Origin of the sequence: Parafrankia colletiae, assembly GCF_001854655.1 — a bacterium.
Taxonomy (GTDB): Bacteria; Actinomycetota; Actinomycetes; order Frankiales; family Frankiaceae; genus Parafrankia; species Parafrankia colletiae.
Map to the genome: position 1 here is coordinate 1 of NZ_MBLM01000114.1, position 57,671 is coordinate 57,671.

Sequence of the window (57,671 nt, forward strand, 5' to 3'; positions counted from 1 at the left end):
GCGGGGGTTGGAAGGTGCCGTCGCCGTTGCCCAGCAGGACCGACAGTGTGGCGTTCCCGGTGTTGGCGACGGCCAGGTCGGTGGTGCCGTCACCGTCGAGGTCACCGACGTCCATCGCTGACGGGCTCGGCCCGGTGAGGTAGGGCCGCGAGGGCCGCAGGATGCCGTCACCGTTGCTGAGCAGCACCGACACCGTGGCGTCGTACTGGTCGACGACGRCCGCATCGGCGTTGTCGTCGCCGGTGAGGTCGGTCACCGCCACCGTGGACGGACCCGACCCCGTGGGGTAGGGCTGCGGGGGTTGGAAGGTGCCGTCACCGTTGCCCAGCAGCACCGATACCGTCGCGTCGTACTGGTTGGCGACGACCAGGTCGAAGACACCGTTCCCCCTCAGGTCGCCGATCCGCACCCCGGACGGGCCGGGCCCGGCGAGGTAGGGGACCGCCGGCTGGAAGGTGCCGTCGCCGTCGCCGAGCAGGACCGACACGGTTCCGTCGCCGGTGTTCGCCACGGCGAGGCTGTCATTGCCGTCCCCGGCCAGGTCGCCCACCGCCACATCGGCGGGACCTGACCCGACGACGTAGATGACCGCAGGGGCGAACAGCGTGGCAGCCCGCGCCGTTCCGGGCACGACAACGAGCGCGGACACGGCCAGCGTGACCGCCGCGAGCGGTCCGGCAGCGCCACGCCCGTGGGCGGTGCGCCCTGTCATGCACGTCTCCGTGCCGAGGTCCGACGCCCCGGTTCGAACGTACCCATGCAGCCTCTCCCGTCCAGGTGCCTCGCCGCGGCGCCCGCGCATGCACAACACCGGATGCCGCCTCCACCCGCCGAGCGAGACGGCATCCGTGATCGGCTGATCAGCGCGGGTATCGRCCCGCGTCACCGAGGAGCCGGAAGTTCCGCGCCTCGCCTGGTCTCCGAGGCTGGCGCACGGCCTGATGGTGGCCCGGCAATATCCTCAACAGCCGCAGCGACACTCGCGCATGTCACGATGGGCAGTAGATCGTTTTCGAGTGGCACCGACCTCCTTCCACACGATCCGACCGGCCGTCGGCTCAGCCCGGATACGGGATGGCCAGCGGGTGTGACGCCCTCCGTACCCTTCAGACGGTGTTCAACCCGAACGACCCGCATCCCGTCCCGGTCARCACGGACAACGTGTTCGGCGTGGTGTCCCTGGCGTTCTGGTCCGTCACGATCATCGTCACGGTCACCTACGTTCTGCTGGCCATGCGCRCCGACAACGACGGCGAGGGCGGCATCATGGCCCTGATCACCCTGYTGCGCCGGTTGGGAACGGAACAGGGTGGCCGGACCGCCGCGGTACTGGCAGGGTTGGGCATCTTCGGGGCGGCGCTGTTCTTCGGCGACCCGGACACCATCAGCGGCCCGTCTGGTCCTGATCGTGTCGGTCGAGACCCTGCCGGTGCCTCGCGTGCCGGCGAACGAGCGGATCGCCCTGGACGATCTGGGCTACACCGACGACGGCATCAGCCACATCACCGCACGGTACGGCTACATGGAGACGCCACACGTGCTCGGCGCCCTCAGAACGATCGACCCGGCCATCGTCGAAGGACGGCAGCTGAACCTGGACCAGGCGTCCTACTTCCTGTCCAAAATCGAGCTTCGAAGCGGGAAGGCGCCGACCATGGCACGCTGGCGCAAACGCCTGTTCATCGCGACCTCATACACCACCGCTGACGCCGCCGAACACTTCGGCCTCCCACGCGACCGTACCGTCATCATGGGCTCACACATCGAGGTGTAGCGGCAGTGAAGAGTCATCGGAGCCCACATCGCCATCTCCCCCGCATTACCGTCTCTGTCGTTCCCGCCTCGCTGTTCGCTGATTGAGCAACAGTGGCCGGTTCCTCTACGTCGACTCATCAGGGCGGGTCGTGGACGTCTGRCTGGTGACCGACGCCGGAACCGATCGATGCCTCCGGCGGCGTCGTTGGAGACCCTTCCTGCCAGTGACAAGAGGTTCGTCTGGGTAGATACGYATGGCTGCGAGCAGTGCCTCCAGCGCTCACCAGAACCATTCATAGCCGATTTTGCATTGCCTCTTCCGGACGACGCAGGGCGGCGACCTCAGTACCAGCGTCCGATCTCCCCTCGAGACCTCCCGCAACGGCTGCACGTCAGTGCAGGTATGGCGCGGTCACTGGTATCGCAGATACGATCGCCAAGCCAAATCCACGCCGGCCGGACGGGGGCACGGGGGTCGCCCCCCGAAGAAAATTGCGGCCCGCCAGGAAGCCAACCAAAGGTTGGCGACCATGACGGGCCGGCTCGTGGAGCTGAGGGGATGGACCTTGAACCCCGATCTCGTCCGCTACCCGCGTGAATACGAAGCACCCCGCACGCACGGTGGTGCCCGGTAGCCGTTCAACTCCGTACAGCGGAGGGCCCGCCGGGGACGTCCCCGGCGGGCCCTCCGCGTCTCACGACCCGCATCTCTGGCCGCCAGCTTCGGCAAGCATCCTGCAAGCGCGTGCCCGCGATCCGGTCGCGGAGAAGGAGTGTCAGGGCCCTCACGATTATCCTGTCGCGCCTTCGGGGTGAGGGCCGACGGGTGATGCGAGTTCCTGTGGTCTCCAGAGTTCACCGAGTTCGACGAACACCGCGCCCTGTCCCGCGCCCGCGAGACCCTCGCCCTGTGTGAAGGAGAATGGCGCAACCTCGATCGCGTCCTGGACCAGATTCTCGCGCTCCGCGAGGACAGCCATACCCTCTACCGCACGGCACCCGCCACGGTGAAACGGCAACTCAACCAGGTGGTGTTTCACCGGTTCTGGATCGTCGACCGTGGCATCGCCACGGCGGATCTGCACCCGCCGCTGACCCAGCTCCTCGGAAAGGATCTTGACCAGCGGCTCGCCACCGAGACCCAGAATCTGATCAACACCCAGAGAACGCCAGAGAACTCCGGGACCCCCGACCCACGACTTCCCCCACCGGATCGACCGTCGCACTCGCCTACGGCGACACCAGACCCCATGGCGGACAAACAGATACGCCGCCCGGTACTGGCCCGGACGGCGTCTCAATGTTCCGAAAACAGAGGAACCACGATCTGGATTCGAACATGGCTGCTTTGGTGGAGCTGAGGGGATTCGAACCCCTGACCCTCACACTGCCAGTGTGATGCGCTACCAGACTGCGCCACAGCCCCATATTAAATTCAGCTGCCCGTACTCTACCGGACGAAATCTGATCCTGCTCTTCAGCCGCTTGTCGGCCGCGTCTGCAAGTATACAGGTTCCGTATCAGCTGTTGTCGGCCCGTCCTGCGTCGGCAACAGGGCCTCCGACAGTGGGTTCGGGGTTGGGCGCCTTGTTCCGACGCTGTGCCCCGGCCCGACGCTGTCGACCTTATCAGGCGCCGGGGCGGCCGTGGTGAGGGGGCCGCTGTTGTGCTCCGCAAGCCGGAAGCCGCCGTGCTCCTGCCGGAGCACGGACCACCGACAGTTGCGCAGTGGCCCGAACACCCACCAGTTCTCCGGGGGTACGCCGAGCACCCGCCCGATGAGCGCCCGCGCGGTACCGCCGTGCAGCACGAAGACGGTCAGGCCGGCGGGGTCGGCCGGTCTGCCCTCGCTCAGGATCTCCTGCAGGAGCGCGTACGCCCGCTCCGCGACCTCCTCGTAGGTCTCACCGCCGCCGCGGCGGATGTCCTCACCGCGGCGCCAGGCAGCGTCCTCGGCGGGGAACCGCACCGCCGCCTCGGCCCCGGTCAGGCCGGACCACGCACCGAGGTCGATCTCACGCAGCCGGGGGTCGGTCCGTACGGGCAGCCCGATCCGGGCGGCGGTCTGCTGACAGCGCAGCAGATCCGAGGAGACCACGAGCTCGGGGCGCAGCGCCCTGATCACCGGCCCGACCGCGTCGGCCTGCCGGGCGCCGGTCTCGTCCAGGGGCACGTCCGCCTGCCCCTGGAAGCGGCCGGCGTCGTTCCAGGACGTCTGGCCGTGGCGCCAGAGGAGCAGCCTCACCGGGTTTCTGCCGCACCGACACCGACAGCTGCGTCGGCGTCGGTGAAGGGGATGACCGGGCAGTCCTTCCAGAGCCGCTCGAGGCTGTAGTAGGTGCGCTCCTCGGCGCGCTGCACGTGCACGACGATGTCGGCGAAGTCGAGGAGGACCCAGCGGCCGTCACGTTCGCCCTCGCGGCGCAGGGGCTTCGCGCCCATGGCCCGCAGCTTCTCCTCGACCTCGTCGACGATGCCCTTCACCTGGCGCTCGTTCTCGGCCGACGCGATGACGAAGCAGTCGGTGATCGTGAGCCGCTCGCTGACGTCGAGGACGAGGATGTCCTGGCCGATCTTGTCTGCGGCGGCCTGGGCGGCGGCGAGGGCGAGCTCGGTGGCTCGCGGCGAAGCGGTCACGCTCGTGGGTCTCCAGAAGGTTCGGGGCCACGCGTCCGTCGRCTGCCCCGTCGCACGTTGGCGCCGCTGTCGGTGCCGGCACCACCCGCTCGGGGCATCCCGCAGGACGCRCCGGCCACCCGCGGATCGGGCGGCCACATCCAGCGTGACACACCGACGTGCGGATCGGCGACCATGTTTTCCGCCATCGGGTCGAATGTTCCCCCGCGCCGGACCCGCCGGGGCAGTACCGCCCGGACTATCCGGGTCCGCCCGGCTCCCGCGGGACGGGCGGGAGCGGGTCGTACAGCCCCCGCTTCACGATGTAGCGGACGACGCCGTCCGGGGTCAGATACCAGATGGGCGCGGCCCTGGCGACCCGCAGGCGGATGTCGGACGAGGAGATCGCCAATGCGGGCACCTCGAGCAGGCTGACCGCCTCGTCGGGCAGGCTGGCGTGGCGGCGCAGGTGATAGCCCGGACGGGTCACGCCGATGAAGTGGGCCAGGCCGAAGAGCTCGGTGTGGTCCCGCCAGGTGAAGATCTGCGCGAGCGCGTCGGCGCCGGTGATGAAGAACAGCTCGTCGGCGGGCCGCAGCCGGCGCAGGTGCCGCAGCGTGTCGATGGTGTAGGTCGGGCCGCTGCGTTCGATGTCGATGCGGCTGACGGTGAACCGGGGGTTCTCGGCCGTGGCGAGGAAGGTCATCAGATAGCGGTCCTCGGCGGCGGAGACCTCGCGGTCGACCTTCTGCCACGGTCGCCCGCTGGGCACGAAGACGACCTCGTCCAGGTCGAACAGCGCCGCGACCTCGCTGGCCGCGACCAGGTGCCCGTTGTGGACGGGATCGAACGTCCCACCCATCACGCCCAGTCGCACGTGGGGACCCTAACCCCCCGCAAAGGCCTCGCGCCCCCGTCACGGCACCGCCCGCGGGATGTCCTTCGTCACGCGACCCGAGGACGGGGACGACCCGGGGCCGGACTGTCACCGGGCGGCAAGGCGGCCAGCGGCCGGCTGGGCGTGCCGGCCGGGCCGAACCCTGTCGGTCACGGCACTAGGCTGACCGGGGAGCCGGACGACATCACGGACGACACCACGGACGGCATCCCGGGACACGCCGTGGGACGACATCCAGGGGGATCAGCCCATGCCGACCAGCCCGCGCGCGGGGCAGCCCGCCGCTCCCGACGAGCTCGTAGATGTGGGCGCGCTGCTCGACGCCTACCAGGACGTTCATCCCGACCCGGCCGACCCGGCACAGCTGGTCACGTTCGGGACGTCCGGCCACCGCGGCAGCGCGCTGCGCGCCTCCTTCAACGAGGACCACATCCTGGCCACAACCCAGGCGATCTGCGAGTACCGCGCGGCCGCCGGCACGACCGGCCCCCTGTTCATCGGGATGGACACCCACGCACTGTCGGCGCCCGCCCTGGCGAGCGCGCTCGAGGTGCTGGTCGCGAACGGGGTGGACGTCCGGGTGGCTCCCGCCGGTGAGGCGACGCCCACCCCGGTGATCTCGCACGCCATCCTCGGCCACAACGGCCGCGGCGCGGGGGCGAGCGCGGGCGCGGCACCGGCCCCGACGGCGGTGGCCGGCGGGGTCGCCGACGGGATCGTCGTGACGCCGTCGCACAACCCGCCGGCCGACGGTGGCTTCAAGTACAACCCACCGCACGGCGGCCCGGCGGACACCGCCGCCACGGCGGCGATCCAGAACCGGGCGAACGACCTGCTCCGGGCGGGCCTCGCCGGCGTCGCCCGCGTCCCCTACCACCAGGCGCTGACGGCGGCGACCGTGCACGACTTCGTCGGCGCCTACGTGGCGGACCTGCCGAACGTCGTCGATCTCGACGCGATCCGCGCGGCAGGCGTCCGGATCGGCGTCGACCCGCTCGGCGGCGCAAGCGTCCGCTACTGGCAGGAGATCGCCGAGCGGCACAAGCTCGACATCGAGGTGGTCAACCCCGCGGTCGACCCGACGTTCGGGTTCATGACCCTGGACTGGGACGGCCGGATCCGGATGGACCCGTCCTCGCCGTACGCGATGGCATCACTGCTGCGGCTGGCAGCCTCGTTCGACGTCGCGCTGGCGAACGACGCCGACGCCGACCGGCACGGCGTCGTCACCCCGGGCGCCGGGCTGCTCAACCCGAACCACTTCCTCGCCGCCGCGATCTCCTACCTGTTCGCGCACCGCCCGGGCTGGCCCGCCGACGCCGCCATCGGCAAGACACTGGTCAGTTCGGCGATGATCGACCGCGTCGCCGTCGGCGTCGGACGCCGGCTGCACGAGGTGCCCGTCGGTTTCAAGTGGTTCGTCGACGGGCTGCTCGACGGCTCCCTCGGCTTCGGCGGCGAGGAGAGCGCGGGCGCCTCGTTCCTGCGCCGTGACGGCGGTGTCTGGACCACCGACAAGGACGGCATCATCGCCTGCCTGCTCGCCGCCGAGATGACGGCGAGCACCGGACGCGATCCCGGGCAGCTCTACGCGGCGCTGACCGAACGCCACGGCTCCCCCGCCTACCGCCGGGTGGACGCCGCGGCGACACCGGCTCAGAAGAGAGTTCTCGCCGCGCTGACCCCGGCGGCGCTCGGCGCCACCACGCTCGCCGGAAGCCCTGTCACGGCGGCGATGACGACCGCACCGGGCAACGGCGCGCCGATCGGGGGCGTCAAGGTGGCGACGGCGGACGCCTGGTTCGCCGCCCGCCCGTCCGGCACCGAGGACGTCTACAAGATCTACGCCGAGAGCTTCCTCGGCGCCGACCATCTCACCGAGGTGCTCGGCGAGGCCCAGACGATCGTCGACGCCGCGCTGGCCCGCGGGTAGCCGGGCTCGCGCGGCGGGGGGTCACGGTGTCGGGCCGTCGGCTCCGTTCCCGCCCGACGGAGCCGGCGGTGCCCCCGATCCGGTCTCCCGCGGGTCGACGGCCGGCGCCGCGGGGCGGCGTAGCCGGCGGGCGAGGCGGACGGCCCCGTAGCCGACGCCAGCGAGCAGGCCGACGAGCACCAGCGGACCGATCAACGCGATGATCACCTCGATACCGCGGACGAACCGGTCCCAGGAGCGGCTGACGGCGTCATCCAACCCGGATGACTCGTCGTCGGGAGCGGGGCTGGAGCCGGCGTCGGCCTCCATGATCCGCACGCTGAGCGTCGCCAGATCGCTGGCGTCGGCGAGCACCATCCGCTGGCCCTCGAGCTGCTCGATCTGGATCTGCACCCCGTCGATCGCCTGCTGGACGGAGAGCGTCTCCCCCACCGTCGTCGCCTTGGCGAGCAGCCCCAGGTAGGCGGCGCGGGACGCCTCCAGCGCACGCTTGCGGGCCTCGATGTCGACGTACTCACCCGTGACATCCCGCGAGGAGGTCGTGGCAGACGAGATCTCACCCAGCTCGCCCAGCCCGGAACGGAGCCGCTCGAACGAGGCGGTCGGCACGCGGAGGTTCACGGTGGCGTACTGGTAGTCGTCATCGGTCGTGGACGAGGTGCCGCTGACCTCGCTCGACTCGACGTAGCCGTCGAGCCCGGTGACCGTCGTCGAAAGCCCCTGGACGGTCCGGTCCACCTGCCCGACCGGCACGAGCAGGGTGGTCGCGCCGTTGCGGACGATGCGTGGCTCGGCGCCCGCCGGCCGGGCCGGCTCACCGCCGGTGCCTCCCGGCTGCCCCGGAACGGTCGAGCTCTGCGCGGGGGCGTCACGGGCCACACCCGGGCTGGGCGCCGCCGCTCCCACGCCGGACGACAGGTCGGAATCCGTCTCCCGCAGGCCTCTCCCCTGGGAAGGGCCCGCGCCGGATGGGCCGGCCGAGTCCGCCTGGACCGTGATCGGAGCGGGCTCGGCCGCCCCGAAGGACGATGTGCCGATCGACCCGTCGTCCAGCTCGTCGACGACGGCACCGAGAGCCACCCCGCCGAGCAACACCGCGGCCAGGATGAGGGCGCCGACGATGATCCGCCGGCGGCGGCGCGCCGCCGGCGCCAACACCGGATCCGTCTCCCCCGCCCCGCCCGTTTCGATCGACCCGCCGGCCCGGTCCTCGCCGCCGCCGGCCCGGTCCTCGTCACCGGTGGTCCGGTCCCGGGCGGCGTCGGCGTCGGCGCGCGGGCGGGCGGCGTCCGGGCGATCCGGCGTGGTCCTCCCGGGGGACGTCGGTTCCTCGGTATCCCGGGTCGCCCCGGGGGTCGTCGTACTGGTCGCCATGCGGCACCCCTCCGTCCGAGCACCCTGGTGAACCCCACGGACGTCCCGCCGGGCCACTGGTGGATGACACGGCGGACGCACCGCGCGTCAGCCGTCGAAGGGTTGGACGCAGCCACCCGGCAAACGGTTCACTCTGGAACAGAGCGGATTTCTCAGGTGGGCAGCAGCCGCTCGATGAAGTGCTGGAGCTGCTCGACGTTGCGGCACTCGACCATCTCGTCGACGAAGTCGGCGTAGGCGCCGGTGGCGGAGTCGCCGGAGCCCCAGTAGCTGCGCGGCTCCGGGTTCAGCCAGTAGGAGTGCCGGGCCTGCGCGCACAGCCGGCGGAACACCGCGGCCGAGGTCGCCCGGTAGTTGTTCCGGGCGTCGCCGAGCACGAGCAGGGAGGTCCGCGGGCCGACGGCGTCGGGGTACCTCTCGGCGAAGACGTCGATGGCGTGGCCGTAGTCGCTGTGGCCGTCGAACCAGACCAGGTCGGCCTCGGTGGCGATGCGGGCCATCATGTCGCCCAGGTCGAGGCCGCGCAGGAAGCGGGTGACCTCGTCCGTCGTGTCGATGAAGGCGAAGGCGCGGACCTTGGAGAACTGCTCGCGCAGCGCGTGGGTGAGCATGAGGGTGAAGTGGGCGAAGGAGGACACCGATCCGGACACGTCGCACAGCACGACCAGTTCGGGCTTGTGCGGCTTGTGCGGCCGGTGCTTCGTTTCCATCGGCACGCCGCCGGTGGCCAGCGAGGCCCGCACCGTGCGGCGGAAGTCCAGCCGCCCGGACCGGCCGAGGCGGCGCCGCGCGGTCAGCCTGGTCGCGAGCCGGCGGGCCAGCGGGTAGACCTGCCGACGCAGCTCGACGAGATCACGCTGGGAGGCGCGGAGGAAGTCGACCTGGTCCGCGAGCGGCTTGACCGCGGACTTCTCGACGGCCTCGATGCCGCGCTCCTCCGCCATCCGGCGGCGCACCTCGGAGGACACCATGTCCTCGAAGGCCTTGATCCGGTCGGCGATCGTCTGGCGGGCGATCCGCTCACCGAGGCCGCCGCGCTCGTCCTCCCCGAGCATGGCCGCGAGCAGGTCGGCGATGAGCGTCTCCGGGGACATGGCCCGCAGCACCCGGTAGATGAAGTAGCTGCGCTGCCCCGGCCCGTTCTGCGCGGCACCGAAGGCGCTGACCGACCGGCGGGCCAGGTCGCGGAGCCGTTCGTCGTCACCGTCGAGCAGGGCGTCGCGGAGGATGTCGCGCATGGCGCGGCGCAGCTCCTCCAGCTCCTGCGGGGTCAGCTCGGGGGCGTCGCCGGCCGGCCCGTCGGATGCGAGCGCCGGCCCACCGACGCCGTCCGCGTCCGCCAGCGCGACACCGTCACCGATGCGCGGCGGGAAGTAGAGGTCGAACAGCGAGTCGAACGCGTTCCGGTACAGCGGTCGCTTGCACATGGTGGCGGCGAACGCGGACCGGACAGCGTTCCGGTCGGCCCACCCGACGGCGCCGACCGCGCGGACGGCGTCCACCGTCTCGGCGCTGCTCACCGGGACGTTCGCACGGCGCAGCGCGGCCGTGAACGCCACGGTGCGGTCAAGCAGGTTCATCGGGACCTCCGGTCCTGGGCCTGGGCCTGGGCTCGCCTTTCGCCTGGCCTCGGGCGGGCCGAGGCGGGGCGGGCCCGCCGGGCCCGGCTGGCTCTCGGCCCGGCAGCCGCCGGCTCCGCGCCAGCGCCGTGGGGTGGCGCCGGCAGCCGGCGCCGGTGGTTCGTGCCGTCAGTTGGCGCCGAGCTTGAGCTGGCTGATCGCGCGTGCCTGGTCACTGGCGTGCTTGAGGACCACGCCGAGGGTTGAGGTGACGGCCGCGTCGTCCATCGTGTCGAAGCCCAGCGCGAGGACCGTCTGGCCCCAGTCGATGGTCTCGGCGATCGACGGCGCCTTCTTCAGCTCCATCGCCCGCAGCGCCCGGACGATCCGTACCAGCGACTCCGCCATCTTCTCGGGGAGCTCCGGCACCCGGGACAGGACGATCTCCTTCTCCCGGGCCGCGGAGGGGTAGTCGAGATTGAGATAGAGGCAGCGGCGCTTGAGCGCCTCCGACAGCTCCCGGGTGGCGTTCGAGGTGAGGATGACGAACGGGCGGCGGGTCGCCTTCACCGTGCCCAGCTCGGGAATCGTCACCTGGAAGTCCGACAGCACCTCCAGGAGCAGGCCCTCGACCTCGACGTCGGCCTTGTCGGTCTCGTCGATGAGCAGGACGGTCGGCTCGTCACGCCGGATCGCGGTGAGCAGCGGCCGGGAGAGGAGGAACTCCTCGCTGAAGATGTCGTCGTGGGTCTGCTGCCAGGTGCCCGCGCCCGCCGGCGCGCCCCCGGCCACGCCCTTGGGACCGGTGGCGGCCTCGGGAGCCGCGCCRGCTGCCTGGATCCGCAGCAGCTGCTTCTTGTAGTTCCACTCGTAGAGGGCGCGGGCCTCGTCCARCCCCTCGTAGCACTGCAGCCGGATCAGCTCGGCACCGACCGCGCTGGTCAGTGCCTTGGCCAGTTCGGTCTTGCCGACACCGGCCGGCCCTTCGACCAGCAGCGGCTTACCGAGYCGGTCCGCGAGGAAGACCGTGGTGGCGATCGCCTCGTCGGCGAGATAACCCGTCTCCCGGAGCCGCTCCCGCACATCCGCGACATCAGCGAACGCGTATCCCTGCGACGACATGGCCACCTTCCGATCCGGTGCCTGGTAGTACTCCACCGTCCATAGTGCCAGTGGTTGGCAGCACATGACGGATTGACGAGGAATGAGGGCCTCGCGAAATGCTCCGCACCGCACCCACGGGCCACCTTTGCGCCACCGCCACCAGCATTGTCACCAGCGGAAACAGCCAGGTCACCGGCCGTCGCGCAATCCGCGAGGCACCAGCTCCGGTTCTACACCAGATGACCGTCCCCGATACCGAGCCAGGTCGTCGACGTCAGCTCGGCAAGCCCCATCGGCCCACGGGCGTGCAGCTTCTGGGTGGAAATCCCGATCTCGGCGCCCATCCCGAAACGCTCGCCGTCGGTGAAGCGCGTCGAGGCGTTCACCATCACCGCGGCGCTGTCGCAGGACGCGGTGAACCGGCGGCTCGCCGCCAGCGAACGGGTGATGATCGCCTCCGTGTGGCCGCTGCTCCAGCGCCGGATGTGCTCGGCCGCCTCGTCCAGGGAGCTGACGACCCCGACCGCCATGTCCAGCGACAGGTACTCGGTGGCCCAGTCCTCGTCGGTGACCGGCACCGCCGACGGGTCGACGGCCCGCACGGTCTCGTCGCCGTGGATGGTCACGCCCGCGTCCCGCAGCGCGGCCAGCACCCGGGGCAGGAACTCCGCGGCGACACCGGCGTGGACGAGCAGCGTCTCCGCGGAGTTGCAGACCGAGACCTTCTGGGTCTTCGCGTTCACCGTGACGGCCAGTGCGATGTCCAGGTCGGCGTCGGCGTCCACGTACACGTGGCAGTTGCCCACCCCGGTCTCGATCACCGGCACCGTCGACTCCTCGACGACCGTGCGGATCAGGCCGGCGCCGCCGCGCGGGATGAGCACGTCGACCAGCCCGCGCAGCCGCATGAGGTGCTTCACCGACTCGTGGTCGGCCCCCGGCACGAGCTGCACGGCATCCGCCGGCAGCCCGGCCGCCTCGGCGGCCTCCCGCAGAACGTCAACCAGCACCCGATTGGAGTGCAGCGCGGAGGCGCTGCCACGCAGCAGCACCGCGTTTCCGCTCTTCAGGCACAGGCCCGCCGCGTCCACCGTGACGTTGGGCCGCGCCTCGTAGATGATCCCGACGACGCCGAGCGGCACCCGCACCTGGCGCAGTTCCAGCCCGTTGGCGAGCACCCGGCCGCGGACGACCTCGCCGACCGGATCCTCGAGCGCCGCCACCTGGCGCAGCCCACCGGCCATCGCCTCGATCCGGGCCGGGGTCAGCGTCAGCCGGTCGACCAGTGCGTCGGACATCCCGCCCACCCGGGCGGCGGCGGTGTCGACCGCGTTCGCGGCGAGGATGTCGGCCGTCCGGTCGAGGAGCGCCGTGGCCATGCCGAGCAGGGCGGTGTCCTTCGCCGCCCGCGGCAGCGGCGCGAGCACACCGGCGGCCCGCCGGGCTCGCACCGCGCTGGCTCGGACGTCCTCCGCCGACGTGTTCATGACCGCAATCCCTCCGACTGTCCACGACCTCCGGCGCGGGCCCCGGGCCGGCGTCGCCGGCGCGGTCGCGCCGCGCACGACCTTCTCGAGGCTACCGGCGTCCGGTACCCGCGGGCCCGCGACCGGAGCAACTCGCCCCGTTCAGCGCCGGGTGAGCAGCAGGACGAGGTCGTCCCGATGGACGATCTCACGCTCGTAGAACGGGCCGCGCTCGGCCGCCAGGTCCATCGTCGACCGGCCGAGCATGCCCGGAAGCTCGGCCGAGTCGAACTCGACCAGGCCACGGGCCACCGGACGGCCTCGCGGATCGACCAGGTCGACCGGGTCGCCGGCGGAGAACTCCCCCTCGATCCGGGTCACGCCGGCGGGCAGCAGGGAGGCACGGCGGTCGACGACAGCGGTGACCGCGCCGTCGTCCAGGTACAGCCGCCCCTCGGGGGCGGTCGCGTAGGCGAGCCACAGCAGGCGGGACGCCCGTCGCGGACCGGTCGGGTGGAACACCGTCCCGACCTCGTCACCGGCGAGCGCCGCCGCCGCAAGCGACGCCGAGGTCACGACGGTGGGGACGCCACCCGCCGCCGCGATCCGCGCCGCGTCGATCTTCGTCGCCATGCCGCCGACGCCGACACCGGCCACACCGGTGCCGCGGGCGGTGAGCCCGTCGAGGTCGGCGTCCGACCGGACGTCCCGCAGCATCCGGGCCGGACCGAGACGCGGGTTCGACTCATAGACACCGTCGACGTCCGAGAGCAGCACGAGCAGGTCCGCGGACACCAGATGGGCCACGATCGCGGCGAGCCGGTCGTTGTCACCGAACCGGATCTCCTGGGTGGCGACCGCGTCGTTCTCGTTCACGACCGGCACCACACCCAGGGCCAGCAGCCGCTCCAGTGTCGTGCGTGCGTTGCGGTAGTGGGTCCGGCGGATCACATCGGTCTCGGTCAGCAGGACCTGGCCGACCCGGTGCCCGGCCCGGCCGAACGCCTCGGCGTAGCGGTGGACGAGCTCACTCTGCCCGACGCTCGCCGCGGCCTGCAGCGTGGCCAGGTCGCGGGGCCGCCGGGCCAGGCCGAGCGGGGCGAGCCCGGCGGCGATCGCCCCGGACGACACCAGCACCAGCCCACCTGCCCGGCTCACCACCGCGGCGACGAGTGCCTCGACCCGCGCGGTGTCCAGCCCGCCGGCGGCGCTGGTCAGCGAGGAGGAACCGACCTTGACGACGACGCGGGTCGCCTCGGTGACGAAGGACCGTGCCACGGGCTAGCCACGCTCACCCGGGCTGCCACCGGCGGCGTCGCCGCCAACAGCTGTCTCGTCCTGTCCGTCGAAGCCGTCGAAGCCGCCCACACCGTCGCGGCGCGCCGCCCGCTCCGCCCGGGTCGGTCGCCTGGACGTCCGGAACCGCTGGTCGGTGCCCCGAGGACCCATCGGGATGTCCGCCACGGCCCCGGCCCGGATGCCGGACCGGCCGGCTCCCGGCACCCCACCGGACCCGCCGACGGTCGCGACCGTCGGTAGGGGCACCGGACGGACCACGCCGTAGCCGTCCCCGTCCCCGTCGCCCTCCCCGCCGGCTCCGTTGCCGCCCGAACCGTTGCCGTTCCCGCTGCCGTGGGCCGCTTCGAGGATCAGGGCGTCACGGCCTGACAGGGTCGGCTCCCAGTCGAAGGTCACGTCGCCGATGGTGACCTCCACCCCGGGGACGGCGCCCTGGCGCGCCAGCTCCTTCTCCACCCCGAGCCGGGCGAGCCGGTCGGCCAGGTAGCCGATCGCCTCCTCGTTGGCGAAGTCGGTCTGGCGCACCCACCGCAGCGGTTTCGGCCCGCCGACGACGAACCCCTCGCCCTCCGGCCGCACCGTGAAGTCAGGTTCGTTGACCGCCCGCGGGCGCAGGACCACCCGCGGGATGCTCCGGCTCGGTGCCGCGGCCCGCAGGTTCGCGACCAGCTCGGCGAGGGCGAGCGACAGGGCGCGCACCCCCTGGTGGCTGGCCGTGCTCACCGCGTGGACGGCCAGCCCGCGGGCCAGCAGGTCCGCGGTGACCAGCTCGGCGAGCTCGGCAGCGTCCGGGACGTCGACCTTGTTCAGCACGACGAGGCGGGGCCGGTCGGACAGGTCGGTCGTGTAGGCCGCCAGCTCCGCCTCGATCACGTCGAGGTCGGTCAGCGGGTCACGGCCCGGTTCGAGCGTGGCGCAGTCCAGCACGTGCACGATCAGCGAGCAGCGCTCGATGTGCCGCAGGAACTCCAGGCCCAGCCCGCGCCCCTGGCTCGCCCCCGGGATCAGCCCTGGCACATCCGCCACCGTGTAGGGCGGATGATCGCCGGCCCGGACGACCCCCAGGTTCGGCACCAGCGTCGTGAACGGGTAGTCGGCGATCTTGGGACGGGCGGCGCTGAGCACCGAGACCAGCGACGACTTCCCCGCGCTGGGGAAGCCGACGAGGGCGACGTCGGCGACGCTCTTCAGCTCCAGGACGGCGTCCAGCTGCTCCCCCGGCTCGCCGAGCTCGGCAAAACCGGGCGCCTTGCGGCGGGTGGAGGCCAGCGACGCGTTGCCGCGCCCGCCACGGCCGCCGTGCGCGAGGACGTAGGTACTGCCCGGACCGATCAGATCGACGATCTCCTCGCCGTCCGACGAGATCACGACCGTCCCGTCCGGGACGGCGAGGACCAGGTCGTCGCCGTCGGCGCCGTGCCGGTTGGAGCCCTGGCCAGGCCGGCCGCTGCCGGCCTTCTGATGGGGATGGAAGTGGAAGTCGAGCAGGGTCGTGACCCCGTTGTCGACGCGCAGCAGCACATCGCCGCCACGCCCGCCGTTGCCGCCGTCCGGGCCGCCGAGGGGCTTGAACTTCTCCCGGTGGATCGAGCAGCAGCCATGGCCGCCATCGCCTGCAGCGGCGTGCAGAACCACCCTGTCGACGAACGTCGCCATGGTCGGCCACCTCTTTCCTGCTCGTGTCGTGCCGCGCCTACCTGGCACGCACCTGCCCGGACCCAGCCCAGCTCCCCTGCCGCCGCCGCGGTCCGCGGCGGCGGCAGGGGACACACAAGAGCGCCGCGCATGCCACCGGCCGGGATTCGGCGGTGGCTCACGCGGCGCCCAGTGAACGAACTACCAACTACATCCGACTACCAGACGGACCAGCGGCCCGCTCTGGCGCCTGACGGCGAGCGTCAGGCGCTGACCGCGACCTTCTCCGAAGACTCGGCCTGCCCGTTCTGCACCGCGACGATGTTCACGACGCGGCGACCCCGCTTGCGGCCGAACTCGACGTGGCCGGGAGCCAGGGCGAACAGAGTGTCGTCACCGCCGCGGCCGACCAGGTCGCCCGGGTGGAAGTGGGTGCCGCGCTGGCGGACGATGATCTCGCCGGCCTTGACGAGCTGGCCGCCGAACCGCTTGACGCCGAGCCGCTGCGCGTTCGAGTCGCGCCCGTTACGCGAGGAACTCGCGCCCTTCTTATGCGCCATGTCGTCAGGCCTTCCCCGTCTCGATCCCGGTCACCTTGAGGCGCGTGAACTTCTGGCGATGCCCCTGGCGCTTGTGGTAACCGGTCTTGTTCTTGAACTTGTGGATCCGGATCTTCGGACCCTTGACGACCCCGACGACCTCGGCGGTGACCTCGACGGACGCAAGTGCGTCAGCGTCGTGCGTGACCGACTCACCGTCGACCAGGAGCACCGCCGGAAGGTTCACGGCCGCGCCCGGCTCTCCGGAGAGGAGCTCGACGTCGACGACATCGCCGACGGCGACCCTGTGCTGCTTGCCGCCGCTGGCAACGACCGCGTACACCAGATCTCCCTGCTGTTGGATCTTGCATGGGCCGCGCTGGCGGCCCTTCACGTCTGCCCACGTGGTTGACGCCCGCGCCGGCCATCCGATGGAGAACCATCCTGATGACACCGCGCCGCACCTCTGCAAGCAGCCTCCGAAAGAAGCCTGGTTGCGGCATCGAGCGCGCGCCTGTCCCGTGTCCGTCCCACCTTACAGGTCATCTGCGCAAGCGTGAGAAAGGCCTGCCGCCAGCGACCGGCCCGCTCTCCCGACACGGCTCTCACGCCGGATATGGCCGGCAGTTCTCAACCAGTCCCGACAGTTCTCAACCAGTCAACGACCGGAGGACACAGATAGAACCACCGGGATGGGGACACGGGCGATAGGCAGACACCGACAGGGTCATCCTGGCTATGACCCGGACGGGCCATGGTCGGACGCGACGCGCCCGGCAAGCATGTGGGGTCCTCCTCGGCCCGGCGGGATGTCGGCGCAGGTGGGGCCGCACCACCCGAGCGGTGGCCGTGGCCAACCAGACGGCGCGTAAGGGGACGATCCGGTGAACTGGCAATACGTGACCTGGGCGGCCGGCGCGGCCACCGTCGCCGCCCTGATGGTCGCCTGTCGCCCGCTGGTCGCGACCTCCGTCGGCCGCACATCCGCCGCGGTCGGCCGTGGTGCGTCCGCACCAGGCCGTCAGGCACGTCTCCCGGCACCGTCGGCGATCAGGGTTCTCGGGGTGCTGGTCGTTCTCGTCGCCCTGGTAACCGCCGAGCTGACCTTCGACGACCTGATCAGTCCCCCTGCCTGGGCACGGGCCGGCTGGGCGCTCCTGACCGCCGCCGCGGCGATCTGGCTGGCCGCGCACGGCCGCGAGCTGACCAGGGCGACCGGCCCCGACGTCGTCGCCACCCCGGCGGGAACCGCGTCGGGACCGCCACCACAGCCGGGCTCCGGGCGGATGACCGATCCGCTCTCCGAACAGGATGATCTGGTGCAGACGCTGGTGGTCGCGTCCTACGCGCTGCAGATGGGCGACGAGCCACGCGCACGCCAGGCACTGGACGGCGCGCTGCGGCGTTCCCGTGCCACTCTCGACGAGCTGATGCGCCAGCGCGGCGGCCACGGGTTCGTCCGGGCAGCCCCGGCAGCTCCCTCGTCGGTCAGCAGGAACGTCTCCGGCCTGTCCTGACGGGGTCTGCGGCCCGTCCTGCCCGGGCGTCGCCCAATGGCAGTGCAGCGGGCAATGGCAGTGCAGCGGGGCACGGCCCGTTCGCTCGGGTGCGCAGGCCCGGCGATCACCGGCTGCGCACCCGAGCGCCTGGTCAGGGCCTCAGCTCCCGGCCACGTCGGACGGCTGGAGCGTCTCGGCCGGCTTCGACACCGGTCGGGATGCCCGCCGGCGGCGGGTCCGGGCCGGCTTCTCGGTGACGGCCGCGGGGCCCGCCCCGTTCGTCCCCGCGTGCAGGACGCTGTCCGGGTCGTCGGTGTTCGCGAAGACCGCGTTCTCCGTGCTGTCCGACGCGGGAAGCGCTGCCGACTGGCCGGCCGCGACGAGTTCCCGGGCGGCGGTCGCCACCGGGTCACTCAGGCTGCCGGCCTGCCGGGCCGCCTCGATGCCCCGCACACCCCGGACACCGGAGATGGCTGCGACCGCTTCGCCACCCGCACCAGGAGTGACACCGCCGGAGGTGCCGGCGGCACCGTCCTCGCCTGCGGCGGACTCCCCGTCCGGTGACGCCGCCTGCACGTCGCCCTCCTCGGCCACCTCCGGCACCGACGCCGCGGCGGCCAGGGACGGACCGGCGCTCTTCGCCGCCTGCCGAGCCCTGCGCCCGGTCGGGCCGGCCTGCTGGGCGGGCGGCGCGGGGGGCGGCGGCGCGCTCGCGTGCGCCCCGTCCAGATGGATCGTCACCCCGCGGCCGTTGCAGTGTGCGCACGGCTCGCTGTAGGCCTCGAGCAGCCCCTGCCCGACCCGCTTACGGGTCATCTGGACCAGGCCGAGGCTGGTGACCTCGGCGACCTGGTGCCGGGTCCGGTCCCGGCCGAGGCATTCGGTGAGCCGGCGCAGGACCAGCTCGCGGTTGCTCTCCAGCACCATGTCGATGAAGTCGATGACGATGATGCCGCCGATGTCGCGCAGCCGGAGCTGGCGGACGATCTCCTCCGCCGCCTCCAGGTTGTTCTTGGTGACCGTCTCCTCGAGGTTGCCGCCCTTGCCGGTGAACTTGCCGGTGTTGACGTCGATGACGGTCATCGCCTCGGTGCGGTCGATCACCAGCGAGCCGCCCGACGGCAACCAGACCTTGCGGTCGAGCGCCTTCGCGAGCTGCTCGTCCACCCGGTACTCGGCGAAGACGTCCCCGGTGCCGACGTAGCGGCGGACCCGGTCCCGCAGGTCGGGAGCCACCGTGTCGACGTATCCCTCGACGGTCGCGGCCTCGCCCGCGCCCTGGACCACGAGCTCGGTGAAGTCCTCGTTGAAGATGTCCCGGATGACCCGGACGACCAGGTCGGGCTCGCCGTAGAGCAGGGAGGGGGCGCTGGCCTTCTGGGCCTTGTGCTGGATGTCCTCCCACTGGGCGACGAGCCGCTCGACGTCGCGCTCCAGCTCGGCCTCGCTGGCGCCCTCGGCCGCGGTGCGCACGATCACGCCGCCGTTCTCCGGCGTGATCTTCTTCAGGATGCTCTTGAGTCGAGCCCGCTCGGTGTCCGGCAGCTTGCGGCTGATGCCGGCGTTCTGCCCGTCGGGCACGTACACCAGGTAGCGGCCGGGCAGGCTGACCTGGCTGGTCAGCCGGGCGCCCTTGTGCCCGATCGGGTCCTTGGAGACCTGTACGAGCACCGACTGGCCGGACTTGAGCACCTGCTCGATCTTGCGGGGACGCCCGTCGAGGCCCGAGGCGTCGTAGTTCACCTCGCCGGCGTAGAGGACCGCGTTGCGGCCCTTGCCGATGTCGACGAAGGCGGCCTCCATGCTCGCCAGCACGTTCTGCACCCGGCCCAGGTACACGTTGCCCGCGTAGGACGCCGAGCTCGCCCGGGTGACGAAGTGCTCGACCAGGACGCCGTCCTCCAGGACGGCGATCTGGGTCCGGTCACCGTTGTTCTTGACGATCATCCGCCGCTCGACCGACTCGCGCCGGGCGAGGAACTCGGCCTCGGTGACGATCGGAGCCCGACGGCGGCCGCTGTCCCGGCCCTCGCGTCGACGCTGCCGCTTGGCCTCCAGCCGGGTCGAGCCACTCACACCGCGGACGAGGTCGTCGTCCCGGCGGGTCTCGCGCACGTGCACGACGGTGTTCGGCGGGTCGTCGGACGTCGGCACGCTCTCGCCGGTGCCGGAACGCCGCCGACGCCGCCGCCGGCGCCGGGACCCACCAGCCCGGTCATCGTCGGTGCCGTCGTCGGCAGAGTCCTCCGCGCCGTCGTCGAGGTCGGCGCCGTCGGCGCCGTCCTCGTCGGACTCCTGGTCGTGCTCGGCCCCGGGCTCCAGGTCGGCGTCGCCGTCGTCCTCATCGGGCTCGTCGAACACCTCCCGCACCTCGACGCGCCGGGACCGCCGTCGGGCCGGCCGGGCCTCTGCCGCCTCGTGCTCCTCCGCGACGGCCTCAGGCTCCCGAGGCTCCCGGATCGGCTCCTCGGCCTCGCCGTCGTCGTCGGTGAGGTCGGTGGTCTCGTCCTCGCCCCGGGCGCGGCCTCGGCCGCGACGGCCGCGCCGCCGACGGCGGGTGCCACCCGCACCGGTGTCGTCACTGTCCGCATCCAGGTCGGCGTCGGCGCCGAAGGCACCGGCGTCGGCGGCCTCCTGCCCGGCGTCGTCGGCGTCGAACTCCGCGTTCTCGTCCGCCGCCGAGTCCTGCAGGTCGTCGACAGCAGCATCCGCCACCTGCTCATCGACGGCGGAATCGGGCGCCGGCTCGTGGCGACGAGGCCCCCACGGCTCAGGTGCCGCCGGCTCCGGCTGCTGGAACATGATCATGGCTACCGGGCGGCGGGCCGTCGGACGGGTCGCCGGAGCGGCCGCCCCTGCTTCGGTGCCGCTCGTCCAGGTCGGTGTGAACGCCCTGGTGCGCCGCCGCGCCGGGCGTTCGCTCTGCTCGTCGACGGCGGGCGCCGCACCGCTGGTCGCGGACACCTCACCAGCCGCGACAGTCGCGTCGCCGCTGGCGGTGCCGACCTTCGCCACGGACGCCGCCGGGGTCTCGTCAGCAACCGCGATCTCGTCGGCAACCGCTGGCTCATCGGCAACCGCAGTGGCCGCGGTTGCCGACCGGGCTGGCGCCCCGGTCGGGGCAGAACCTTCAGCCGCGACGGATGTCTCGGCAGCAGGACTCTTCCCGGCCTGGTCGGCCGGCATGGGATCTGCGGACGGTCCGTCCACCTGCGGCCCTGCAGCGGCGGGAGCGGTCGGCGCACTCGACTCCACCGGCTCGGCCTTGGTGGCCGACCGACGAGCACGAGTACGACGCGGCCGGGTGGCGGCGGGGGCCGCCTCGTTCTGCTCCGTAGTGTCTGCGGGCGCTGCGGAGACCTCCGCCGCCGTGACCGGATCGGCCGGAGCGGCGGTGGCACCGCCGTCGCCGTTGTCGCCGGCGGAAGCCGGGGCCGCGGCACGGGCCGGGGCGGCGTTGGCCGCCGACCGGGTAGCCCGGCGCCGGGGAGCGGCCGGCTTCTCCGGCGCCACCACCGCCGCGGGCGAGGTCTCGCCGATCGGTGACGCGTCCGCGGGCGGAGCGGCATCAGCGGCCGGTGGAGCATCGGGTGTGGAGGGAGCGGGCGCGGCAGCCGGCTCCGGCCCGGCCGCACTGACGGCTCGGGACACCCGTCGCGGCCGGGCGGCGGTACGCCGTGCCGGCCGAGTGGGTGTCGACGCGCTGTCGGTCGCCGGATCGGCACCGTCGGCGCCCGGCGCCGCGGGCGCGTCGGTGGAGGGCGGTGTGCCGGTGGATGCCGTTACCGGCGCCGGACTCGGCGCCTTCTCTGCTCCGCTCTGAGGGCCGGCCTCGGTCTCCGCCGGATCGGGCGGCGGCCCGGAGGCCCCGGGGGGCGGCCCGGCCGGCCTTCCGGCGGCACGGCGACGACGGGGGGACCGCACGGCCGAGGTTTCCGGCGCGGTCTGCTGCTCTTCGGTGGTCTGGTCTTCGTCGGGCACGGGTTATGAAGCCTCTCGGGCTCCCGGGCGCGCTGCGTCAGCAGTCGCGACCGCTCAGAAGCCACTGTCTCGGTCCGGCGGTTTGYGCCGCCGGCAATCCTGCGACGCCCTCGTCACGCTTCGAGTCGACCTACCGGCCGGGCAGCCTCATCGCGGTCCGGCGCCAGCGGGTCCGCCAGCGTTCCGTCCTCGCGCAGCCGGCCCTGTTCGAGTCGTGTTGGCTCGGGCGGCACCGGCACACTGAGGACGGCGACCGCGGAAAGGGCGGTCAGCACGTCGTCGGGTCGAACGGCGGGCGTCGTGTGCCGTACGACCACGTCCAGTATCGCACAGGTGTCGTTCTCTGCACGGCAAACGGCCCAGACCACAGCCCCGCGTACATCAACACCACGCTTGCCGTCCTTCGTGACCCGCTCTACCACAAGGGATTCCCGGGCCAACAGGACTGCGATGGCGGCATCCAGATCCGCTGTCACCACCCCTGGCAGGCGCAGCTGCCAGCGGGACGCGTCGATCCGGTCGGGCAACGAACGGCCACCGGCGGGCACGCAGTCGAGGACGTCGAGCCCGGGCGGGAGAGCGGCGTCCAGCGCCTGGCGCACCTGCCCCGGGTCCACCGGGGCGGAGAAGGCGATCTCGACGTACTCGGCCTCGCTGGCGGCACCCGTGGGCGCCGCGCCGACCCAGGACAGCCGCGGGTGTGGACTGAAACCGGCGGAGAGGGCCACGGGCAGGCGGGCCCGGCGCAGGCCGCGTTCGAAGGTCCGGGCGATGTCCCGGTGGGAGAGGAAGCGCAGTCGTCCCCGCTTGCCGAACCGCAGGCGCATCCGGGCGACGACCGGCGGCGGGGGCGGCCCCTCAGGTTGACGAGGCACGTGCCGACACCAGGTCCGGGTCAGGGGCGACACCGCTGCCGACGGCGGCGTCATGTCCGACGGCGGCGTCAGGACCCGCGGCGGCGCCCGGGTCTGCGGGCAGGCCCTGGCCGGAGGGGGCGCCCAGGGCCGGGGTGACGCCGACGGAGATCACGGGGAGCAGCGAGCGGCCCGTGGGGCCGATCTGGTTCTCGGTGCCGAATGTCGGGCAGACACCGCAGTCGTAGCAGGGGGTCCAGCGGCAGTCGTCCAGCTCCGTCCCGCGCAGCGCCTCCTGCCAGTCGGCCCACAGCCAGTCACGGTCCAGCCCGGCGTCGAGATGGTCCCAGGGCAGGACCTCGCGCTCGTCCCGCTCACGGGTGGTGAACCAGTCGAGTGAGACGCCGAGCGGGGTCAGCTCCGCCGCGCAGGCCGACTCCCAGCGCTCGAACGAGAAGTGCTCGCTCCAGCCGTCGAAACGACCGCCGTCGCGCCACACCCGCTCGATCACCCGGCCGACCCGGCGGTCACCGCGGGCCAGCAGGCCCTCGATGATGCCAGGACGCCCGTCGTGGTACCGGAACCCCACCGCCCTGCCGACCTCCCGGTCAGCGCGCACGGTGTCACGGAGCAGCTTCAGTCGGTGGTCGGTCACCTCGTGGGAGGCCTGCCCGGCCCACTGGAACGGCGTGTGTGCCTTGGGGACGAACCCGCCGATGGACACGGTGCAGCGAATGTCGCGGTGCCCGCTGGCCCGCCGGCCGGCCCGGATGACCTCACGGGCGAGGTCGGCGATCTCCAGAACGTCCTCGTCGGTCTCGGTGGGCAGGCCACACATGAAGTACAGCTTCACCTGCCGCCAGCCGTTGCCGTAGGCGGTGCTGACGGTGCGCACCAGATCCTCGGCACTGACCGTCTTGTTGATGACCTTGCGCAGCCGCTCGGAACCGCCCTCGGGCGCGAAGGTGAGGCCGCTGCGCCGCCCGTTGCGGGAGAACTCGTTGGCCAGGGTGACGTTGAAGGCGTCGACCCGCGTCGAGGGCAGGCTCAGCGAGGTGTTCGTGCCCTCGTAGCGGTCGGCGAGCTCCTTGGCGATCTCGCCTATCTCGCTGTGGTCCGCGCTGGAGAGGGAGAGCAGCCCGACCTCGGAGAAACCCGTGGCGGTGAGGCCCGCGTCGACCATCGCGCCGACCGTCTCGATGCTGCGCTCCCGGACCGGCCGGGTGATCATTCCGGCCTGGCAGAACCGGCAGCCACGGGTGCAGCCACGGAAGATCTCCACGCTCATCCGCTCGTGCACGGTCTCCGCCAGCGGGACCAGCGGTGCCTTCGGGTACGGCCACGAGTCGAGGTCGGTCAGCGTGTGCTTGGCGGGGCGGGCGGGGATGTCGTCCCGGTTCGGGGTGACGACCTGGATCCGGCCGTCCGGCCGGTAGCTCACGTCGAAGAAGCCCGGCACGTAGACGATCCCGAGGCGCGCGAGGCGGTGCAGCAGCTCGGTTCGCCCGCCGGGCGAACCGGCTGCCTTCCACACGCGCGTGATCTCGGTGATGCGCAGGACCGCCTGCTCGCCGTCACCGAGGACGACCGCGTCGACGAAGTCGGCGATCGGCTCGGGATTGAAGGCGGCGTGCCCCCCGGCGATGACCAGCGGTCCGTCGGTGCGGTCGGCGGCGTGCAGGGGAAGACCGGCGAGGTCCAGGGCCGAGAGCAGGTTCGTGTAGCCGAGCTCGGTGGAGAAGCTGATGCCGAACAGGTCGAAGTCACCGACGGCGCGATGGGCATCCACCGTGAACTGCGGGATGCCGTGCTCGCGCATGAGCGCCTCGAGGTCCGGCCAGATCGAGTAGGCGCGCTCGGCGAGAACGTCYGGCTGCTCGTTCAGGATCTCGTAGAGGATCTGGACGCCCTGGTTCGGCAGRCCGACCTCGTACGCGTCGGGGTACATCAGGCACCAGCGGACCGTGGCGCCGTCCCAGGGTTTGACGACCGAGTTCCCCTCGCCGCCCACGTACTGGACCGGCTTCCGGACCCGTGGGAGCAGTGGCTCCAGGAGAGGAAACAGCGACTGTCCGGACATGCCCGCGAGCCTACGGCACCCGGCAGGTGACCGACCCTGCCTGCTCACGCGACCCTCCCGTCAAAGCGCGTAGGGATCGGAGCGCGAACGCAGCCGGACGTTCTGCAGCAGCCCCACCGCGATCATGTTCGCGAACATCGAGGAGCCGCCGTAGGACAGGAAGGTCAGCGGCAGCCCGGTCACCGGCATGACGCCCAGGCACATCCCGATGTTGACGAAGATCTGGAACGTGAACCAGCAGACCACGCCGGTGGCGATCAGCGCGCCGAAGGAGTCCTGGGAGTTGAAGCCGATGGTGAGCGCGCGCCAGAGCACCACGCCGAGCAGGACGATCACCCCACCGGCGCCGAGATAGCCCAGTTCCTCCCCCGCGACGCTGAAGACGAAGTCGGTCTGCTGCTCGGGTACGAACTGGCCCTGGGTCTGCTGGCCCTCGAACAGGCCCCGGCCGGTGACGCCGCCGTTGGYGATCGCGGTCATCGCCTGGTCGACGTTGTAGCCGGTCGAGGAGGACTCCTTGTTCTCCGAGACGAACGAGGTGAGCCGGGCCTCCTGGTAGGGCTTCAGCAGGTGGAACTGCAGAATCGCGCCGCCGAACAGCACCCCGCACAGGACCAGCCCGAGAACCCACCGGCGCGGAGCGCCGCTCACCCCGAGCATCCCGAGGGTGACGAAGACCAGCACCATGACCGTGCCGAAGTCGGGCTGGAGCATGATCAGCCCCATCGGGACGACGGCGAGACCCAGCACGAGCAGGACATCGCCGTGGCCCGGCGCACCCCGCCGGATACCGGTATGGCGGTCCTCGTGCTTCTCCCCCAGGATCATGGCTGCGCCGACGACGAGCGCGACCTTCGCGAACTCCGAGGGCTGCAGCTGGAACCCGGCGGGCAGGACGATCCAGGAGTGCGCGCCGTTGACGGTGGTGCCGACGAGGAGCACGGCCACCAGCCCGACCAGCGAACCCAGGTAGACGAAGGGTGCGTAGGCCCGCAGGATCCGGTAGTCCACCAGGGTGGCGGCGGCACCGAGCAGCAGGCCGATCACGAGGTTCAGCAGGTGCCGCTTCAGGAACGTCTGCGGGTCGCCTCCCGACTCCTCCAGCCGCTGCCGGGTGGCCGACCAGACGAGCAGGGCACCGATCAGGGCCAGCGCGATCACGCTGGTCTGCAGGACCCAGTCAAGCCGGCGCAGCGGCGAGTGCCGGCCGGAGGCTCGGTCCCGAAGCTGGCCGATCCGCCCTCGGACAAGAACCGGGGACGACCGCAGCGCGGTAGGACCGGGGTCCTGCGTCATCGTCCCTCCCCTGTCACACAGTCGGCGTGGGGCCCTGGGGCCCTGGAGTTCAGCGGTTCAGCGGTTCAGCGGTTCAGCGGTTCAGCGGTTCAGCGGTTCAGCGAGCAGAGTTCAGCGGCTCAGGGAACGGAGCCGCCCCGGAGGGCGGTGGTCTCGTGGTCTCAGGGCGGAGACCGGCCGCGGTCGTCGGGTGGGGGCTCCCGGGCGGCGGGGCGCGACCCGTCGGCATCCTGAAACGGCGCCGCTCCGTGCCCGCCGCCCGCGACGGTGGCCACGGTGCTGGGCGCCGCAGGTGTGAGCACGGTGGGCTGCACCGCTCCGGTGACCGTCGTCGTGCCCGCCGTGGTCGCCCCGGGCGTGGGCTCCGCCGGGGCGGAGGCACCGCTTACTCCCGGTGCTCCGGCCTGGGGCGACGTGTCAGGGGTGTCGGAGGTGGCGGGACCGCCGGGGCCGCCGCCGAACGTTCCGTCGCGCCCCAGCTCGGGCAGGCTGGCGGGCGGCTTGCCTCCGGGCAGGGCCCCGGGCACGCCGACCCCGTAGATGGCCTGGTAGATCTCCTTCGCCACCGGCGCCGCGTACTCCGCTCCGGTACCGGATTCCGGGATGCTCACGACGACCGCGAACTGTGGGTCGTTCGCCGGGGCGAAGGACGCGAACCACGAGGTGTCGTCCTTGCCCTCGACCTCGGYAGTGCCGGTCTTGCCCGCGACGGGCACCAGGTCGCTGGGCCAGTCGGCGAACGTCCCCGTCGCCGTGCCGCCCGCTTCGGTCGTCACCCCGGTCAGGCCGCCGCGGATGTAGGCGAGGTTCTCCGGCGAGATGGGCAGGCGACCGGTGACGGTCGGCTGGATCGGCGTCTGCTTCGTCCCGTCCGGCGAGATCGTCGCCCGGGCGAGGGTGGGCTTGTAGAGGGTTCCGCCGTTGGCGATGGCTGCGTAGGCGGACGCGAGCTGCAGCGGGCTGACCGAGAGGTACTGCCCCTGGCCGATGGAGAACTGCACGGCGGCGCCGGCGTTGTACAGGTAGCCGTCCACGCAGGCCTCGGCCGCGTACTTGCGGAACCGCTCGGCCTTGACCGGGTCGGGCTCCTCCGGGTAGCCGCTCTGCGCCCGCCGGCAGTAGGAGTCCTTCAGTTCCTCCCAGATCCTGCGCGCGTCCGCGCGGTCGACCACGGCGCCCGAGGTCTCGCCGGGGAGGTCGATACCGGTGCGCTTGCCGAAGCCCATGCCCTCGGCCATGCGGACGAAGTGCTCCGCCGGCTCGGCGTAGGGACCACGGCCGTTGCGCAGCCCACCGTCGGCGACCCAGGCGTCGTAGGCGAACTTGTCGAAGATGACGTCGCAGGAGATGACCAGCGCCTGGTGCAGTGTGATGGGCCCGGCGGACGACCCGTCGAAGTTGTGGAAGACCTGGTCACCGACCTGCAGGGTCGGCGCGCAGTCGAACCTGTCATCGCCCTTCGCACCCATGTGCTCCATCGCGACCGCGGTGGAGACGACCTTGAACGTCGAGGCGGCGGCGGCGGAGCCCTGGTAGGCCCGCGACAGCAGCGGGGTGCCGTTCACCGGGTCGGACAGCGCGGCGTAGTCGGCCTGCGAGATCCCGCCGACGAACACCGAGGGGTCGTACGAGGGCAGGCTGGCGAGCGCCACGACACCGCCGGTCCGCACGTCCAGAACGACGGCGGACGCCGTCCGCGCGCCCCCGCCGAGCTTCTCGAGAGTCCGGGCCAGCGCCCCCTCGGCGGCGCGCTGGACGTCCAGGTCGAGATTGAGCACCAGGTGGTCGCCGCTGACCGGCGGGGTCGTGGACTCGGTTCCGGCGACCCGGCCGAAGCGGTCGACCTCGAGCCGCTCGACCCCGTCCGCACCGCGCAGCGCGTCGTCGTAGGTGTACTCCAGGCCGGCGACGCCGATCAGGCTGTTGAGGTGATAGCCCTTCTCGTCGCCCTGGCCGTCGAGCTGGTCCTGGGAGACGGGCGCGAGGTAGCCCAGCTCGTGTGCGGCGAGCGCGTTGTTGGGGTACTCGCGGACGGCCTGCAGGTCGGYCGACACACCGGGGAAGCGGTCGGGATGCTCGATCACCGCGAGCGCCTGGGCGGGGGTCACGTCCTTGGCGACGGGGACCGGCTGGTAGGGCGAGCCGTTCCAGCACGGGGCCTTCACGGTGGCCGAACAGAAACGAACCCGCTGTTCGAGCTCCGCCAGGGGAGCTCCGATCACGGTGGCCAGCCGGTCGAGGACGGCCCGGCCCTTGTCGTCCTGCCGGTCGATGGTCGACCGGTTCACCGAGATGACCAGCGAGGTGCGGTTGCGGACGAGGGGCTGGCCCTCGTCGTCGACGATCATGCCGCGGGTCGCCGGAGTCACCACCTCGCGGACCCGGTTCGTCTCGGCGACCTGGCGGTAGCGCTCACCGTCGAGGATCTGCAGCACCCACAGCCTGGCACCCAGCGTGACCAGTAGGGAAAGCACGAGGACCCGCAGAATGAGCAGGCGGATCCGCATCCGGTCGCTCACAGCCGGCCCCGCTCCCGGTGCAGCCTACGTGCGGCGGCGAGTGCGAGCGGGAACAGGAACGGGGTGACCAACAGCCCGTAGATGCCGGCAGCGAGGGCCCGCATGAGGGCCTGGCCGCTGGTGAGAGCGGCGTCGCCGAGCAGGGCCGTCGCCGCGGCGTTACCCAGGGTGCCGAGGGCTGCCGCGGCGCCGACCGCCGCCAGCGGCACGGCGATCGACCGCTCGGCCGCGTTCATCACCAGGCCCGTGAGGTAGCCGACCAGGCACAGAACGAGTGCCGTCTGCCCGATCACGTGGCTGGAGAGCAGATCAGCCAGCAGACCMACCGCGAACCCGAGGACGGCACCGAGCAGCGGCCCCTCGATCAGCGCGACGACCGCCAGCAGGACAAGCACCAGATCGGGCCGGCCGAGCGGGGCGCCCAGCCGGGCGACCACGGACACCTGCAGGACCACGGCGACCAGCAGCAGGACGRCTGCGGCCGCGAACGCGCGCGGGTGCAGCCGTTCCTCAGAAAACCCACTGTCCCACATGTGATCTCACCCGGCGCCCTGGGTCGCCGCACCTGTGCCGGCCTGGTTCCGCCCCTGCGATGGCTGCCCGGCTTCCTGCTGGCCGGCCTGCGGCTGCCCGCCAGCCGCACCCTGACCGGCAGGCGCGGTGCCTGCAGGTGCGGTGCCAGCCGATGGGGTCGACACGGGGGCGTCACCGGCGGGTGGCTGCGCGCCGCCGGCCGGCGGCACCTCGCGCGGCGGGAGGACACGGTCGCCCGGGTCGCCCGGCGGGCCCCCGACGACGACGCCCACCAGGTCGAGGGTGCCGATCGAGACGAAGGGGCGCACCTCGGCGGTACGCGAGAGACCGCCGACGTCGACCACCTGCGTCACCTCGCCGATCGGCACGCCCGCCACATAGTCGAGACTACCAAACGTGACCAATCGGTCACCCTTTTTTACCTGGTACGAGGAGTCATAAAGGGTGAAGGTCAGGTTCCTCGGCCCCTGCCCCCCGGCGACGGCGCCGAGGAGCTGCGTGGTTTCCAGCCGGGCGCCGATCCGGCTCGTCGGGTCACAGATCAGCTTGATCACGGCGGTCTGGTCGGTCACCGAGGTCACCGTCCCCACCAGGCCCGCGGTGTTCACCACGACCTTGTCGACGGCGAGCCCGTCCCGGCGTCCCGCGTTGATGGTGACCGTCCAGTCCATCCCGGTGACGTCGCCGACCGCGATGACCCGGGCCGGAACGATCGTGTACTGCCCCTTGTCCGCGAGCAGGCGCAGCGCGGAGAGCTCCCCGGCCAGTCGGTCGATCTCGGCGTCGTCCGCGATCGACCGGCGCAGCGTCGCGTTCTCCTCGGCGAGCCGGTCGGCGCGGTCGTGGTAGCGGTTGGGATGGGTCAGCGAGGAGACCGTCCGCCCGATGGGCCGGGTCACCGTGGTCACCGCGTTCTCCACGCCGCCGACCACCGAGTGCAGTGCGCCGCGCACCCCGGTGGCGGAATCGCCCGTCCGGTAGTCGAGTGTGATCAGCGTGAAGGCGAGGACGAGCAGGGCGGCGATGACAAGGCGTGAGCGCCTGGTGTCACGTCCCACGTCGACCCTCCATCACCGCTGCCGTCCTCCTGCCGCGCGGGCCGGCCGACGGCCGGGCCTTGCGTTGCCACGGCCCGCCGGCCACCGGGCTGCCGCGGGCCGGCGGGCACCCCCGTTCACGGAACGCCCACCGACCCGGGCACGCGGGTCAGCGCTTCGGTTCGGAGATCAGAACCTGCTGCAGGGCCTCGAACTCCTCGACGCACTTGCCCGACCCCATCGCCACCGAGTGCAGCGGGTTCTCCGCGATGTGGATCGGCATGCCGGTCTCGTGCCTCAGCCGCTCGTCCAGCCCACGCAGCAGCGCGCCGCCGCCGGTCAGGACGATGCCGCGGTCCATGATGTCGCCGGACAGCTCCGGCGGGCACCGGTCGAGGGTCACCTTGACCGCGTCGATCACCGCGTTCACCGGCTCCTCGACTGCCTTGCGGATCTCCTCGGCGGTCACCACGATCGTCTTGGGCAGCCCCGTGACGAGGTCGCGTCCGCGGATCTCCGCGCTCGGCTCGTCCGGAATCTTGTGCGCCGAGCCGATCGCCATCTTGATCTCCTCGGCGGTCCGCTCGCCGAGCATCAGCGAGTACTCCTTCTTGACGTAGGAGATGATCGCCGTGTCCAGCTCGTCACCGGCGGTGCGGATCGACTGGCTCGTGACGATGCCACCGAGCGAGATGACCGCGACCTCCGTCGTGCCGCCACCGATGTCGACGACCATGTTGCCGGTCGGCTCGTGCACGGGCAGGCCCGCCCCGATCGCCGCCGCCATCGGCTCCTCGATGATGTAGACCTTGCGCGCCCCCGCCTGGTAGCCGGCGTCCTTGACGGCCCGCTGTTCCACACCGGTGATGCCGGACGGAACRCACACCACCAGCCGGGGTTTGGCGAAGTGCCTGYGGCGGTGCACCTTCTGGATGAAGTAGCGCAGCATCCGCTCCGTCGTCTCGAAGTCGGCGATGACGCCGTCCTTCAACGGGCGGACCGCCACGACATTGCCCGGGGTGCGGCCGATCATCCTCTTCGCGTCGGTTCCGACCGCGAGGATCCCGGAGGTGGTCGTGTTGATCGCGACCACACTGGGCTCGTTGAGAACGATGCCCCTGCCACGGACGTAGACGAGCGTGTTGGCGGTACCGAGGTCGACGGCCATGTCACGACCGAGGAACGACAGCGAACTGGACATCGTCGGGTGCCGGCCTTCCCGAGGGGCGCGAGAGGGGACAAGTCCGGACGGCGCGCGCGAGCGGCACCGACCGGCTCATCCCGACCAACGCGCGAAACACGTACAGAGTTCGTCGAGCGGGCGGGACGGCCCGGATGCGCCTCGCGTGGAAACGTTCACCGCAACCGGCTGGGAAGACGGTCACGGCGACCTGTCGGGCACGCTCCGGGCAGTTGAAAGCGTAGACCGCCCCCGGCGGCGTCGCCGGGCCGACCGGGAAGCGTGTCACCCCATGCGAAGCGGGGCGCGCACGGCACGCCGGCCGGATCCGCACCGGCCGTGGACGCAAGCCCACGAGAAGGCACTCCGGTACCGATCGGGCGACCGGGCCTGGACACCGACCACCCCAGGTGGGGACGGAGCACCCGCCACCACCCGGGCGGCGGGGGTCCCACCGGCGCCGGGGCGGCGCGGCGACGCCGCCACCGGCCGTGGACTCACCCTGCGTGGCGCCGGTCCACCACCCGCATCAGGTGAGGCCGGCGGCCCGGCAGCGCGGGCGGGACTCCCGGGCGGTCAGCTCAGGCCGGGGAAGAACAGGTCGATCTCGCGCTTGGCCGACTCCGGCGAGTCCGACCCGTGGACCAGGTTCTCGCCGATCTCCAGGGCGAAGTCGCCCCGCAGCGAGCCGGGAGCGGCCTTCACCGGGTCGGTGGCGCCGATGAGGCCGCGCGCAGCCTCCGTCGCACGCGGACCCTCGGCGACCAGCGCGACCAGCGGGCCGGAGGTGATGAAGTCGACCAGCTCGCCGAAGAACGGCTTGCTGGAGTGCTCGCCGTAGTGGGTCTCGGCAACCGAGCGCTCGAGCGTGCGCAGCTGCAGTGCCACGATCTTCAGCCCCTTGCGCTCGAGGCGGCCGATGACCTCACCGACGAGGCCGCGGCTGACGCCATCGGGCTTGACCAGGATGAGGGTGCGCTCGGCGGACACGGGACTCCTTCAGACTCGTTTCGTCATCTTCGACGCGGGCGGGCGACCGGTCCCTCGCGCGGCGAGGGCGACCGGGTTGGCCCTGCGCAAACTTACAGGGTCAGCGATCGTGCCCGGTGCGCGCACTCCCCCGACCCACCCGTCGGAGTGCCCGCGGTGGCCGCACGGACGGAGCAGATCAACAGCGGAGCAGACAAGCAGCGGGGCAGGTCAACGGCGGAGCAGGTGGCGAGCCTCTCCGACGGTCACCAGCGAGCCGGTGACCAGGACACCGGTCCCGCCGAGCTCGCCCTCCTCCTCGGCGAGCCGCACGGCGGCCTCCAGCGCGTCGTCAAGCCGGGGGGCGACCTCGACCCGGTCCGGGTCGAAGACGTCCACGGCGACCGCGGCCAGGTCGTCCGCGCCCATTGCCCGTGGCGAACTGCTCTGCGTGATCACAATGCTGCTCAGGACGGGCTCCAGCGCGGCGAGGATGCCCTCCGCGTCCTTGTCACTCAGCATGCCGACGACACCGACCAGAGTGTCGAAGCCGAACGCCTCGCCGACGGCCGCGGCCAGCGCCTGGGCGCCGGCGACGTTGTGCGCACCGTCCAGCACGATGGTCGGCGAGCGCCGTACCACCTCCAGCCGCCCGGGCGAGTCGRCCTGCGCGAAACCGGCCAGGACGGCGTCGGCGTCCAGCTGGCTCTGCCCGCCGCCGAGGAACGCCTCGACCGCGGCCAGCRCCACCGCCGCGTTGTGCGCCTGGTGCACGCCGTGCAGGGGCAGGAAGACCTCCTCGTAGGTCCCGCCCAGGGCGCGCAGGGTCAGCATCTGACCGCCGACGGCCGCCCGCCGGCCCACCACCCCGAACTCGAGACCTTCGCGGGCCACGGTGGCACCGACCTCGGCGGCCCGACGCAACAGCACCTCCGCGGCCGGCAGTGCCTGCTGGGCCAGTACTACGAGTGCGTCGGGCCGGATGATCCCGGCCTTCTCCGCGGCGACGGCCTCGACGGCGGAGCCCAGCTCCGGGTGGTCCAGCGAGACGGGGGTGATCACCGAGACACCGGCGTCGACGACGTTCGTGGCATCCCAGGTACCGCCCATGCCGACCTCGATGACGCCGACGTCGACCGGCGCGTCCGCGAAGGCGGCGAAGGCCATCGCGGTGAGCAGTTCGAAGAAGGTCACCCGCTCGGGATGCCGGGTGTCGATCAGCTCGGCGTACGGAATCACGTCGTCGTAGGCCCGGGCGAACACCTCCGGACTGGCGGGGACACCGTTGATGCTGATCCGCTCGGTGACGGTCTCCAGATGCGGCGAGGTGTACCGGCCTGGCCGCAGGCCGAACGCCCGCAGCAGCGCGTCGATCATCCGAGCGGTGGACGTCTTGCCGTTGGTGCCGGTGATGTGGATCGACGGGAACGACTGCTCGGGATGGCCCAGCAGGTCGACGAGGTCCCGCATCCGTTCCAGGTCGGGAAGCATCCGGTGCGGGAACCGACCGGCGAGCGCCTTCTCCACTCGGGCGAGGCCGGCGACGTCGTCCGGCGTGCTCCCCGTGCGTGCGTCTGTCACGCAGCCGAGGTTATGGCATCAGCGGACGGGCCCCGCGGTGGCGATCGCCGCGGGGCCCGAACCGGTCCAGATCGTGCGGCCACCGTGCCGGCCGCGGGCGTCAGGCCGACTTCTCCTGGCGCGGTGTGCGCTTGGAGGCGGCRACGTCCCGAGGCACCAACGTGGGGTTGACGTGCTCCAGCACGACCTCGCGGGTGATCACCGCACGGGCGACGTCCTTGCGGCTCGGGATGTCGTACATCACCGAGAGCAGGACCTCCTCCATGATCGCCCGCAGGCCGCGGGCTCCCGTCCCGCGCAGGATCGCCTGGTCGGCGATGGCCTCGAGGGCGTCGGTGGTGAAGTCGAGGTCGACACCGTCCAGCTCGAACAGCCGCTTGTACTGGCGGACCAGTGCGTTCTTCGGCTCGGTGAGGATCCGGATCAGCGCCTCGCGGTCCAGGTTGGACACGCTGGTGATGATCGGCAGACGGCCGATGAACTCCGGGATCATCCCGTACTTGAGCAGGTCCTCCGGCATGATGTCGCCGAAGACGTTCGAGGAGTCCGGGTCGTCCTTGCCGTGCAGCACGGCGCGGAAGCCGAGCGACTTCTTCCCGATGCGGGATTCGATGATGCGGTCGAGCCCGGCAAACGCCCCGCCCACGATGAACAGCACGTTCGTCGTGTCGATCTGGATGAACTCCTGATGCGGGTGTTTCCGACCGCCCTGCGGCGGCACGCTCGCGGTGGTTCCCTCGAGAATCTTCAGCAGCGCCTGCTGCACGCCCTCACCCGAGACGTCCCGGGTGATGCTGGGGTTCTCCGACTTTCGGGCGATCTTGTCGACCTCGTCGATGTAGATGATGCCCGTCTCGGCCTTTTTGACGTCATAGTCGGCGGCTTGGATGAGTTTGAGAAGAATGTTCTCGACATCCTCGCCGACATAGCCGGCCTCGGTGAGAGCCGTGGCGTCGGCGATGGCGAACGGGACGTTCAGCATCCGGGCCAGGGTCTGGGCGAGGAGGGTCTTGCCGCATCCGGTCGGACCGAGCAGGAGAATGTTGCTCTTGGCGAGCTCGACCTCGCTCTTCGCAGCGTCACTGCCGGACGCGCCGCCCGCCTGCACCCGCTTGTAGTGGTTGTAGACGGCCACCGACAGCGTCTTCTTCGCCGTCTCCTGGCCGACCACGTACCCGTCGAGGAACTCGTAGATCTCCCGGGGCTTGGGGAGTTCCTCCCACTTCAGCTCCGAGGACTCGGAGAGCTCCTCCTCGATGATCTCGTTGCAGAGATCGATGCACTCATCGCAGATGTAGACGCCTGGGCCGGCGATCAGCTTCTTCACCTGCTTCTGCGACTTACCGCAGAAGGAGCACTTGAGCAGGTCACCGCCATCACCGATGCGTGCCACCGAGGACTCAGTCCCTTCGTCCAGACGATGGTGTCGCCTGCGTGTCGGGGGCGGTGCACACCGCCCGGTCGTCGCGTGTCTGCCTCTATCCATCCCCGTGGGGACGGTACCCCGCGGGGGCGTCCGGTGAGAGCCCAATCGATGGGCTCATACCGGTCAGCCTACGGTCATCAGGCCCGTCCCCGCTCGTCCACACAGCCCGTTCAGCGCTACAGCCGGCTCGGGTGTCCGATATGAGAGGTGGTGATGCCAGCCCGTCGCATCCGACCCGCCACCGATGAGCCTGACGGGCCCGCTGACAGGCACCCGGAGACCACAGCCTGGCCTGTCCGCAGCCCGTCGACCGGGCTCGCCAGGCCRGTCCGGGCACCCGCGTCGGGGCATCCGGACCCACCGGGCTCCRGGGTTTCCGCCAGCAGCTCCCGAGGTGCTCTCGCCGAGATCCGGCCGCAGCCGCTCCGCTGCCCGGAAGGTGCCAGGCTCGATCAGCGCGAGGCGGCGAGCCGCGAGGACTTCCGAGTCTTGATCACCTCGTCGATGATGCCGTACTCCTTGGCCTCGTCGGAGCTGAGGATCTTGTCGCGCTCGATGTCCTTACGGACGTCCTCCTCGTTGCGGCCGGTGTGCTCGGCGAGCATCCGCTCCAGCAGCGTGCKCATCCGCAGGATCTCGCGCGCCTGGATCTCGATGTCGCTCGACTGGCCCTCACCCTGCGCCGACGGCTGGTGGATGAGGATCCGGCTGTTCTGCAGCGCGAACCGCTTGCCGGGTGTGCCCGCCGCCAGCAGCACCRCTGCCGCGGACGCCGCCTGGCCCATGCAGATCGTCTGGATGTCGGGCCGCACGAACTGCATCGTGTCGTAGATGGCGGTCAGCGAGGTGAACGATCCACCCGGCGAGTTGATGTAGATCGAGATGTCGCGGTCCGGGTCCTCGGACTCCAGGAACAGCAGCTGCGCCATCACGTCGTTCGCGGACGTGTCGTCGATCGGCGCGCCGAGGAAGACGATCCGCTCCTTGAGCAGCTTCGAGTACGGGTCCATCCCGTACTCACCGCGGGACGTCTTCTCGATGATGTTGGGGAGGACGTAACGGCTCTGCGTTCCGTAGTAGCCCTGTGATCCGTACATGGTGACTGCCTCCGAGGAGAGCGGGTGACGAGGGTCGGGACGGCTCGCGGCCGCGGCGGACGTCAGCTCACCGGGCCTTCGCTGGGAACCTGGCGAGCCCGCTGGACGACGTGGTCCACGAAGCCGTAGTCCTTCGCTTCCTCCGCGGTGAACCAGCGGTCGCGGTCGGAGTCGYGCTCGATCTGCTCGACGGGCTGACCGGTGTGGAACGCGATGCGCTCCTGCATCATCCGCTTCGTGTAGAGCATCTGCTCGGCCTGGATCGCGATATCGGAGGCCGTGCCGCCGATGCCGCCGGAGGGCTGGTGCATCATGATCCGCGCGTGCGGCAGCGAGTAGCGCTTGCCCGGCGCGCCCGCGCAGAGCAGGAACTGCCCCATCGACGCGGCCAGGCCGAGGGACACCGTGGCGACGTCGTTCTCGACGTACTGCATCGTGTCGTAGATCGCCATACCGGCACTGACCGAGCCACCGGGCGAGTTGATGTACAGGAAGATGTCCCGGTTGGGGTCCTCGGCGTTGWGCAGCAGCAGCTGCGCGCAGATCGCGTTCGCGATCGAGTCCTCCACCACCGAGCCCAGGAAGATGATCCGCTCACGGAGCAGACGGTTGAACACCTGCTCGTCGAAGCCGGGGCCGCTCTGTCCGGGAGAACGGAGACTCGGGCCCGGGACAGCCAGGCGAGGGGCGGCGATGTCACTCACGGTCGGATCCTCGGCTTCCTTTGGCGGCATCTGATTGACCGGCTCGACACTATCTGTGACCCGAGCCGGTTCCGGTGCTTCTCCTTCGATGTTCGCGCTGGGCGTGAGGCTGGGCCAGTCCGGCATCGGCGCCCGGCCGGTCCCGGTCCGGGACGCACCTCGTCCGCGCCGGGCCGACAGCGTGCCTCCCGGTGTCCACCTGTGGCCCCCGGACACGCGGACGGCCTCCGGAGCCAGGCCGACAGAGCCAGACTCCGGAGGCCGTCAGACGACATCCGCACGCCCGGCACCTGCCGGGCCACACACCACTACTTCGCGTCGGACCCCGGCGCGGCATCCGCCGCCGACGTGTCCTCCGCAGCAGCCGACTCCGCCACCACCTCGGTCGCGTCGTCGCCCTCCGGCACCGCCGCGGAGCCACCGATCGCCAGCTCCTCGGCGTCCAGCTCGTCCGAGATGTCCTCGACGTCATCCTCGGCGTCAGCCGCCGGACGGCGCGGCAGGTTCAGCTCCACCGGGTTGCCCTCAGAATCCGCGACCTTCGCGTTCTCCAACAGCAGGAAGAGCGCCTTCGTCCGGAGCACATCCGCCATCAGCGCCGTCAGGCCCTCGCCCTGCGCCAACTGCTGGGCGTACTGGTCCGGCTGCACACCGGCCCGCTGCGCCCGCATCAGGATCTGCTCCATCAGCTCGCCCTGATCCAGCCCGATCGACTCGGCGTCGATCACCGCGTCCAGGATGAACTGCGAACGGATGGCCTTGTCCGCGGACTTCCGGACCTCGGCGTCGAACTCCTCCTCCGACTGGCCGAGGGTCTCCAGGTACGTGGCCCGATCCGTACCGATGTGCTCCAGCTCGTGCCCCAGCCGGTGCTCCCGCGCCTCCAGCTCACCCGCCAGCACCGACTCCGGCACCGGCACCTCGACGAGCTCCACCAGCTTGTCCAACAGCTTGTCGCGGGCCTCGCCGAGCTGCTCGGCCTTCCGGCTCGTCTCCAGCCGCCCCCGGACGTCGGTCCGCAGCTCCTCCAGCGTGTCGAACTCGCTCGCCGTGGTCGCGAAGTCGTCGTCGAGCGCCGGGAGCTCCTTCTCCTTCACCCCACGGACGACAGCCGTCACCTGTGCCGTCCGCCCGGCGTACTCGCCGGCCATCAGCTCGGTGTCGAACGTGCGCTCGTCGCCCTCCGTGGCGCCGGTGATCGCCTCGTCGATGCCGTCGATCAGGTTGCCGCTACCCACCTCGTAGGACATCCCGGTCGCGGTCGCGTCCTCGATCGCCTCACCGTCGACCGACGCCGACAGGTCCAGCGAGACGAAGTCGCCCTCCTGCACCGGACGCTCCACCGGCTTCAGCACGGCGAAACGGTCACGCAGCGTGCCGAGGTACTCGTCGACCTTCTCGTCCGACACGACCGCCGGCTCGACGACCAGCTCCAGATCACCGAACTCCGGCAGCGTCACCTGCGGACGGACATCCACCTCGGCGGTGAACACGAGCTGCGACCCGTCGGCGAACTCGGTGATGTCCACCTCCGGTCGCGACAGGACATCCACCTCCTCGGCCTGCACAGCCTCCGAGTAGAACTGCGGCAGCGCCTCCTGGATCGCCTCGTCGAGGATCACGCCCCGCCCCAGGCGCTGGTCAAGGATGCGCGGTGGCACCTTGCCCGGGCGGAAACCGCTGACGCGCACCTGGCGCGCCAGCTTGCGGTAGGTGGCATCGACGGACGGCTTGAGCTCGTCGAAGGGCACCTCGACAGTGAGCTTGACCCGGGTCGGACTGAGGGTCTCCTTGGTGGCCTTCACGGCGCGGCGGTCTCCTGGTACGACGTTGGACGGGGTGACGCGCCGAGAGTATCGGTCGGGGCGGGGAGACTCGAACTCCCGATCTCCTGCACCCAAAGCAGGCGCGCTGGCCACTACGCTACGCCCCGAGGCGTTGCATCCACATCCTACGGGGTAAGCTCGTCCCGATCACCAACGCGGGTGTAGCTCAATGGCAGAGCCCCAGCCTTCCAAGCTGACCATGCGGGTTCGATTCCCGTCACCCGCTCGCGGCGGGATTCGTGTGCCCAACGGGGTTGGGCGGTGGCCCGTTATGTCGTTGGGGGGCGGTGCCCCCCATGCCCCCCCGGGCCGCCGGCGTGGTTGTGGGGCCGGGGTGGCTGGTGGGGTGCGGGTTGTGGGTGGAGGTGGGTCCGAGGTTCCGACCGGCCGGGGGTGTTGGTGGGGTGTGGTGGGCGCGTTCGGCTTGTTGGGGATTCGCGGGTGGTCGCGATCGGTGGGATGTATCTGTTGTGGTTCGGCTGGRTCGGTAGGGGGTTGAGGGCGGCCAGCAACTGGTAGGCGGGGTTGTGATGTGCGGGCTTCGGGTAGCCGAGAGGCGGGCCCGGGGCCCGTTTTGCGTGTGCGTGGAGGGGTGAACACGAGGGCGGGAGAGGCTTGATTTGTGGTCTTGTTGTGAGCCGCCTGGGGGTGGCTGGGTCAGCAGGTGCGGGGGGTGGGGAGGGTGGCGCCTCGAGGTAGCACGGTGCCGGTGGCGGTGCGGGTTGTGACGGGAAGGCGGCCGGTGGGGGTGGTGGCACCGGTGAGGACTGCGGCCAGGGCTTTCATGGATGCGGGGTCGCGGGAGTAGGTCGCCAGCCAGGCCCCGGCGCCGGGGGGTGGGCGGTACGGGGTGCCGGTCGACACGACGATGGTGCGGCGGTCGGTGGTGGGGGGTGGGGAGTTCCCGGCCAGGACGACGCGGACGGGGGTGGTGGTGGAGCCGGGGGCGGCGGGGGCACGGGGGGTGGTCGCGACGGCGCCCGAGGGCACCTGGGTGGCGGGGATGCCGCGCTCGCCGAGGGCGGCCACGAGCAGGCGGGCGGCGGCGGACGGGCCGGACACCTCGACGGGTGTGGCGGCACCGGTGGCGCCGGTCCCGCCGGGAGCACTGGTCGTCGCGGCGCCGCCGCCGGCGCGGGGKGGGTTTCGACGGAGGGGCAGCAGGTCGCAGGCCGGCTGGTCGAGCAGGGTGATCGCCCGGGCGGCGATCGCCTCGGCAGCGGCGGTGCGAGCCTGYGGGGTGCCGGGGGCGGTGGGGGTGCTGTGGGCCAGCCGCCACTTGAGGCGTAGCAGGCGGCGTACGGAGGCGTCGACGCGGTCGGGGGTGACCGCGCCGGAGCGCACGGCGGAGACCACGGCGTCGCGGGCCTGGACGACGTCCGGCGGCATCAACAGCATGTCCACGCCGGCCTGGACGGCCCGCACGGCCGCCCTGCCCGGAGAGTTGTGGTCGGTGATCGCGGCCATGTTGAGCGCGTCGGTGATGATGATGCCGTCGTAACCGAGATCGTGACGGAGCAGGCCGTCGACCACCGCTCGGGACAGCGGCGCGGGGGCATCACGGTCGAGCGCGGGGACGTTCAGGTGGCCGACCATGACCATGGGGGTGTCGGCGGCGATCGCGGCGCGGAAGGGCGGCAGGTCGACGGCGTCCAGGGCCGCGCGGTCGCGGGTGATCGTCGGCAGCGCGACATGGCTGTCCACCGACGTGGCGCCGTGGCCGGGGAAGTGCTTCGCGGCCGCCGCCACGCCGGCCTGGCGGTATCCGTTGATGGCGGCTGCGGTGAACCTCCCGACGGCGCCGGGGTCGTCACCGAACGACCGTTCGCCGATCACCGGGTTCGCGGGGTCGCTGTTGACGTCCGCGTCCGGCGCGAAGTTGACGTTGATGCCGAGGGCACGCAGATCGGTGCCGGTGATACGCGCCGCCTCACGGGCGTCGTCGGGACGTCCCGTGRCGCCCTGGGCCATCTGGCTGGGCAGCAGGGTCACGCCGTCACGGACGCGCAGGACCGGGCCCTGTTCCTGGTCCGTGGCAATCAGCAGGGGCACCGCGGCCGCGGCGCGCAGGTCGGCAGACAGGCCTGTGACCTGGGCGGGGTCGACTATGTTGTCCGGCAGGGCGCCTGGGCCTGTCCCGCCTGCGTCGAAGTAGATCACCCCGCCCAGACTGTGGGCGGCGACCGCCTCGGCCGCCGTGGYGACGCCGGAGGTTCGCCGGTTGCCGGCCATCGCGGTCGGGTCCCGGTCCGATCCGGAGGTCCCGAACACGTAGCCCATGATCATCTGGCCGACGCGCTGCTCCAGTGACAACCCGGCGAGGGTGGCTTCGACCCAACGGCTCTCCTCGGGGGACGCCTCTACCGGAAGGCCCCCCGCGCCGGGGCCCGGGCCGCTCGCGGAGAGGCCACCGCGGTCGGCTGCCTGACCGGTCGGCGTTCCGCCCCCAGGGCGCTCGCGACCCGGCTGACCGGCGCCGGAGGTCTCCGGGGCCCTGGAATCCGCGCCGACCGCCGGCCCCAGGCGATCGGAGGCGACGTCATCAGAACCGCGCCCCCGATTGACCACCACGAACAGCGTGATCCCGGCCAGCACAGCTGCCACGACCACGATGACCAGGCCCGCAGGTCGTACACGCCGCACATTCCACCTCCTGTCCGCCGCCGGTAAGGATTCGGTGCGAACCGTATCCACGCCACTCATTACGTCCTCGTGGTGGGGCCTGCGCGAACTGTCGTGGTGCAGGCATACCGTGCCGGTCAGGCTGATCCCGTCGGTCTTTCGTCCAGGAGGCGTCATGACGGAAAGAACCAGCATCCGCCGCGCGTGGTTGCCGATCGCGGCCTGCGTCGGCATCGGTGCCAATGGTCTGCGGCTGCGCGCCCGGGTCCGGGCGCTGCCCGTGATCGGGCCCGCCGGGCGGCCCGTGCATCCCTCGCACCGGTTCCTGCTCGCCGAGGGCGTCCACCTTGACGAGGCGCAGCGGCGGGCGGCGAGCGCCTACGCACGGCGGGAGGGTCTCACCGTCCTGGACCTGGTGCCATCCACTATGGCGGCGCACGAGTTGCTGGATCTGGCCCGCATGGTCGATCCCGAGCCGTACCGGGCGCAGCGCCTCGCCCCGGGGCGGGGCGCCTACCACGCACTGCTGGTCGACCAGGAGGTGCTCGACCGCTCCGGCCTGGCGCTCGTCAGGCCCGACCGCGCGGAGCTCGCCGCCGCGACAGCCACGTTGAAACTGCACGCACCGGCGGCGACCGGTCTGGCGATCCTGCCGGGGCTTGCCGCCGCGCCCGCGCAGGGCACGGCGCCCGTGCAGGGCGGCAAGGCACAGGGCAGCACCACGCAGGGCAGCGCGCAGTCCGGCGAGGCGGCACCCCGGAACGGACGGGACCGGATCGCTGTCCAGTTCGCCGCCCTGCCCTGGGAGCCAGCGCTGCCGTTCCTTCCGCTCGTGCGGGATCTGGCCGTCGGTGCCGGGGCGACGGCCGCCCCGGCCTGGGCACTCGGCGCCGCGGTGCTCTCCTGGCTGCAGCCGGCGGTGGTCGGTGCGGGGCGGATCCGCGTCCCCGCGACGGAACTCCTGCGCAGCCCGCTCACCCGCCGGCAGCCGATGGCCAGCTTCCTCGCCTCGCCACTCACGGCCGCCAGCGCGCCGCGGCCGGGGCCGCCGGCCACCGATCCCGCCGCGCTGGCGGCGAAACGGCACCAGTACCGTGCCGACCTCGCCGCCGGCGTCGATCGGTTCCTGGAGGCTCCGTCCGCGGCGTGCCCCTGGTGCGGCGGCACCGACCTTTCCCTCGCCCTGGCCGGATCGGATTCCGTGCAGGCCAAGCCAGGAGTCTTCCGGTACGACCGGTGCGGCGACTGCGGCCACGTGTTCCAGAACCCGCGGCTGACCCTCGACGGGCTCGAGTTCTACTACCGCGACGTCTACTCCGGCCTCGGCGCGGCGCTGATCGAGGAGCTGTTCCGCCGCAACACCGACATCTACCTGACCCGGGCCCGGCTCGACATCCCCGCGCCGCGGCGCTGGCTCGACGTCGGCGGCGGCTTCGGTCACTTCTGCGCAGCCGCGCGCGAGGTGTGGCCGACGACCTCCTTCGACGGCCTGGACATCGGCGAGAGCATCAACCTGGCCGGGCGCCGCGGCTGGGTCGATCACGTGCACCAGGGCCGCCTGCCGGACCTGGCCGGGGAGCTGAGCGGCCGCTACGACGTGGTCAGCATGTTCCACTACCTGGAGCACACCCGGGACCCGCGGGAGGAGCTGCACGCAGCCGCGCGCACCCTCGCGCCGGGCGGGCACCTGATCATCGAGGTACCGAACCCGCAGTGCCCTGCCGGCCGCTGGTTCGGCGCGTACTGGCCGGGCTGGTTCGTGCCCCAGCACCAGCACCTCATCCCGGCCGACAACCTGGTCCACGCTCTCGACGAGGCGGGCCTCAAGGTTCTGGACGTCTGCTTCGGCGAGGCGCACCAGGGTGGCGACGCGCCGATCGCCCTGTGGGGAGCGTGGCAGCGGGCCGCTCCGTCCCCGGCGATGCCCTGGCAGGAGGTCGCGAGCCCCGCGAGGGCTCGCGCCCGACGGGTGCTCACCGGGGCGGCCATGGGGGCGGCGATGCCGGCGGCGGTCGCCTGGGATGCCGCCAGCCGCCGCTACATGACAGGCGGCCGGCGGTCGAACGCCTACCGAGTGCTGGCCTGCCTGCGCTAGATACGTGACCGACACCAGTGCCGCGGCCCGGGCGTCGGCCGGGCGCGGTACGCGCCGTGGCGGCCTGCGCATGATCGAGCACCTCCAACGACTACCCTGAGTAACGAGCGTGACCGTAAGTAGGCGGGGCACGCCGGGCGCGCCTCGGGGGTGGCATGACCGTGGACCGGTATCAGGGCTCGGCTCCCCGCCCCCCACTCCGGCGTCGGCGGGTGCCGGGTGCGGATACGGGTGGGCCGCCCGGCATCGTCCCCGGTGGGCTGCCACCTCGCAAGCGGGCGCCGGCGCGGAGGATGGGGCCGGTCGGGGCGCTGGTGCTGGTCGGCGCCCTGCTGGGCGGTTGTGGAGGGCCGGGGGACGGCTCCGACCGTGGCCCGAGCCCTGATCCGCGACCGGGCCCGAGTGCCTCCCCTGCCGGCGTGCCCACGGGTGACGATCCGGATCTGGCGCTGCCGGCCGGCTGGAGCTGGGTCGCCTACGCGGACGTCCCTCGACTGGCGGTCTTCGGGAACCGGGGCGATGCCCAGCCAGGGTGGACCCTGGACAACCCGAACCCGCGCGGGGTCCCGCTGGTCCTCGGTGTCGAGGAACGCCAGGCCGACTGGCTGCGGATCAAGGTCCCCGTACGGCCGAACAACACCATCGGCTGGGTCCGGACGTCCGACGTCAGGATGACGACGACGCCGTTCGAGCTTCAGGTCGACCGTTCCGAGCACCGCCTGACCGTCTTCCGGGACGGTTCGGTTCTCACGAAGCTCCCGGTCGGCATCGGCACTGGCGCGACGCCGACCCCCGCTGGCACCTTCTACCTGACCGAGCTGCTGCGCCCGGCGGACCCGGGTGGCCCCTGGGGGCCGTTCGCCTACGGTCTGTCCGGCTTCTCCGATGTGATCACCGAGTTCAACGGGGCCGAGGGGATCATCGGGTTGCACGGCACCAACCGCCCGGACCTGGTCGGCTCGGACGTGAGTCTGGGATGCATCCGGCTGCGCAACGAGGATCTGCTACGCCTGGTGGACCTCCTCCCACTCGGCACGCCGGTGACAGTCGTCGGCTGACCGCCACCGCCGGCCTTACGAGTCGCCGACGTCGAAGACCCGCCGGTAGGGCAGGTCCATCAGCGCCTCGACGGCCACTCCACAGGACGCCGCAGCGAGAGCGGCCGGCAGAGCGACCAGCATCAGCCGCTTCCGCCGCTGCGGTGCGGCGAGCAGAGCCGCAACCCGCCGCGGTACCGGCCCGGGTCTCGGGCCCCGGCCGGGTGCGCCCGCCCTCAGCTTCGCCGGGCGCGCCGCCCGCATACGCCCGGGCAGCAGGGACCTGTGCCGGCGCCCGCCGCGCCCCGTCGCCGGGCGGCCCGGCGCGTCTGACACGTCCTCCGCGGCCGGTGCTGCCTGCGCGGTCGCGACGAGCGCGGCGGTGCCGACGACGTGGGCCACCGAGTGGCGGTCGCCGACGTCCTCCGCCGCCTGCTCATCCGCCCAGCGCTCGATGGCGTAGTCGACCAGGGTGACCATCGGCAGCAGGGTGGGCAGCGCGGCCGCGGCGAGCCGGGCGGCGAAGGCGAACAGGTGGTGCCGCCCGGTCAGGTGGGCACGCTCGTGTGCGAACAACGCCTGCTGCCGGCCCGCTCCGACCGCCGTGAGCATTCCCTCGGTGACCACGATGCGCCCGGGGAGACCGGGAAGCGCGAACGCGTCGGCGCGGCCATCCGGCAGCACGACGATCTCGGTGCCGCCGGGCAGCGCCGAGGCCTCCCGCCGCGCCGCGTGCACCGAGCTGCGCTGTGACCGGCCGGTCGCCAGGGCCGACAGAACCGCGACGGCACCCAGCAACAGGCACGTCCAGGAGAGCCATCGGGGCAGTGACGCGGCCGGCCAGGTCGCCGCCGTCACCGGCTCGTCCAGAATGCCCGCGATGCCGGCCACCGCCGGCATCCCGAACACGAACAGGCTCAGCGTGCCCGCCATGGCGAACAGGCCGGCAGCCGCGGTGAACCCGAGAACCGCTGCCTTGGGGGGCAGCAGGTCGACAAGTATGCGGCACGCGACCGCGCCGGCCGCCGGAGCGAGCACAAGCGAGACGAGCAGCTGGTCGACTGCCACAGGCGTCCTTACCGGTGCTGTTCGAAGTCGGGTGCCGCGCCGGTTCCCTCGCCACCGCGGCCCGGCACCACGCCACCGTCCGGCGCCGTGGGCGCGGAGGCGAGCAGGTCACGGACGAGCGCCTCGTCGGTGGGTGAGAGCGCGGCGATGAAATGGGTCAGGGCCCGCCGGTGATCAGCCTGCCCGGCGAGCAGGCGGTTCATCCGCCAGGCGACCAGCGTGGCCGGATCGCCGGGCGACGAGTAGAGATAGCCGCGGCCGTGCCTGCGCCGCGTGACCACACCCTTGGTGTGAAGCCGGGTGAGGGTCGTGACCACGGCGCTGTAGGAGAGCCGTGCCGCATCGGGCAACAGGTCACGCACCTCGCCGGGCGAGAGCTCGCCAGAACGGTGCAGTACACCCAGCACCTGCTCCTCCAGCTGCCCGGGTGGGCGTCGCCGGTGGGCCTGCTGGGTCACCGGTGGTTCCGAATCCTCATGCATCAGACTGGCCCCCCCGGGCAAATTCCGGGAAGTCGGGACGTTCCCGTCCGCGCTCCGCCTCCACGTCGAACACGATACGAGCCGATATCGCACAGTCCCGCGCATGGGCCGCACGGGACACGGAGGGTTCACACGCGACCTCCGCGCGTCGGCGGTCAGCAACCCGCTTGACCAGCCAGGACAGGTCGCAGCGGCCGCAGGTCGGCAGACCCCGCGGGGCGGCCACGGACATGGTGGAACGCGGGTGGTGTTGCGGGCGGATATGGTGCCGGCATGTCGACCTTCAGAATCAGCGAGGTCGCCGGGCTGCTCGGCGTCAGCGACGACACGGTGCGCCGGTGGGCGGATGGCGGCCGTCTTCCCACCGTGCGCGACGGCGCTGGGCGGCAGGCCGTCGAAGGAGCCGTACTGGCGCAGTTCGCCATCGACATGGCAGGCGAGCTGCCGCTGAGTTCTCCCGCCATCGTCGGCGCCTCGGCCCGCAACCGGTTCCCCGGCATCGTCACCAGGGTGCGCCGTGACGATGTCATGGCCCAGGTCGAGATCCAGTCCGGCCGGCACCGGGTGGTCTCACTGATGAGCCGGGAGGCCGCCGACGAGCTTGGCCTCGAACCGGGTGTCCTCGCCGTCGGCACGGTCAAGGCGACCAACGTCGTCATCGAGCTGCCCGAACGGCACTGACCGGCACTGACCGGCACCGCCACGGCCGACCGGGCCATCGCGCCATCGGGCTGCAGCACGCGGCGGACGACCGGTTCAGACCGCGGAGGGCGCGTCGCTCTCCACGGCGCCRCCCGCGTCGATCCAGCCGCTGAGAATGTCACCGAACACGGTCGGGTCCTCTCCCCTGTTCCAGAACGCGGTCGCGCTCTGCACCACCAGCGCGCCGGCGGCCAGGTAGTCGACCACGTCACGGCCGGTCAGGACACCGCCCACCCCGACGACATCCACCTGCCCCGGCAGTAGCCGGCGCAGCTGGCGCACCTGGCCGAGGCCGATCGGTCGCAGTGCCGCCCCGCTCAGGCCGGCCAGTCCGACGTCCAGCACCGGGCGCAGCCGGTCATCGAGGACGAGCGCGTTGGGGAATGTGTTGACCGCTGTGACGAACCGCGGCCCGCCGAGGCCCCGCGAACGGCCACCGAGCACCGCCGCCAGCTCCGCCAGCGCCTCGGGGTCGGAGAACGGCGAGATCTTGACCCCGTACGGCGGAGCGGGACGTCCACGACCGCTGGCCGGAGCCGCGAGTGCGCCCTCGACGGCGGCGCAGATCGCCTCGGTCTGGCCCGGGTCGAAGCAGGCGATGCGTTTCTGCGTCCCGCCGTCCCAGACGTTCGGGCAGGCGAGGTTGAGCTCGACGAGGTCCGCACCCGCCGCGGCGGCGAGCTGGGCGAGCTGGGCATACTCGTCAGCGGCGAAGCCCGCCACGCTCACGACCAGCGGTTTGCCGTGTGCGTGCGCGGCCTCGACCATGGCGGGGAGCTGCTCGCGGTAGTAGTCCGCCCCGCGGTTCGGCAGGCCGAGCGCGTTGAGCGAGCAGCCGTCGCCCGACCAGTAGACCTCACCGCTGTTGCCGGCTCGGGCRTCCCGGGTGATGGAGCCGACCACGACGGCCGCCACCGAGCTGCGGGCAAGCGCGACCACGTCCTGCAGGGTCTTGCAGGTGCCGGCCGCGTTCATCACCGGGTGATCGAGCGCCACTCCGGCGAGCAGGAGCTGGCCGGTCACCGGTGCTCCTCCGGCCGTGGGGACCCGCCCACCGTTCGGACACTCCTGGCGCTACCACGCATCTGGCCAGCGTAACGGCCCTTCGCACCGGGCCGGAGGCGCAACGGCCAGCGCACCGCGCCAGCCTCCCGCACCGGGCCTGCCGAACGGGAGCGGGCCGCGGGACGGTACGTGCCCACGCCCGGCGGCACCGGCGCCGGGACGACGGGTGCACGCAGAACCGTGAGGCCGCCCACCGAACCTCGCGCAGCAGCGGCTTCCACGCCAGCGATGTCATCCCGGTGAAAGGCACCGTCCGCGAAACCGGCAACGTCCGTCGAAGCGACGGAAACTCCACGGACCTGGTGCCACAGCACAGGCAGCACACCCGCGACCACTGCCGCCGCGACCGCGGTGAGCAGGAACGGGAGGTGGACGTTCGCCGAGTAGAGCGCCCCGGAGGCGAGCGCGGCGACGGCCGTCGCCGCGGTCTGCGTGGTCGTGAACAGGCCCTGCGCCCGGCCCGCGCCCTGCGGACCACATTCCTGAACCAGCAGTGACTGCGCGGACGGGAAGCTGATCGCCAGCGCGATCGCCTCCGCGCAGCACACCATGACGATGAGCCAGAAGGACTCGATGAACGAGTAGCTGGCTACGGTGATGCCGGTGGCGACCGTCGCGCCGGTCACCAGCCAGCGCCGGTCGCTGTGATCAGCGAGCCAGCCGGCCGGCATCGCACACACGATGTGCGGAAGGGCGAAGAGGGTGAAGCTCAGCCCGATCAGCTCCGTCGAGACATCCCGGTCGGCCAGCAGGAGGCTCCAGCAGGTCTCGTAGGTCCCGACCGCCAGTCCGTTGACCGCCGCCACAAGCAGCAGGCCGATGGCACCTGGACCCACCAGGCCGCCGAGCCGGCGCGATGTCCGCCCGGACTGCGGCGCCTTCGAGGCCCGCGACGAGGAGGGCGTGCCGAGAGGCGGCGACGGCGGGCGCGCCGGCTCACCGTCATGGGCGGGTGGCGGGAGGGCCCGCGGATGGCCGTCCGGGCGGAGCAGAACGAGAGCCGGGATGGAGGCGACCGCCGCGGCCACCCCGGCGCCGAGGAAGAGCAGGTCCATCCGCTGCTCGCCGGCGAGGCCGCCCAGCAGCGGGCCGATCGCGATGCCCGCGGTCTGGCCCGTGTAGACGGCGCTGACGGCTCGTCCGGTCAGACCTGGCGGCACCGTCTCCGCGACCGCGGTGAGGACGGCGACCTCGAAGGCGCCGGCGCCGGCCCCCTGCAGCGCCCGCACCACGGCGTCGGCGTGCAACCCCGGGGAGACGATCAGGCCGACGCAGCCGACGGCGTACAGAACGAGGCCGCCCACCAGGACCGGCCGGTGTCCCCGACCTGCCGTGAGCACACCGGCGGGGTACTGGGAAAGCAGCGACCCGACGAAGAACGCCGCCATGACGATGCCGACGCTGCTGGCCGGGACGTCGCGGTCCTCCAGGTAGAGCGGGAGCAGCGGCGCGATGGCGAAGGCCCCGCTCCACTGCAGCAGGGTGGCGGCACCCAGCGCCGCGACGAGACGTCCGACAGAGCCATGTGTCAGCGAAGCCTGTCTGGGCGAGCCCCGCGCCGGAGACCCCTGTGCAGGTGCGACCTGCGTTGGCGAGTTCTGCGTCAGCGAGCCCTGCGCGGGTGAGCCCCGCGCCGTACTTCCCATCACCGTGCCGCCCCCGTTGGCGCCGTCCCGGACCGCCTGCTCAGGCATTTGGCCCGGATCTGACGGGTGTCCGGGCATCTGCCCGGTTGGTCCCCACGACTACTACCGTCCGTCCGGACGGTCGGTCAACCCGGGCCGGCCCTCGTGCCGTTGCCGACGGCCAGCGCTGTTTGCTTGGTAGGTGGGGCACAATGGCCGTCGTGCCAGTCTCGGACCCGGCCGCGACCCGACAGCGGCTGCTCGACGCGGCCTGGCGGGTGCTCGCCCGTCACGGCGACCAGCCGTTGAGCCTGGACGCCGTGGCCCGCGAGGCCACGGTCTCCAAGGGCGGGCTGCTGCACCACTTCCCCACCCGGGCCGCGCTCATCGATGCGCTCCACGACCGGTGGAACGACGGCTTCGACGCCGCGGTCACCGGCCGCGCCACGGCCGACGGCCGACCCGGCAGCCGGGCGCGCGCCTACCTCGAGGTCGGCGCCGAGGGCGCCACCGCACCCGGAGAGGCGACCGCGGAGGTCGGTTTCCTGGCTGCGCTGATCGCCGAACCCGGGCAGCTGCAGCGATTACGGGAGCGGTACGAGACGTGGCAGGAACGGCTCGTCCAGGACCGGGTCGACCCGGTCGCGGCCTCTGTCGTTCGGATGGCCGCCGACGGAATCTGGCTGGCCGACCTGCTGGGGCTGGCGCCACCAGCCGGCGACCTGCGACGCCGGATGCTCGACATGCTCCGCGCGCTCGTCACCCCGCCGGGCACCCCAGCCGCGGACCCGACCACGCCCGCCCTGCCGGCAGCGCCGGCCGCACCCGCCCTGCCGGCCACACCGACCGCGACATCGTCGCCGGGTGCGCCGGGTGCGCCGGGTGCAGCCGACAGGCAGAGCAGTCACCGGTCGCCGCCAGCGGCCCCGCTGGCCCGCGGCTGAGTCAGGACCTCACGGCTGGAGTCCTGGCGCGGGCAGGCACATGATGTCCGGGACGGATCCGCCGTCCGCGACGGGTCCGCGGGACCACGGAGGAGCCACGGATGGCGATTGTCGACACAGGCGCGGGCCCGAATCCTGGCCGGGCGGCAGCGGCCCAGCCGGCACCAACACCTCCCCTGGCCTCGGCGCCCTTCGCGGAGAAGATGGCTTTCTACCGCTCCCAGCACACCACCAGGGGTATCCGGGCGACCCACCTGTTCGGTATTCCCGGCGTGGTCTTATCCCTGCCGCTTCTCGTCGCCCGGCCGAGGGCCGGTCTGCCGCTGTTCGCGATGAGCTGGGCGCTGCAGGTCGCCGGGCACGTCGTGTTCGAGAAGAACCGGCCGGCCCTCACCCAGGGGTTCTGGACCTACCAGCTCTGTGGGCTCGCGTTCTGGTGCGAGGAGGCCGCCGAGCTCCTGCGCGGCCAGGGCCTCGGCGGCCCGGCGCGGCCCACGCCCTGACCGCCGCGCCGGCGACCCCGCTCGCGCGGCTACCCGGCGCTCACCGTCACCGCCGGGCGGGCGGCCCGGCCGACCTGGTCACCTTCGGGTCGATGCGGCGCAGCATCGCGGAGGTGAGTGCCAGCGCGGCGCCGGCGAGGAGCAGACCGATGAACACGTCGAGGATCCAGATCCCCGCGCTGTGCTCCCACAGGCCGTCCGCCGGGTCCGTCCGCAGAACCTCGTTGCCCAGTTTGGAGACCTCGTTCAGGTCGGCGGTGGATCCCAACGCAGCGAAGCCCCAGCGGGCCGGCGCGATCCACGAGATCTGCTCCATCACCGGTCGCCCGACGACGGAGACCAGCCCGCTGGAAAGCACGAGCTGCGCCATCGTCACGAGCACCAGGACGGGCATCGTCTTGTCGGCGTTGTCGACGAGCGTCGAGACCAGCAGGCCGATCATCATGGAGGCCAGGGCCGCCACGATCACCGCGACCAGACACTCCAACAGCGGCGTCCCGAGTACCGAGGCCTCGGCGGGTTCCCGCCCGACCAGCCCGATCAGGGTGAAGACCACACACTGAACCGTGGTGATGGCAGTCAGCACAATGATCTTCGAGCCGAGGTAGGCGGCGCGAGACAGGCCGATCGTCCGTTCTCGGCGGTAGATGTCCCGCTCCTTGACGATCTCGCGGACCGAGTTCGCCATGCCCATGAAGCAGGCGCACAGCACCAGGACCACGAGCACCTTCATCGCGTCCGGATTGGGTGCGTCCGGCAGCGCGTCGAGCCCGTCCGGTGCGGGGATCACCCGTGGGATGATGCCGAGCAGGAACGGGAACGCGGCGATGAGACGCAGATAGGAGCGGTCGGCCAGGACGACCCGTAGGTATCTTCGGGTCAGCGTCGCGAGCTGGGAGCTGACCGGCTGCTGGCGCACGCTGGGCAGCTCGGCGGGTGCCTTGCGCACGACCGGCGCGACGATGGCCGAGGGCACGTAGTACTCGGAGGCGCGGAACCGGGCGGCGAGTTCGGCGCCGGGGATGCGCTCCAGGTCGCGGAACACCGCGGCGAACTCGCGGAAGTCCTCCTTGCCGAAGAAGCGCAGTGCGCTGTCCGCCGGGCCGAAGTACGCGACGTGCCCGCCGGGGGCGAGCACCAGGATGTAGTCGCAGAGGTCGAGGAACAGCACGCTGTGCGTGACGACGATGACCGTGCGGCCGCCCTCGTCCGCCGACCCGGCGCCGCCTCCCTTCGCCAGCCCCTTCAGCGTCTCCATCACCGACTGGTCGTTCGCCGGGTCGAGGCCGGAGGTGGGCTCGTCGAGGAACAACAGGGATGGGCGGGTCAGCAGCTCCAGGGCCACCGACGTCCGCTTCTTCTGCCCGCCGGAGAGCCGGCTCACGGCCGTGTCCGCATGGGCGGTCAGCCCGAGCTCGCCGATGACCTCCTCGACCCGGGCCCGCCGCTCGGGGGCGGTGGTGTCCGCCGGGAAGCGCAGCTCCGCCCCGTACTCCAGCGCCTCCCGCACCGTGAGCTGGGCATGCAGCGGGTCGGCCTGCGGGACGTACCCGATGCGGCGGCGCAGCTCGTCGTACTCGGCGTAAAGGTCACGACCGGCGTAGCGGACCGAGCCGACATCCGCGGGGCGGAAGCCGGTCAGCGCGTTGAGCAGGGTCGACTTGCCGGCGCCGCTGGGGCCGACCACCCCCAGCAGCGACCGGCCGGGCAGCCGGAAGGTCATGTCGTGCATGAGCTGCTTGGGGCCGGCGAAGACGGAGACGCCCTGCACCTCGAACGCGACGTCCCCGGAGTCGAGGTACTCGACCAGCGAGTCGCCCTCGAGCTGGTAGAGGTGATGGCCGATGGCGATGACGTCACGCTGGCCGACCGGGGCGCGCCCGATCCGCTGGCCGTTGAGGAAGGTTCCGTTGGCCGAGCCGAGGTCGACGATCTCGACACCGGCCTGGCTGATCAGCAGCTCGGCGTGGTGCCGGGAGGCAAGCAGGTCGGCGACGGGAACGTCGTTGCCGCGGGACCGCCCGAGCCGGATCGTGCCGGCCCGCAGCGGGTACACCCGGCGCCGGGCGTGCACGATCGCGCTCTGCGCGGTCTGGGGCTCGATCGGCAGTGAGCCTGCGCGAGGCCCGCCCCCCGCGGTGCCGGACGGGCTCCCGCCTGGCCCGGGCCCGGGCGGCACCTGCCCCGGCACCGGGGCCGGCGGGCCGACCGGAGCGGCGGGCGCTGCCGGCGGGACCCGCCCTGCTGCCACCGCCTGCCCCCGACCGCCACCCGCGGCCGGAACCGCGCCGGGGTAGGGCGCCGGGCCCGCGGACGGTACCGGACCCGCGGGACCGGCCGGACCTTGCTGCCACGCCTGTCCTGGCTGACCGAACTGTCCTGGCTGACCGGGCGGTGGCGCCTGGGCCGGGGCGGGGGCACCGCCCGGCCACGCGGCGGCCGGCGGTGGGCCGGGCTGGGCCGGCGGGGCGGCGCCGGGGCTGACCGTCACCGCGGGGGTGAGGACCACCTCGGGACCGTCCGCCGCTCCGAGCCGGAACCGCAGCTCCGCCGAGATGGGGGTGGTGTCGCCCATCCGGCGGCCTTCCTGCCACAGGCCGTTGGCGCTGGTGTCCCGCACCTGCCAGCCGCCGGCGACCGGCTCCAGCACCAGGTGGCTGCGGGAGACCCGACCGTCGTTGACGACGATGTCCGACGTTCGGCCGCGGCCGACCACGCACGGCGCGTCGCCCGTCAGCGTCGTCTGACCCGCCGGGGTGATCACGCTCAGCGTGGTCCGGTCCACCTGCAACTCCTCTGGCCTGCCCGCTGTGTCTGCTTCCGCCTACCCGATCACAGGGATTCTCCACCGAACCGGGACTTGTCCGGAAGGCGACCGGTGAAAGGGCCACCGCGAGGGCCGTCGGGACCGGAGGCCGGGACCCGCGGTCGCGTCAGAGGCGCCGGTAGCGGGCCTCGACGAAGGAGTAGGCGCCGAACAGGACGAGGCCGACGGCGGCGCACACCAGCAGCACCTGGCCGTAGGTCTGGTCGGCGATGGTCCGCAGCGTGCCGTCGAAGCCCTTGGCCTCGTTGGGATCGAAGTCGATCGCCGCCTTGACCACGAAGACGCCGGCGAGCCCGAAGACGATCCCGCGAGCGACGTATCCCACCCGGCCGATCACACGGGCGACGCGGAGCACCGTCTGGCTCATCTCGCCGCGCTTCAGCTTCTCCTCGAACTTCGTCGTCACGCCCTTCACCAACATGCCGATGCCGACGCCGACGACAACCAGACCGACGGCGCCCACCAGCCAACGCCCGCCGGTGTGGTCCATCACCCGCGCGGTGTAGGGAGCGGGCTCGCCGGAGCCACCCGCGCCGGAATCAGAACCGCCCGAGGCGAGGAAGGCAACGGTGCTGCCGGTGATGGCCAGATAGATCACGCCCCGCAGAAACGACACCACCCGCTTCGCCGTGCGCTTCTTCTCGTCGCTTTCGTCATGGTGCCCGACCGCTCCCTCCAGCAGCCGCCACAGCGCATAGCCGGCGAAGCCGACGGCGACCAGGACCAGAAGCGCTGTGCCGAACGGCTTGTCCGCGATCTCGCGCAGCGCCCCCGGCCGGTTCGCCTGCTCGCCCGAGCTGCCGACGGCGATCTGAACGGCAATGACACCGATCAGCACGTAGACGAGCCCGCGGGCGGCGAAACCGAGCCGCGCGGTGATGTCGACCGCACGGCTGTTCCGGGTTCGGTGGGCTGCGGACTCGCCCGCGGACGCGGCCGTGTGACCCGCCCGGGCCACGCTGTTAACGGACACGTTCCCTCCTCGGCAAGGCTGTACCGGGCACAATGCCCATACAGCGCCTGCCCGCCCGGAGGGCGACAAAACGGGTGGATGTCCTGCCGTTCGGCGACCGTCACCGCAGCGCGCCGCGGCGGTCACGCCGCCGCGGCGACGATCACGACATCCGATAACGCAGGAGAACCACGTCGCCGAGCTGACGGACCTCGGCGAGACGCAGCCGGTGGGCCGCGTCGAAAGGAAAGGAACCGGGCCCCACGAATGTGGGTGCTGCCGCGTCACCGACGAAGAACGGTGCCACCACCAGGTGCAGTTCGTCGACCAGGCCGGCGGTGAGGAACGCCGTGTGGAGGGTCGTGCCGCCTTCCACGAGCAGCCGCCGCACGCCCCGGCCGTGAAGGTCCCGCAGGAGGCTCTCCACGACCGGGTCGACGAGGTCGACCAGCGTGGCAGCGGCACCAGGTACTGGTGGCGCTGGTAGCGCCGGCACCTGCGCCGGGCGGGCGCGGTAGACGATCCGTTCCGCGCCGTCCAGAAAGAAGCGCGCCGCCGGATCGAGAGCTCCCTGCCCGGTCAGGACGGCGCGCAGCGGTGTCGGCGGGCGCCCGGCTGCCAGCCGCGCGGCGCGCCGGTCCGCCGAGCGGACGGCCAGGCCGGGGTTGTCCCGCCGGACGGTCCGTGCGCCGACCAGGATCGCGTCGCAGCCGGCGCGGACCTCGTCCACGCGGTCGAGATCCGCCGGGCTGGACAGGACGAGGCGGTCCGGCGAGCAGTCGTCGATGCGCCCGTCGAGCGACATCGCACAGCTCAGCAGCACATACGGACGCCCGGCTCCGGCCGGGGCCTCAGTCGTCGCCCTGCCCGCCGTCGTCGTCACCCGCCCCCTGGTCCTCGCCGCCGGCACCGCCGCCATCGCCAGCACCGCCATCGCCGGCACCACCGCCGCTGCCGGCACCACCGCTGCCAACCGCACCCCCGCAGCGGTCGGCCACCCAGTCGGCGAGCTGCGCACGCGGGCTGAGCGCCGTCGGGTCCTCGGCGACCCGGCCGGCGAGATCCCGGATGTTCTGCTCGGGAGCGAGATCCCGGACGAGCAGCGCCACCAGGCGGGCCGAGGCGGGATTCTGCTGGATCTCACTCGGCTCGACCCTGATCTGCGAGCACAGGACGGTCCCCCCGGCGGCGCGGGTCTCCTCGGAGACCTGGTCGCAGCCGGTGAGACCGGCTGCGCCTGCCGCGAACGCCATGGCGACGGCGAATCTCGGTCTGCCGATCAGCTTGCTCCCCGGGGGAGCGGACATCCGCCTCATGCCTCCGAGGATGTCACGCACCGGTCCGTGCGGGGATTCGTCGTAGGTGAGGACTACCGTCTGACGGTGTGCGGATCGCGACCTGGAACATCAACTCGGCCAAGGCCCGGCAGGCCCGCCTGATCGAATGGCTCGACCGGGCGAGTCCTGACGTGCTCTGTCTGCAGGAGACCAAGCTGTCGGACGACGCGTTCCTGGAGCTCTTCGACGAGGACCTGTTCCGCCGCGGCTATCGGGTCGCCCATCACGGCGACGGTCGGTGGAACGGCGTGGCGATCCTGTCCCGCGCCGGGCTGGAGGATGTACAGCGTGGGCTGCCCGGTGATCCGGGCTTCCCGGAGCCCGAGCCGCGGGCGATCGCGGCGACCTGCGGGGGCATCCGGGTCTGGTCGCTGTACGTGCCCAACGGCCGCACCGTCGACGACCCGCATTACACCTACAAGCTGGCATGGCTGGCCGCGTTGCGTGAGGTGGTGCACGCACTGGCGCCGGCGGGCCCGGTGATGACACTCGGCGATTTCAACATCGCCCCGACCGACGCCGACGTGTGGGACATCGCCGCCTTCGACGGCGCGACGCACGTGACCGAGCCGGAGCGTGCCGCCCTCGGCGCGCTGCACGACGTGGGTCTGGTCGACCTGATGCGCGCGCGGTGGCCGGCGGAGACGGTCTACACCTACTGGGACTACCGCCAGCTCTGCTTCCCCAAGAACTACGGGATGCGGATCGATCTGGCCCTGGCCACGGCCGATGTCGCGACCCGCGCGCGTGCCGTCTGGGTTGACCGGGCGGCCCGCAAGGGCACCGGTACGAGCGACCACGCCCCGGTCGTGGTCGATCTGGACGAGGCACCCGACGGCGATATCGGGCCGATGGTGCCACCGCCGTCGGCCCGTGGTGCCGGGTCCCGAGGTGGTTCCTCCCGCGCAGGAAGCGGCACCCGCCGCGGCGCCGGCGCCTGACGGGCCTTTGCCGGGCTGGTGACCAGGCCGGCGGGCGGTGGGGTCCCGCCCAGGCACCGGCGGTGCCTGGGCGGGACCCCACCCGCGGGTGCTGTCGCCGGACCCGCGGGTGCGGGTCACCGGGCCGCGCCCGGCCCGCCGGGTCAGGAGGCGGCGTGCTCCCCGCTGCCGGTGGGCTCTGCGCCGTGCCGCGAAGCCCCGATCTGGGGCGCGGGGGCGGCGTCGGTCGCCGGCTCGTCCGCTGTCGCCGGCAGCGCCGTGGCCGCGGCCGCTCCGTTGACGGGGATCCGGGTGTTGCGCGGCGCCGCGGCCGCACCGGCCAGCCGCACGGTCAGCACACCGCGGTCATAGCGGGCACTGATTGCTGTCGCGTCGACGTTCTCCGGCAGCGCGAACTCACGACGGAACGATCCGTGCCACCGCTCCCGGTGGACGCGCCCGTTCACCGTCTCCTCGTGCGCTGACGCGCGCTCGCCGCGGACGACGAGAGCGCCGCGGTCGATCTCCACCGTGACGTCCTTCTCGACGTCGACCCCCGGCAGCTCCAGGTTGATCAGGACGTCGTCACCCGCCACCAGGACATCGGCGGACGGCACGACGTTCTGCGGCCGGGGCGTGGCGCGCAGCGGACGCACCGAGCGTTCCCGCGAGCCCCACGAGCGCCGGACGATCTCGTTGAACTCGCGGTCCATGCGCTCGAACGCGGCGAA

The 57,671-nt window shown here is 72.1% G+C and carries 46 protein-coding genes, 3 tRNA genes and 2 pseudogenes (1 of these 51 running past the window's edge); 12 read left to right on the forward strand and 39 right to left on the reverse strand.

Annotation, left to right across the window (positions count from 1 at the left end):
• Window positions 1–712: FG-GAP repeat domain-containing protein (locus tag CC117_RS14815; RefSeq protein ID WP_198541864.1), on the reverse strand; the 712-nt coding region annotated here is incomplete at its 3' end.
• A gap of 362 nt (window positions 713–1,074) precedes the next feature.
• Between CC117_RS14815 and CC117_RS39040 the strand changes: the two are divergent.
• Together CC117_RS39040 and CC117_RS39045 are read left to right on the forward strand one after the other, a co-directional pair.
• A pseudogene (locus CC117_RS39040) lies at window positions 1,075–1,314 on the forward strand (KUP/HAK/KT family potassium transporter); the annotation flags it as partial.
• Between the two features lie 85 nt (window positions 1,315–1,399).
• Window positions 1,400–1,774: pseudogene (locus CC117_RS39045) on the forward strand (KUP/HAK/KT family potassium transporter); the annotation flags it as partial.
• Between the two features lie 772 nt (window positions 1,775–2,546).
• On the opposite strand, the gene CC117_RS14825 reads toward CC117_RS39045, so the two are convergent.
• From CC117_RS14825 to nadD, 5 genes are all read right to left on the reverse strand, one after another.
• A complete protein-coding gene (locus CC117_RS14825) occupies window positions 2,547–2,981 on the reverse strand; it encodes a hypothetical protein (protein ID WP_071084531.1) in 435 nt (144 codons plus the stop codon).
• Window positions 2,982–3,104: 123 nt separating this feature from the next.
• Window positions 3,105–3,181 (reverse strand) — tRNA-Ala (locus tag CC117_RS14830).
• Between the two features lie 51 nt (window positions 3,182–3,232).
• Entirely contained in the window at window positions 3,233–4,000 is a 768-nt protein-coding gene (locus tag CC117_RS14835; RefSeq protein ID WP_071084533.1) for a histidine phosphatase family protein, read from the reverse strand.
• Window positions 3,997–4,392 carry a ribosome silencing factor gene (gene rsfS, locus CC117_RS14840; protein WP_071084534.1) on the reverse strand — a complete coding sequence of 132 codons (396 nt, stop codon included), beginning with the start codon at window positions 4,390–4,392 and terminating at the stop codon, window positions 3,997–3,999. Before rsfS ends, CC117_RS14835 begins: the two co-directional genes overlap by 4 nt.
• Window positions 4,393–4,630: 238 nt before the next feature.
• Window positions 4,631–5,233, reverse strand: a complete 603-nt coding sequence (gene nadD, locus CC117_RS14845; protein WP_198541866.1) for a nicotinate-nucleotide adenylyltransferase — start codon at window positions 5,231–5,233, stop codon at window positions 4,631–4,633.
• A 286-nt stretch (window positions 5,234–5,519) separates the two neighbouring features.
• Here nadD and pgm point away from each other — a divergent pair, with 286 nt between their 5' ends.
• Window positions 5,520–7,202 carry a phosphoglucomutase (alpha-D-glucose-1,6-bisphosphate-dependent) gene (gene pgm, locus CC117_RS14850; RefSeq protein ID WP_071084538.1) on the forward strand — a complete coding sequence of 561 codons (1,683 nt, stop codon included), beginning with the start codon at window positions 5,520–5,522 and terminating at the stop codon, window positions 7,200–7,202.
• A gap of 21 nt (window positions 7,203–7,223) precedes the next feature.
• Here pgm and CC117_RS14855 read toward each other — a convergent pair whose 3' ends face one another.
• The 8 genes from CC117_RS14855 to rplU form a co-directional block, all read right to left on the reverse strand.
• Window positions 7,224–8,576, reverse strand: a complete 1,353-nt coding sequence (locus CC117_RS14855) for a DUF4349 domain-containing protein (RefSeq protein ID WP_071084541.1) — start codon at window positions 8,574–8,576, stop codon at window positions 7,224–7,226.
• Window positions 8,577–8,728: 152 nt separating this feature from the next.
• On the reverse strand, window positions 8,729–10,156 hold the full coding sequence (locus CC117_RS14860) for a vWA domain-containing protein (protein WP_071084543.1): 1,428 nt from the start codon (window positions 10,154–10,156) through the stop codon (window positions 8,729–8,731).
• Window positions 10,157–10,324: 168 nt separating this feature from the next.
• A complete protein-coding gene (locus CC117_RS14865; RefSeq protein ID WP_071084648.1) occupies window positions 10,325–11,257 on the reverse strand; it encodes an AAA family ATPase in 933 nt (310 codons plus the stop codon).
• 212 nt (window positions 11,258–11,469) lie between these two features.
• Entirely contained in the window at window positions 11,470–12,726 is a 1,257-nt protein-coding gene (locus tag CC117_RS14870; protein ID WP_071084544.1) for a glutamate-5-semialdehyde dehydrogenase, read from the reverse strand.
• Between the two features lie 141 nt (window positions 12,727–12,867).
• Window positions 12,868–13,983, reverse strand: coding sequence for a glutamate 5-kinase (gene proB, locus CC117_RS14875; protein ID WP_071084545.1), 1,116 nt, complete (start codon window positions 13,981–13,983; stop codon window positions 12,868–12,870).
• Between the two features lie 3 nt (window positions 13,984–13,986).
• Window positions 13,987–15,660 (reverse strand): GTPase ObgE, encoded by a 1,674-nt coding sequence (gene obgE, locus CC117_RS14880; RefSeq protein WP_071084546.1) that lies wholly within the window; start codon window positions 15,658–15,660, stop codon window positions 13,987–13,989.
• A 242-nt stretch (window positions 15,661–15,902) separates the two neighbouring features.
• On the reverse strand, window positions 15,903–16,199 hold the full coding sequence (gene rpmA, locus CC117_RS14885; RefSeq protein WP_071084547.1) for a 50S ribosomal protein L27: 297 nt from the start codon (window positions 16,197–16,199) through the stop codon (window positions 15,903–15,905).
• A 4-nt stretch (window positions 16,200–16,203) separates the two neighbouring features.
• Entirely contained in the window at window positions 16,204–16,521 is a 318-nt protein-coding gene (rplU, locus tag CC117_RS14890) for a 50S ribosomal protein L21 (RefSeq protein WP_018634864.1), read from the reverse strand.
• 541 nt (window positions 16,522–17,062) lie between these two features.
• Here rplU and CC117_RS14895 point away from each other — a divergent pair.
• Window positions 17,063–17,695 carry an MFS transporter gene (locus CC117_RS14895; RefSeq protein ID WP_071084548.1) on the forward strand — a complete coding sequence of 211 codons (633 nt, stop codon included), beginning with the start codon at window positions 17,063–17,065 and terminating at the stop codon, window positions 17,693–17,695.
• A gap of 141 nt (window positions 17,696–17,836) precedes the next feature.
• On the opposite strand, the gene CC117_RS14900 is transcribed toward CC117_RS14895, so the two are convergent.
• Window positions 17,837–20,692 carry an Rne/Rng family ribonuclease gene (locus CC117_RS14900; protein WP_407673537.1) on the reverse strand — a complete coding sequence of 952 codons (2,856 nt, stop codon included), beginning with the start codon at window positions 20,690–20,692 and terminating at the stop codon, window positions 17,837–17,839.
• A 355-nt stretch (window positions 20,693–21,047) separates the two neighbouring features.
• Here CC117_RS14900 and CC117_RS39050 point away from each other — a divergent pair, with 355 nt between their 5' ends.
• A complete protein-coding gene (locus tag CC117_RS39050; protein WP_241830116.1) occupies window positions 21,048–21,500 on the forward strand; it encodes a hypothetical protein in 453 nt (150 codons plus the stop codon).
• A gap of 271 nt (window positions 21,501–21,771) precedes the next feature.
• On the opposite strand, the gene CC117_RS14905 is transcribed toward CC117_RS39050, so the two are convergent.
• From CC117_RS14905 to CC117_RS14970, 14 genes are all read right to left on the reverse strand, one after another.
• Entirely contained in the window at window positions 21,772–22,485 is a 714-nt protein-coding gene (locus tag CC117_RS14905) for a TIGR03936 family radical SAM-associated protein (protein ID WP_084132146.1), read from the reverse strand.
• A gap of 31 nt (window positions 22,486–22,516) precedes the next feature.
• Window positions 22,517–24,592, reverse strand: coding sequence for a TIGR03960 family B12-binding radical SAM protein (locus CC117_RS14910; protein WP_071084554.1), 2,076 nt, complete (start codon window positions 24,590–24,592; stop codon window positions 22,517–22,519).
• A gap of 60 nt (window positions 24,593–24,652) precedes the next feature.
• The gene (gene rodA, locus CC117_RS14915; protein ID WP_071084555.1) at window positions 24,653–25,888 is read right to left on the reverse strand and encodes a rod shape-determining protein RodA; all 1,236 of its coding nucleotides are present in this window, start codon (window positions 25,886–25,888) and stop codon (window positions 24,653–24,655) included.
• A 161-nt stretch (window positions 25,889–26,049) separates the two neighbouring features.
• Window positions 26,050–28,407, reverse strand: a complete 2,358-nt coding sequence (gene mrdA / locus CC117_RS14920; RefSeq protein ID WP_071084556.1) for a penicillin-binding protein 2 — start codon at window positions 28,405–28,407, stop codon at window positions 26,050–26,052.
• Window positions 28,404–28,940, reverse strand: coding sequence for a rod shape-determining protein MreD (mreD, locus tag CC117_RS14925; RefSeq protein ID WP_071084557.1), 537 nt, complete (start codon window positions 28,938–28,940; stop codon window positions 28,404–28,406). Before mreD ends, mrdA begins: the two co-directional genes overlap by 4 nt.
• A gap of 6 nt (window positions 28,941–28,946) precedes the next feature.
• The gene (mreC, locus tag CC117_RS14930) at window positions 28,947–29,999 is read right to left on the reverse strand and encodes a rod shape-determining protein MreC (RefSeq protein ID WP_071084558.1); all 1,053 of its coding nucleotides are present in this window, start codon (window positions 29,997–29,999) and stop codon (window positions 28,947–28,949) included.
• A 148-nt stretch (window positions 30,000–30,147) separates the two neighbouring features.
• Entirely contained in the window at window positions 30,148–31,179 is a 1,032-nt protein-coding gene (locus CC117_RS14935) for a rod shape-determining protein (RefSeq protein ID WP_071084559.1), read from the reverse strand.
• 555 nt (window positions 31,180–31,734) lie between these two features.
• The gene (gene ndk / locus CC117_RS14940) at window positions 31,735–32,148 is read right to left on the reverse strand and encodes a nucleoside-diphosphate kinase (RefSeq protein WP_018634853.1); all 414 of its coding nucleotides are present in this window, start codon (window positions 32,146–32,148) and stop codon (window positions 31,735–31,737) included.
• 210 nt (window positions 32,149–32,358) lie between these two features.
• Window positions 32,359–33,708: a bifunctional folylpolyglutamate synthase/dihydrofolate synthase gene (locus CC117_RS14945; protein ID WP_071084560.1), complete on the reverse strand. Its 1,350-nt coding sequence runs from the start codon at window positions 33,706–33,708 to the stop codon at window positions 32,359–32,361.
• Between the two features lie 100 nt (window positions 33,709–33,808).
• Window positions 33,809–35,101, reverse strand: a complete 1,293-nt coding sequence (gene clpX / locus CC117_RS14950) for an ATP-dependent Clp protease ATP-binding subunit ClpX (protein ID WP_071084561.1) — start codon at window positions 35,099–35,101, stop codon at window positions 33,809–33,811.
• Window positions 35,102–35,586: 485 nt separating this feature from the next.
• The gene (locus CC117_RS14955; RefSeq protein ID WP_071084562.1) at window positions 35,587–36,231 is read right to left on the reverse strand and encodes an ATP-dependent Clp protease proteolytic subunit; all 645 of its coding nucleotides are present in this window, start codon (window positions 36,229–36,231) and stop codon (window positions 35,587–35,589) included.
• 62 nt (window positions 36,232–36,293) lie between these two features.
• On the reverse strand, window positions 36,294–36,935 hold the full coding sequence (locus CC117_RS14960; RefSeq protein WP_071084563.1) for an ATP-dependent Clp protease proteolytic subunit: 642 nt from the start codon (window positions 36,933–36,935) through the stop codon (window positions 36,294–36,296).
• A 308-nt stretch (window positions 36,936–37,243) separates the two neighbouring features.
• Complete coding sequence (tig, locus tag CC117_RS14965; protein WP_071084565.1) at window positions 37,244–38,740, reverse strand: trigger factor; 1,497 nt, start codon at window positions 38,738–38,740, stop codon at window positions 37,244–37,246.
• A 55-nt stretch (window positions 38,741–38,795) separates the two neighbouring features.
• A tRNA-Pro gene (locus tag CC117_RS14970) sits at window positions 38,796–38,868 on the reverse strand.
• 48 nt (window positions 38,869–38,916) lie between these two features.
• Here CC117_RS14970 and CC117_RS14975 point away from each other — a divergent pair.
• A tRNA-Gly gene (locus tag CC117_RS14975) sits at window positions 38,917–38,987 on the forward strand.
• 431 nt (window positions 38,988–39,418) lie between these two features.
• Here the strand turns inward: CC117_RS14975 and CC117_RS14980 are convergent.
• The gene (locus CC117_RS14980) at window positions 39,419–41,404 is read right to left on the reverse strand and encodes a glycoside hydrolase family 3 protein (protein ID WP_084132149.1); all 1,986 of its coding nucleotides are present in this window, start codon (window positions 41,402–41,404) and stop codon (window positions 39,419–39,421) included.
• 154 nt (window positions 41,405–41,558) lie between these two features.
• Between CC117_RS14980 and CC117_RS14985 the strand changes: the two genes are divergently transcribed.
• On the forward strand, window positions 41,559–43,478 hold the full coding sequence (locus tag CC117_RS14985; protein WP_071084570.1) for a class I SAM-dependent methyltransferase: 1,920 nt from the start codon (window positions 41,559–41,561) through the stop codon (window positions 43,476–43,478).
• A 293-nt stretch (window positions 43,479–43,771) separates the two neighbouring features.
• Window positions 43,772–44,536, forward strand: a complete 765-nt coding sequence (locus CC117_RS14990; RefSeq protein WP_071084571.1) for a L,D-transpeptidase — start codon at window positions 43,772–43,774, stop codon at window positions 44,534–44,536.
• A gap of 15 nt (window positions 44,537–44,551) precedes the next feature.
• On the opposite strand, the gene CC117_RS14995 is transcribed toward CC117_RS14990, so the two are convergent.
• Together CC117_RS14995 and CC117_RS15000 are read right to left on the reverse strand one after the other, a co-directional pair.
• Window positions 44,552–45,583: a M48 family metalloprotease gene (locus tag CC117_RS14995; RefSeq protein WP_071084573.1), complete on the reverse strand. Its 1,032-nt coding sequence runs from the start codon at window positions 45,581–45,583 to the stop codon at window positions 44,552–44,554.
• An 8-nt stretch (window positions 45,584–45,591) separates the two neighbouring features.
• Entirely contained in the window at window positions 45,592–46,041 is a 450-nt protein-coding gene (locus CC117_RS15000) for a BlaI/MecI/CopY family transcriptional regulator (protein WP_241830117.1), read from the reverse strand.
• Window positions 46,042–46,338: 297 nt separating this feature from the next.
• Here CC117_RS15000 and CC117_RS15005 point away from each other — a divergent pair, with 297 nt between their 5' ends.
• A complete protein-coding gene (locus CC117_RS15005) occupies window positions 46,339–46,746 on the forward strand; it encodes a TOBE domain-containing protein (protein WP_071084577.1) in 408 nt (135 codons plus the stop codon).
• A gap of 75 nt (window positions 46,747–46,821) precedes the next feature.
• On the opposite strand, the gene CC117_RS15010 is transcribed toward CC117_RS15005, so the two are convergent.
• Window positions 46,822–47,790 (reverse strand): beta/alpha barrel domain-containing protein, encoded by a 969-nt coding sequence (locus CC117_RS15010; RefSeq protein ID WP_071084579.1) that lies wholly within the window; start codon window positions 47,788–47,790, stop codon window positions 46,822–46,824.
• Window positions 47,787–49,526, reverse strand: a complete 1,740-nt coding sequence (locus CC117_RS15015; RefSeq protein WP_071084581.1) for an MFS transporter — start codon at window positions 49,524–49,526, stop codon at window positions 47,787–47,789. Before CC117_RS15015 ends, CC117_RS15010 begins: the two co-directional genes overlap by 4 nt.
• A 143-nt stretch (window positions 49,527–49,669) precedes the next feature.
• On the opposite strand from CC117_RS15015, the gene CC117_RS15020 reads away from it, so the two are divergent.
• Both CC117_RS15020 and CC117_RS15025 read left to right on the forward strand, forming a co-directional pair.
• The gene (locus CC117_RS15020; RefSeq protein ID WP_071084583.1) at window positions 49,670–50,401 is read left to right on the forward strand and encodes a TetR/AcrR family transcriptional regulator; all 732 of its coding nucleotides are present in this window, start codon (window positions 49,670–49,672) and stop codon (window positions 50,399–50,401) included.
• A 101-nt stretch (window positions 50,402–50,502) separates the two neighbouring features.
• Window positions 50,503–50,904, forward strand: coding sequence for a DUF962 domain-containing protein (locus CC117_RS15025; protein ID WP_241830118.1), 402 nt, complete (start codon window positions 50,503–50,505; stop codon window positions 50,902–50,904).
• Between the two features lie 46 nt (window positions 50,905–50,950).
• On the opposite strand, the gene CC117_RS15030 is transcribed toward CC117_RS15025, so the two are convergent.
• The 4 genes from CC117_RS15030 to CC117_RS15045 form a co-directional block, all read right to left on the reverse strand.
• Window positions 50,951–53,689 (reverse strand): ATP-binding cassette domain-containing protein, encoded by a 2,739-nt coding sequence (locus CC117_RS15030; RefSeq protein ID WP_071084585.1) that lies wholly within the window; start codon window positions 53,687–53,689, stop codon window positions 50,951–50,953.
• Between the two features lie 148 nt (window positions 53,690–53,837).
• Window positions 53,838–54,704: a DUF1206 domain-containing protein gene (locus CC117_RS15035; RefSeq protein ID WP_071084587.1), complete on the reverse strand. Its 867-nt coding sequence runs from the start codon at window positions 54,702–54,704 to the stop codon at window positions 53,838–53,840.
• A gap of 142 nt (window positions 54,705–54,846) precedes the next feature.
• Complete coding sequence (locus CC117_RS15040; RefSeq protein WP_084132151.1) at window positions 54,847–55,566, reverse strand: RibD family protein; 720 nt, start codon at window positions 55,564–55,566, stop codon at window positions 54,847–54,849.
• A complete protein-coding gene (locus CC117_RS15045) occupies window positions 55,535–55,990 on the reverse strand; it encodes a hypothetical protein (RefSeq protein WP_241830119.1) in 456 nt (151 codons plus the stop codon). Before CC117_RS15045 ends, CC117_RS15040 begins: the two co-directional genes overlap by 32 nt.
• A 77-nt stretch (window positions 55,991–56,067) precedes the next feature.
• Between CC117_RS15045 and CC117_RS15050 the strand changes: the two genes are divergently transcribed.
• A complete protein-coding gene (locus CC117_RS15050; RefSeq protein ID WP_071084588.1) occupies window positions 56,068–56,961 on the forward strand; it encodes an exodeoxyribonuclease III in 894 nt (297 codons plus the stop codon).
• A gap of 143 nt (window positions 56,962–57,104) precedes the next feature.
• On the opposite strand, the gene CC117_RS15055 is transcribed toward CC117_RS15050, so the two are convergent.
• A protein-coding gene (locus tag CC117_RS15055; protein ID WP_071084589.1) for an Hsp20/alpha crystallin family protein crosses the window boundary here: on the reverse strand, window positions 57,105–57,671 show its 3' portion. It continues 24 nt past the right edge of the window; only the last 567 of its 591 coding nucleotides appear in the window; the start codon falls outside the window, past its right edge — the gene reads right to left on this strand; it ends in the stop codon at window positions 57,105–57,107.

Coding starts and splice junctions, on each gene's coding strand:
- CC117_RS15025 (WP_241830118.1), top strand. CDS start 50,503: ATGGCGATTGTCGACACAGGCGCGGGCCCGAATCCTGGCCGGGCGGCA.
- CC117_RS15005 (WP_071084577.1), top strand. CDS start 46,339: ATGTCGACCTTCAGAATCAGCGAGGTCGCCGGGCTGCTCGGCGTCAGC.
- CC117_RS15015 (WP_071084581.1), bottom strand. CDS start 49,526: ATGCCTGAGCAGGCGGTCCGGGACGGCGCCAACGGGGGCGGCACGGTG.
- CC117_RS15045 (WP_241830119.1), bottom strand. CDS start 55,990: ATGTCCGCTCCCCCGGGGAGCAAGCTGATCGGCAGACCGAGATTCGCC.
- CC117_RS14990 (WP_071084571.1), top strand. CDS start 43,772: ATGGGGCCGGTCGGGGCGCTGGTGCTGGTCGGCGCCCTGCTGGGCGGT.
- CC117_RS14860 (WP_071084543.1), bottom strand. CDS start 10,156: ATGAACCTGCTTGACCGCACCGTGGCGTTCACGGCCGCGCTGCGCCGT.
- CC117_RS14855 (WP_071084541.1), bottom strand. CDS start 8,576: ATGGCGACCAGTACGACGACCCCCGGGGCGACCCGGGATACCGAGGAA.
- rpmA (WP_071084547.1), bottom strand. CDS start 16,199: ATGGCGCATAAGAAGGGCGCGAGTTCCTCGCGTAACGGGCGCGACTCG.
- CC117_RS14905 (WP_084132146.1), bottom strand. CDS start 22,485: ATGCGCCTGCGGTTCGGCAAGCGGGGACGACTGCGCTTCCTCTCCCAC.
- obgE (WP_071084546.1), bottom strand. CDS start 15,660: ATGGCGACGTTCGTCGACAGGGTGGTTCTGCACGCCGCTGCAGGCGAT.
- CC117_RS14985 (WP_071084570.1), top strand. CDS start 41,559: ATGACGGAAAGAACCAGCATCCGCCGCGCGTGGTTGCCGATCGCGGCC.
- CC117_RS14870 (WP_071084544.1), bottom strand. CDS start 12,726: ATGAACACGTCGGCGGAGGACGTCCGAGCCAGCGCGGTGCGAGCCCGG.
- CC117_RS15020 (WP_071084583.1), top strand. CDS start 49,670: ATGGCCGTCGTGCCAGTCTCGGACCCGGCCGCGACCCGACAGCGGCTG.
- pgm (WP_071084538.1), top strand. CDS start 5,520: ATGCCGACCAGCCCGCGCGCGGGGCAGCCCGCCGCTCCCGACGAGCTC.
- nadD (WP_198541866.1), bottom strand. CDS start 5,233: ATGGGTGGGACGTTCGATCCCGTCCACAACGGGCACCTGGTCGCGGCC.